This window comes from Kitasatospora sp. Ki12 (genome assembly GCF_054601375.1).
This window is the reverse complement of sequence record NZ_BAAIHT010000003.1, coordinates 859,344-915,171: the sequence shown is the minus strand read 5'-3', so window position 1 is coordinate 915,171 and position 55,828 is coordinate 859,344. Positions and strand designations below refer to the sequence as shown.

Annotated in this window: 53 protein-coding genes, 1 pseudogene and 1 riboswitch (2 of these 55 only partly in view); of the genes and pseudogenes, 30 read left to right on the top strand and 24 right to left on the bottom strand. The window is 74.7% G+C overall.

All coding sequences use genetic code 11. The features are described 5' to 3' along the window. The 5 genes from ACYP53_RS34615 to ACYP53_RS34595 all read left to right on the top strand — a co-directional run. A protein-coding gene (locus ACYP53_RS34615; protein ID WP_459650383.1) for a phytanoyl-CoA dioxygenase family protein crosses the window boundary here: on the top strand, positions 1–880 show its 3' portion. The gene continues 203 nt to the left of window position 1, outside the view; only the last 880 of its 1,083 coding nucleotides appear in the window; the start codon falls outside the window, past its left edge; its stop codon occupies positions 878–880. Beyond that, a complete protein-coding gene (locus tag ACYP53_RS34610) occupies positions 862–2,223 on the top strand; it encodes a DUF6271 family protein (protein ID WP_459650382.1) in 1,362 nt (453 codons plus the stop codon). Before ACYP53_RS34615 ends, ACYP53_RS34610 begins: the two co-directional genes overlap by 19 nt. A 110-nt stretch (positions 2,224–2,333) precedes the next feature. After that, positions 2,334–3,524, top strand: a complete 1,191-nt coding sequence (locus ACYP53_RS34605; protein WP_459650949.1) for a type III PLP-dependent enzyme — start codon at positions 2,334–2,336, stop codon at positions 3,522–3,524. Then, on the top strand, positions 3,521–4,111 hold the full coding sequence (locus ACYP53_RS34600; protein WP_459650381.1) for a GNAT family N-acetyltransferase: 591 nt from the start codon (positions 3,521–3,523) through the stop codon (positions 4,109–4,111). The genes ACYP53_RS34605 and ACYP53_RS34600 overlap by 4 nt, the downstream gene beginning before the upstream one ends. 5 nt (positions 4,112–4,116) lie before the next feature. After that, positions 4,117–5,352 (top strand): MFS transporter, encoded by a 1,236-nt coding sequence (locus tag ACYP53_RS34595; RefSeq protein ID WP_459650380.1) that lies wholly within the window; start codon positions 4,117–4,119, stop codon positions 5,350–5,352. 205 nt (positions 5,353–5,557) lie between these two features. Here the strand turns inward: ACYP53_RS34595 and ACYP53_RS34590 are convergent, their stop codons facing one another. Both ACYP53_RS34590 and ACYP53_RS34585 read right to left on the bottom strand, forming a co-directional pair. Next, complete coding sequence (locus tag ACYP53_RS34590) at positions 5,558–5,950, bottom strand: MerR family transcriptional regulator (protein ID WP_459650379.1); 393 nt, start codon at positions 5,948–5,950, stop codon at positions 5,558–5,560. A gap of 16 nt (positions 5,951–5,966) precedes the next feature. Beyond that, positions 5,967–6,983, bottom strand: coding sequence for an MDR family NADP-dependent oxidoreductase (locus ACYP53_RS34585; RefSeq protein ID WP_459650378.1), 1,017 nt, complete (start codon positions 6,981–6,983; stop codon positions 5,967–5,969). Positions 6,984–7,189: 206 nt separating this feature from the next. On the opposite strand from ACYP53_RS34585, the gene ACYP53_RS34580 reads away from it, so the two are divergent. Continuing rightward, the gene (locus ACYP53_RS34580; protein ID WP_189917727.1) at positions 7,190–7,930 is read left to right on the top strand and encodes a PIG-L deacetylase family protein; all 741 of its coding nucleotides are present in this window, start codon (positions 7,190–7,192) and stop codon (positions 7,928–7,930) included. Positions 7,931–7,932: 2 nt separating this feature from the next. Here ACYP53_RS34580 and ACYP53_RS34575 read toward each other — a convergent pair whose 3' ends face one another. The 3 genes from ACYP53_RS34575 to ACYP53_RS34565 form a co-directional block, all read right to left on the bottom strand. Next, on the bottom strand, positions 7,933–8,619 hold the full coding sequence (locus ACYP53_RS34575; RefSeq protein ID WP_459650377.1) for a DedA family protein: 687 nt from the start codon (positions 8,617–8,619) through the stop codon (positions 7,933–7,935). Positions 8,620–8,666: 47 nt separating this feature from the next. Next, a complete protein-coding gene (locus ACYP53_RS34570; protein ID WP_189917738.1) occupies positions 8,667–8,861 on the bottom strand; it encodes a DUF1918 domain-containing protein in 195 nt (64 codons plus the stop codon). Positions 8,862–9,055: 194 nt separating this feature from the next. Next, complete coding sequence (locus ACYP53_RS34565; protein ID WP_189917741.1) at positions 9,056–9,736, bottom strand: TetR/AcrR family transcriptional regulator; 681 nt, start codon at positions 9,734–9,736, stop codon at positions 9,056–9,058. Between the two features lie 397 nt (positions 9,737–10,133). On the opposite strand from ACYP53_RS34565, the gene ACYP53_RS34560 reads away from it, so the two are divergent. From ACYP53_RS34560 to metE, 8 genes are all read left to right on the top strand, one after another. Then, positions 10,134–10,931 (top strand): phytanoyl-CoA dioxygenase family protein, encoded by a 798-nt coding sequence (locus ACYP53_RS34560; RefSeq protein ID WP_459650376.1) that lies wholly within the window; start codon positions 10,134–10,136, stop codon positions 10,929–10,931. A gap of 11 nt (positions 10,932–10,942) precedes the next feature. Then, positions 10,943–11,521 carry a DUF6309 family protein gene (locus tag ACYP53_RS34555; protein ID WP_189917743.1) on the top strand — a complete coding sequence of 193 codons (579 nt, stop codon included), beginning with the start codon at positions 10,943–10,945 and terminating at the stop codon, positions 11,519–11,521. Then, positions 11,518–15,894: an AMP-binding protein gene (locus tag ACYP53_RS34550; RefSeq protein WP_459650375.1), complete on the top strand. Its 4,377-nt coding sequence runs from the start codon at positions 11,518–11,520 to the stop codon at positions 15,892–15,894. The genes ACYP53_RS34555 and ACYP53_RS34550 overlap by 4 nt, the downstream gene beginning before the upstream one ends. An 11-nt stretch (positions 15,895–15,905) precedes the next feature. After that, positions 15,906–17,180 carry an aspartate aminotransferase family protein gene (locus ACYP53_RS34545; RefSeq protein ID WP_189917747.1) on the top strand — a complete coding sequence of 425 codons (1,275 nt, stop codon included), beginning with the start codon at positions 15,906–15,908 and terminating at the stop codon, positions 17,178–17,180. A gap of 32 nt (positions 17,181–17,212) precedes the next feature. Continuing rightward, positions 17,213–18,076: a TauD/TfdA family dioxygenase gene (locus tag ACYP53_RS34540; protein WP_189917758.1), complete on the top strand. Its 864-nt coding sequence runs from the start codon at positions 17,213–17,215 to the stop codon at positions 18,074–18,076. Then, positions 18,064–18,831 carry an SDR family oxidoreductase gene (locus ACYP53_RS34535; RefSeq protein WP_189917760.1) on the top strand — a complete coding sequence of 256 codons (768 nt, stop codon included), beginning with the start codon at positions 18,064–18,066 and terminating at the stop codon, positions 18,829–18,831. Before ACYP53_RS34540 ends, ACYP53_RS34535 begins: the two co-directional genes overlap by 13 nt. 3 nt (positions 18,832–18,834) lie before the next feature. Then, positions 18,835–19,584: a methyltransferase domain-containing protein gene (locus ACYP53_RS34530; protein ID WP_189917762.1), complete on the top strand. Its 750-nt coding sequence runs from the start codon at positions 18,835–18,837 to the stop codon at positions 19,582–19,584. 108 nt (positions 19,585–19,692) lie between these two features. Further along, positions 19,693–19,914: riboswitch (cobalamin riboswitch) on the top strand. Positions 19,915–20,081: 167 nt separating this feature from the next. Next, entirely contained in the window at positions 20,082–22,397 is a 2,316-nt protein-coding gene (gene metE, locus ACYP53_RS34525) for a 5-methyltetrahydropteroyltriglutamate--homocysteine S-methyltransferase (RefSeq protein ID WP_459650374.1), read from the top strand. Positions 22,398–22,510: 113 nt separating this feature from the next. Here the strand turns inward: metE and ACYP53_RS34520 are convergent, their stop codons facing one another. Continuing rightward, positions 22,511–22,960: a DUF5994 family protein gene (locus ACYP53_RS34520; protein ID WP_189917767.1), complete on the bottom strand. Its 450-nt coding sequence runs from the start codon at positions 22,958–22,960 to the stop codon at positions 22,511–22,513. A 344-nt stretch (positions 22,961–23,304) separates the two neighbouring features. Here ACYP53_RS34520 and ACYP53_RS34515 point away from each other — a divergent pair, with 344 nt between their 5' ends. After that, on the top strand, positions 23,305–23,751 hold the full coding sequence (locus tag ACYP53_RS34515; RefSeq protein WP_459650373.1) for a CBS domain-containing protein: 447 nt from the start codon (positions 23,305–23,307) through the stop codon (positions 23,749–23,751). Positions 23,752–23,821: 70 nt separating this feature from the next. Here ACYP53_RS34515 and ACYP53_RS34510 read toward each other — a convergent pair whose 3' ends face one another. Beyond that, positions 23,822–24,049: a hypothetical protein gene (locus ACYP53_RS34510; protein ID WP_189917771.1), complete on the bottom strand. Its 228-nt coding sequence runs from the start codon at positions 24,047–24,049 to the stop codon at positions 23,822–23,824. A gap of 304 nt (positions 24,050–24,353) precedes the next feature. On the opposite strand from ACYP53_RS34510, the gene ACYP53_RS34505 reads away from it, so the two are divergent. The 4 genes from ACYP53_RS34505 (at position 24,354) to ACYP53_RS34490 (ending at position 27,107) form a co-directional block, all read left to right on the top strand. Continuing rightward, entirely contained in the window at positions 24,354–24,557 is a 204-nt protein-coding gene (locus ACYP53_RS34505; protein ID WP_189917773.1) for a cold-shock protein, read from the top strand. A 124-nt stretch (positions 24,558–24,681) separates the two neighbouring features. Further along, positions 24,682–25,437, top strand: coding sequence for a maleylpyruvate isomerase family mycothiol-dependent enzyme (locus tag ACYP53_RS34500; protein ID WP_459650372.1), 756 nt, complete (start codon positions 24,682–24,684; stop codon positions 25,435–25,437). A gap of 205 nt (positions 25,438–25,642) precedes the next feature. After that, positions 25,643–26,212: an AAA family ATPase gene (locus tag ACYP53_RS34495; protein WP_459650371.1), complete on the top strand. Its 570-nt coding sequence runs from the start codon at positions 25,643–25,645 to the stop codon at positions 26,210–26,212. A gap of 43 nt (positions 26,213–26,255) precedes the next feature. Beyond that, positions 26,256–27,107: an NAD-dependent protein deacetylase gene (locus ACYP53_RS34490; RefSeq protein ID WP_189917779.1), complete on the top strand. Its 852-nt coding sequence runs from the start codon at positions 26,256–26,258 to the stop codon at positions 27,105–27,107. Between the two features lie 44 nt (positions 27,108–27,151). Here ACYP53_RS34490 and ACYP53_RS34485 read toward each other — a convergent pair whose 3' ends face one another. After that, a complete protein-coding gene (locus ACYP53_RS34485; protein ID WP_459650370.1) occupies positions 27,152–27,823 on the bottom strand; it encodes a hypothetical protein in 672 nt (223 codons plus the stop codon). Positions 27,824–28,088: 265 nt separating this feature from the next. Beyond that, a complete protein-coding gene (locus ACYP53_RS34480) occupies positions 28,089–28,508 on the bottom strand; it encodes a DUF3291 domain-containing protein (protein ID WP_189917783.1) in 420 nt (139 codons plus the stop codon). 114 nt (positions 28,509–28,622) lie between these two features. Here ACYP53_RS34480 and ACYP53_RS34475 point away from each other — a divergent pair, with 114 nt between their 5' ends. Together ACYP53_RS34475 and ACYP53_RS34470 are read left to right on the top strand one after the other, a co-directional pair. Then, the gene (locus ACYP53_RS34475; RefSeq protein ID WP_189917785.1) at positions 28,623–29,240 is read left to right on the top strand and encodes a MerR family transcriptional regulator; all 618 of its coding nucleotides are present in this window, start codon (positions 28,623–28,625) and stop codon (positions 29,238–29,240) included. A 224-nt stretch (positions 29,241–29,464) separates the two neighbouring features. After that, positions 29,465–30,310 carry a DMT family protein gene (locus tag ACYP53_RS34470; RefSeq protein ID WP_459650369.1) on the top strand — a complete coding sequence of 282 codons (846 nt, stop codon included), beginning with the start codon at positions 29,465–29,467 and terminating at the stop codon, positions 30,308–30,310. A gap of 38 nt (positions 30,311–30,348) precedes the next feature. Here the strand turns inward: ACYP53_RS34470 and ACYP53_RS34465 are convergent, their stop codons facing one another. The 4 genes from ACYP53_RS34465 to ACYP53_RS34450 form a co-directional block, all read right to left on the bottom strand. Continuing rightward, positions 30,349–30,555 carry a hypothetical protein gene (locus tag ACYP53_RS34465; protein WP_459650368.1) on the bottom strand — a complete coding sequence of 69 codons (207 nt, stop codon included), beginning with the start codon at positions 30,553–30,555 and terminating at the stop codon, positions 30,349–30,351. Further along, the gene (locus ACYP53_RS34460) at positions 30,552–30,971 is read right to left on the bottom strand and encodes a hypothetical protein (protein ID WP_189917787.1); all 420 of its coding nucleotides are present in this window, start codon (positions 30,969–30,971) and stop codon (positions 30,552–30,554) included. Before ACYP53_RS34460 ends, ACYP53_RS34465 begins: the two co-directional genes overlap by 4 nt. Before the next feature lie 181 nt (positions 30,972–31,152). Further along, on the bottom strand, positions 31,153–32,673 hold the full coding sequence (locus ACYP53_RS34455) for a sensor histidine kinase (RefSeq protein ID WP_459650367.1): 1,521 nt from the start codon (positions 32,671–32,673) through the stop codon (positions 31,153–31,155). A 5-nt stretch (positions 32,674–32,678) separates the two neighbouring features. After that, positions 32,679–33,428, bottom strand: a complete 750-nt coding sequence (locus ACYP53_RS34450; RefSeq protein WP_459650366.1) for a response regulator transcription factor — start codon at positions 33,426–33,428, stop codon at positions 32,679–32,681. A gap of 364 nt (positions 33,429–33,792) precedes the next feature. Between ACYP53_RS34450 and ACYP53_RS34445 the strand changes: the two genes are divergently transcribed. After that, positions 33,793–34,188: an SsgA family sporulation/cell division regulator gene (locus tag ACYP53_RS34445; RefSeq protein WP_189917792.1), complete on the top strand. Its 396-nt coding sequence runs from the start codon at positions 33,793–33,795 to the stop codon at positions 34,186–34,188. 35 nt (positions 34,189–34,223) lie between these two features. Here the strand turns inward: ACYP53_RS34445 and ACYP53_RS34440 are convergent, their stop codons facing one another. Together ACYP53_RS34440 and ACYP53_RS34435 are read right to left on the bottom strand one after the other, a co-directional pair. Continuing rightward, positions 34,224–34,886, bottom strand: coding sequence for a response regulator (locus tag ACYP53_RS34440; RefSeq protein ID WP_189917794.1), 663 nt, complete (start codon positions 34,884–34,886; stop codon positions 34,224–34,226). Continuing rightward, entirely contained in the window at positions 34,874–36,235 is a 1,362-nt protein-coding gene (locus ACYP53_RS34435) for a sensor histidine kinase (protein ID WP_459650365.1), read from the bottom strand. The genes ACYP53_RS34440 and ACYP53_RS34435 overlap by 13 nt, the downstream gene beginning before the upstream one ends. A gap of 135 nt (positions 36,236–36,370) precedes the next feature. Between ACYP53_RS34435 and ACYP53_RS34430 the strand changes: the two genes are divergently transcribed. From ACYP53_RS34430 to ACYP53_RS34410, 5 genes are all read left to right on the top strand, one after another. Next, a complete protein-coding gene (locus ACYP53_RS34430) occupies positions 36,371–37,111 on the top strand; it encodes an ABC transporter ATP-binding protein (protein WP_459650364.1) in 741 nt (246 codons plus the stop codon). A 6-nt stretch (positions 37,112–37,117) separates the two neighbouring features. After that, entirely contained in the window at positions 37,118–39,112 is a 1,995-nt protein-coding gene (locus ACYP53_RS34425; protein WP_459650363.1) for an FtsX-like permease family protein, read from the top strand. 256 nt (positions 39,113–39,368) lie between these two features. Continuing rightward, positions 39,369–40,517 (top strand): glycosyltransferase family 4 protein, encoded by a 1,149-nt coding sequence (locus tag ACYP53_RS34420; protein ID WP_459650362.1) that lies wholly within the window; start codon positions 39,369–39,371, stop codon positions 40,515–40,517. 119 nt (positions 40,518–40,636) lie between these two features. Continuing rightward, the gene (locus ACYP53_RS34415) at positions 40,637–41,212 is read left to right on the top strand and encodes an N-acetyltransferase family protein (RefSeq protein ID WP_459650361.1); all 576 of its coding nucleotides are present in this window, start codon (positions 40,637–40,639) and stop codon (positions 41,210–41,212) included. 111 nt (positions 41,213–41,323) lie between these two features. After that, positions 41,324–42,667 (top strand): GH1 family beta-glucosidase, encoded by a 1,344-nt coding sequence (locus ACYP53_RS34410; protein WP_459650360.1) that lies wholly within the window; start codon positions 41,324–41,326, stop codon positions 42,665–42,667. A gap of 42 nt (positions 42,668–42,709) precedes the next feature. Here the strand turns inward: ACYP53_RS34410 and ACYP53_RS34405 are convergent, their stop codons facing one another. The 9 genes and pseudogenes from ACYP53_RS34405 to ACYP53_RS34365 form a co-directional block, all read right to left on the bottom strand. Next, positions 42,710–43,642, bottom strand: coding sequence for an amino acid ABC transporter permease (locus ACYP53_RS34405; RefSeq protein WP_459650359.1), 933 nt, complete (start codon positions 43,640–43,642; stop codon positions 42,710–42,712). After that, on the bottom strand, positions 43,639–44,304 hold the full coding sequence (locus ACYP53_RS34400) for an amino acid ABC transporter permease (protein WP_189917811.1): 666 nt from the start codon (positions 44,302–44,304) through the stop codon (positions 43,639–43,641). The genes ACYP53_RS34405 and ACYP53_RS34400 overlap by 4 nt, the downstream gene beginning before the upstream one ends. Positions 44,305–44,364: 60 nt before the next feature. After that, on the bottom strand, positions 44,365–45,222 hold the full coding sequence (locus ACYP53_RS34395; protein ID WP_459650358.1) for a glutamate ABC transporter substrate-binding protein: 858 nt from the start codon (positions 45,220–45,222) through the stop codon (positions 44,365–44,367). 17 nt (positions 45,223–45,239) lie between these two features. Beyond that, positions 45,240–45,317: pseudogene (locus ACYP53_RS34390) on the bottom strand (amino acid ABC transporter ATP-binding protein); the annotation flags it as partial. 174 nt (positions 45,318–45,491) lie between these two features. Then, complete coding sequence (locus ACYP53_RS34385; protein ID WP_459650357.1) at positions 45,492–48,077, bottom strand: acyl-CoA reductase; 2,586 nt, start codon at positions 48,075–48,077, stop codon at positions 45,492–45,494. After that, positions 48,074–49,240, bottom strand: a complete 1,167-nt coding sequence (locus ACYP53_RS34380) for a LuxE/PaaK family acyltransferase (protein ID WP_189917943.1) — start codon at positions 49,238–49,240, stop codon at positions 48,074–48,076. Before ACYP53_RS34380 ends, ACYP53_RS34385 begins: the two co-directional genes overlap by 4 nt. 41 nt (positions 49,241–49,281) lie before the next feature. After that, on the bottom strand, positions 49,282–50,466 hold the full coding sequence (locus tag ACYP53_RS34375; protein ID WP_189917819.1) for a GNAT family N-acetyltransferase: 1,185 nt from the start codon (positions 50,464–50,466) through the stop codon (positions 49,282–49,284). Next, positions 50,463–51,800: an MFS transporter gene (locus tag ACYP53_RS34370; protein ID WP_459650356.1), complete on the bottom strand. Its 1,338-nt coding sequence runs from the start codon at positions 51,798–51,800 to the stop codon at positions 50,463–50,465. Before ACYP53_RS34370 ends, ACYP53_RS34375 begins: the two co-directional genes overlap by 4 nt. Then, a complete protein-coding gene (locus ACYP53_RS34365) occupies positions 51,797–53,059 on the bottom strand; it encodes a phenylacetate--CoA ligase family protein (RefSeq protein WP_459650355.1) in 1,263 nt (420 codons plus the stop codon). Before ACYP53_RS34365 ends, ACYP53_RS34370 begins: the two co-directional genes overlap by 4 nt. A 651-nt stretch (positions 53,060–53,710) precedes the next feature. Here ACYP53_RS34365 and ACYP53_RS34360 point away from each other — a divergent pair. The 3 genes from ACYP53_RS34360 to ACYP53_RS34350 form a co-directional block, all read left to right on the top strand. Next, a complete protein-coding gene (locus ACYP53_RS34360; RefSeq protein WP_459650948.1) occupies positions 53,711–54,241 on the top strand; it encodes an RNA polymerase sigma factor in 531 nt (176 codons plus the stop codon). Next, a complete protein-coding gene (locus ACYP53_RS34355) occupies positions 54,238–55,089 on the top strand; it encodes a zf-HC2 domain-containing protein (protein WP_459650354.1) in 852 nt (283 codons plus the stop codon). Before ACYP53_RS34360 ends, ACYP53_RS34355 begins: the two co-directional genes overlap by 4 nt. 88 nt (positions 55,090–55,177) lie before the next feature. Further along, a protein-coding gene (locus ACYP53_RS34350) for an ABC transporter ATP-binding protein (protein WP_459650353.1) crosses the window boundary here: on the top strand, positions 55,178–55,828 show its 5' portion. Its footprint extends 156 nt past the window's final position; the window shows 651 of its 807 coding nt (coding positions 1–651); it begins with the start codon at positions 55,178–55,180; its stop codon lies beyond the right edge, outside the window.

Sequence of the window (55,828 nt, the reverse complement as noted above, 5' to 3'; positions counted from 1 at the left end):
GGCCGAGGCCGCCCGGCGCCTGCTCGACTTCACCTGGGACTTCCAAGGCCTGTCGCCCGACCGCCCCGAGGACTGGTACCGCGAGCGCGAGTACCGCGACGAACTCGACCGGCACCTGCACATCTACGGCTTCGTCGAGGCCTACCACCACCAACTCCTGTGGGACAGCCGCCAGTCGCAGCGCGTCTACGACGCCTTCGTGGACGTTTGGGACTGCGAGGAGCTCTGGGTCACCCTCGACCGGCTCAACCTCAACCCGCCCAACGTCCGCAACCGCGACCGCGCGCTGATCGAACCCACCGACCGCGGCTTCGACATCGAACTGCACTGGGACGTCGACACCACCCGGGGCATGCTGCCGCAACGCGTCCAGGGCCTCATCGCGCTCAACGACACCGCCCCCGACCACGGCGGCTTCCAGTGCGACCCCGAGCTGTTCCGCCGCTTCAACCAGTGGCAGGCCGCCCAGCCGGCCGACCGCGACCCGATCCGCCCCGACGTCGACCGGGACGAGTTCCCCGTCGTCCGGCCCGAGTTGAAGGCCGGCGACCTGCTGATCTGGAACGGCCTGCTCGCCCACGGCGTCGCACCCAACACCTCCGAGCACGGCGTCCGCGCGGTGCAGTACCTGTCGATGATGCCCGCCCTGGAGGAAGCCGAGGGGCTTCGCCGGTCCCGGGTGGAATCCTGGCGCACGCTCGCCACCCCGGACTGGAACCGCACCCTGGTCGGCGACGCCGACCGGCCCGAGGCGCAGCGCTACGGGACGGCCGAACTCACCGAACTGGGAGAGAAGCTGCTCGGCCTGCGGTCCTGGACCGGCAGAAGCCTCGAACCGCGGGACGCGACGGGGGAGCGGGCATGCGTGACATCTGCCTGACCCTGCCCACCAACCGCGAGTGCGCCGACACCGTCACCGCGGTCGGCGCCGAAGCCGCCCACGCCGTACGGCGGTTCGGCGTCCGGGTGCACCTGCTGGTGCTGGACTCCGCCGACCCCGCGAGCCGCGCCCGGCACGCCGCGGCCGCCGCCGCCCTGCCCGCCGTCGACGGTCTGGTCGTCCACCACCTGGACGAGTCCGCCCAACGCGCCTTCCTGCGCGAGGTGATCGACCGCTCCGGCCTCCCCGGCCCCGAGCGGCTGCTCGACCTGATGCTGCCCGACACCGTCTCCTACGGCGCCTGCACCAACCGGGCGTTCCTGCTCGCCGCCGCACTCGGCTGCACCTCGGTGCACCGCCGAGACTCCGATAGCCGCTACCAATGGCACCACGGCGCACCGGTGTTCCCCATCGAGCACGAACTCGCCACCCTCGGACTGAAGGCCGCCGACGCGGCCGCCGCCGTCACCGAGAACACCCTCGACCCGGCGCACGCGGACCGGCCGGTCGCCCTGGCCGGCGCCTCCTTCGTCGGCGAACTCTCCGTCGACCTCGGCGAGATCCTCGAACGCGACCCCGAGGTCTACCACGACGTGGTCGCGCTCTGGGCCCCCACCGGCGCGAGCGAGCAGGAGAAGCGCGAACTCGTCGCCGAGTCCTTCATCGGCGGCGGCACCGAGCCGTTCACCGCCGACCGCGCCGTCCTCGGCCGGCCCGACATCTGGCACATCGACATGTGCAACATCGGTCTCGACCACGAGGTGTACGAACGCGTCCCGCTGCCACCCGCCACCGACACCATCGGCAGCGACTACTTCCTCCACCACCTCGTCCACGACGCCGGCCTGCCCGGCGTCACCCACAACCGGCACATCGTCAACTACTACACCCCGGAACGGCGCACCGGCCCCGGCTTCACCGCCTACCAGCTGCGCTACGCCAAGTTCCTGCTCTCCATGCTCTACCTCCACCCGGTCTACGCCGACCTGGAGGCCGCCGGCGACAGCCTGCTGGACGAGCACCACCACGTACGACCCGAGCCGATCGCCGACTCCGCCCGCCGCAGCGCCGCGACGGACCGCGCGGAGAACCACCGGCGACTCGCCGAACTCGACCGCTGCTACCGGCGCCTGGGCGGAAAGTACGCCGAGTTCGCCGACCACCTGGCGCCCCGGAGGGCCCGACTGCTCGACCGGGCGCAGTCGGACATCGAGGACTTCGCCCTGCTGATCGACGCCTGGGGCCCGCTGGTGCGGGCGAGCAGGACCACCCCCGCCGACCGGCTGCCGCCGGCCCGGTCCGCGTCGATCCGCGCTAGCCGGAAGACCGGTAACCCCACGTGACACGCCAGACCGCACACCAGGCGCCCAGCCAGGCGCCCCACCACCGCGCCCCGACCGAGACGGCCGTCCACACCGGCGCACCCCGACCCGACCAGCACGACCGCGCCGCGCTGCGCGCCGCGCTCGCCGCCGCCACCGACGACCGGATCGTCTACGACCTCGACGGCATCGGCCGCCAGTACACCGACCTGGTCCACGAACTGCCCGGCGTCGCCGTCCGGTTCGCCATGAAGGCCTGCCCGGTGGACGAGGTCCTGGACCACCTCGCCGCACTCGGCGCCGGCTTCGACGCGGCCAGCCCGCAGGAGATCGCCCAGGCGCTGCGCACCGGCGTCGCCCCCGAGCTGGTCCACTACGGCAACACCGTCAAGTCCGACCGCAACATCGCCGAGGCCTACCGGATGGGCGTGCGCGACTTCGCCACCGACAGCCTGGAGGACGTCGCCGCGATCGCCGAACACGCCCCCGGCTCACGGGTGTTCTGCCGGATCGCGACCACCGGTGAGGGCGCCCTGTGGGGCCTGAGCCACAAGTTCGGCTGCTCGCCCGAGGACGCCCTGCGGGTGCTCGGCGAGGCCCGCACCGCCGGGCTCGTCCCCTCCGGCCTGTCGGTGCACGTCGGCTCGCAGCAGATGACCGCCGAGGCCTGGGGCGCCGCCGTGGACTCGCTGGCCGCCGTCCTGGAAGCGCTCAACTGGCGCGGCATCACCCCCGAACGGATCAACCTCGGCGGCGGACTGCCCGCCCTCGGCGTCCTCGACCGGCGCGGCCGGCCCCTCGACCCGCCGCTGGACAAGATGTTCGCGGTGATCCGCGAGGGCATGGACCGGCTGCGCGAGGTCAACGCCGGCCCGCTGGAGTTCCTGGTGGAACCCGGACGCCACCTGGTCGCCGACCACGGCGCGATCCGCGCGCACGTCGCCCGGCTCACCTCCCGCCGCCGCCTCGACGGCACCCCGGAGGACTGGCTCTACCTCAGCTGCGGCAAGTTCAACGGCCTGTACGAGATGGACCAGTTGCAGTACCGGCTGGAGTTCCCCACCCACCCCGGCGGCCAGTTCGTCAACGCCGTCGTGGCCGGCCCGACCTGCGACAGCGACGACGCCTACGCCCAGGAGGGCGGCCTGGTCCGCGTCCCGCTGGCGGTCGGCTCCGGCGACCCGGTCTGGGTCCACTCCTGCGGAGCGTACGCCGCCGCCTACGCGACCCGCGGGTTCAACGGCTTCGAGCCGCTGCCGTACACCTGCATCGGCGGGAGCGGCGGGCGCGGCGGCCCCGGCCCCGAAGGAGGCACCGCATGACCGACACCCGGATCCGGCTGCTCCGGGAGGACGACTGGGACGAGGTGGTCGCGCTGGAGGAGCGCGCCTACGCCGCCAGCGGCCTGTCCGAAGGGCGCGAGGCGCTGCGGTCCCGGCACCGCGCCTCGCCCGCCACCTGCTTCGTGCTCGACCACGCCGGGCGCCTCGGCGGCTACCTGCTCGCCCTGCCGTACCCGCCGTTCCGCTGCCCGGACCTGAGCCACAGCGAGGACAGTCAGAGCGGTGCCGGGGACGGCGTGGCCGCGCCCCCGACCAACATGCACGCCCACGACCTGGTCATCGCCGAGGACCTGCGCGGCCGCGGCCTCTCCCACCGGATGCTGCGCCACCTGGAGGAGACCGCCCGGACGGCCGGCTACCTCAGCATCTCCCTGGTCGCCGTGCGCGGCTCGCACGTGCTGTGGACCCCGCTGGGCTACCGCGCCCGGCCCGAGATCGAACTGCCCGCGAGCTACGGCTCCCGCGCGGTCTACATGGCGATGCCGCTGGACCCCGTCCCGGCCCGGCCGCTGCCGCACTCCACCGAACCGACCCCCGGGCCCCGGCCCAGAGCCGAAGTGGGCTGATCCGCATGTCCCCCGTACGCGACGACTTCCGCCGCTCCCAACTCGCCATCGGCGCACTGTTCTTCGTCCTCGGATTCCAGTACGCCACCTGGGTCTCCCGGGTGCCGGCGCTCAAGGCCCGGCTCGACCTGGGCGAGGCCCAGATCGGCCTGCTGCTGATGACCTGCGGCATCGGCGCGGCGGTGTCCTTCCCGCTGGTGGCGGTACTGATGCGGCGGTTCGGCTCCCGCCTGCTGTCCGTGCTGTCCGCGCTGGCCCTCGGCGTGATCCTGCTCGCGCTGTCCGTGGTGCCGAACTACCCGGTCACGCTGCTGGTGCTGTTCCTCGACGGTGTCGCGGTCGGCTGCCTGAACGTCGCGATGAACGCGCAGGGCGCCGCGCTCGAAGCCCGCTTCGAGCGGACCACCATGTCCAGGCTGCACGCCACCTTCAGCGCCGGCTCCCTGCTCGCCGCGCTGCTGGCCTCCGGCGTCAACGCCTTCACCGGCACCCTCGCCGTGCACTTCGGGACCGCCGCCGTCCTGCTCGCCGCGCTGGTCGCCGCCGCCCGGCCGGGGCTGCTCGCGGACGGGCCGCCGGAGCCCGCCGCGGAGGAGGCGGAGGAGGAAGCGGTGAACGGGGCCGAGGCGGCGAAGAAGGGCCGCCGCGGCTTCGCCCTGCCGACCGTCGCCACGCTCTGGATGGGCCTGGCCATGGTCTTCGGCACCGTCACCGAGGGCGCCATGAACGACTGGTCGGCGCTCTACCTCAAGGACGTCGTGCACGCGGGCGCCGGCCTCGCCCCGATGGGCATCGCCGTCGTCTCGGTGATGATGGTCTGCGCCCGGATCTTCGCCGACGGCTGGCGCACCCGCTTCGGCGACGGCCGCCTCGTCCGCACCGGCAGCCTGCTGGCCGGTCTCGGTCTCGCCCTCGCCCTGACGGCCGGCGGCGTGGTCCCCACCCTGCTCGGCTTCGCCTGCGTCGGCCTCGGCGTCGCCGCCGTCACCCCCTGCGTCTACGTCGCCGCCGCCCGTCAGGGCCCCGACGCCCTCTCCCTGGTCGCCGCGATGGGCACCACCGGCCTGCTCGCCGGCCCCGCCGTGATCGGCTTCATCGCCGGCGCCAGCAGCCTCCTCTGGGGGATGGCCGCGGTCGCCGCCTCCGCCGCCCTCGTCTCCCTCTGCGCCACCCGCATCACCTGGCCCGCCCGCCGGGAAGCCCCCGCGGAGGACCCCCTGCTCACCCCCGACGCCGCCTGATCCACCTCCCCCCTAAGCCCTCGCCCGGCACCTCGCGCCTCCCCCGTCGCGACGTGCCGGGCGAGCTCTTTGCGCGGGTGAGGGCGAGGGCGGCGGCCCGTCCGGTGGGTCCGCAGGCGTGGGCCGGGGTGTCCGCGCCGCTCGTTGCGACGTGCCGGGCGAGCTTATTCGCGGAGTGCGGCAACGGCGGCCGCCCGGTGAGTCCTCAGGCCTCGGCCGGGAGGTCCGCGCCGCCCGTCGCGACGTGGTGGGCGAGTCTGCCGCGGAGCTCGGTGAGGCGGGCGATCTCGGCGTCGAGGGTGGCGAGGCGGGCGGAGACGACGGGGGCGAAGGTGTCGAGCCCGGGGGTGGCGGAGCAGCGCCACGGGCGGTCCTCGGCGAGGAGGTCGAGGCGGTGGGCGCGGCTGGCCAGGTCGTCCACCGTCAGGCCCAGGGCGAGGAGCCGGCGGATCACCCGGACCCGGGCGACCTCGGCGGGGCCGTACTCGCGCTGGCCGGAGGCGGTGCGGGCGGGTGGGTGGAGCAGGCCGCGCTGCTCGTAGAAGCGCAGTGCTCTGGGTGTGGTGCCCGCCGCTGCCGCCGCGTCGCCGATCCGCATGCCCGCCCCTTCGTCGTCAGAGCTCCACGACGGTCGTCCCGAAGACGTCCCCGGTGAACAGTCGGGTCAACGCCTCGGGGGCCCGATCGATGCCCGCGACCGTCGTCCGCGGGACGGTGAGCCGCCCGGCACGGAGCCAGCCGGCGAGCCGCTCGCGCCATTCGGCGTCCAGGTCCGGGTGGTCGAGCCCGCTGAAGCCGCGCAGGGTCAGGCCGAGGGTGACGACCCGGAAGCCGTCGATCACGGCCGGTGCGTCGCCGCCCCGCCGGCCCGGTGCGAGCTGGCCGTCCAGCGCGCCGACCAGGGCGAACCGGGCGCCGCGGCGGGCCGCGTCGACGGCGGCGGTCAGCTGCTCGCCGCCGACCAGGTCCAGCACGGCGTCGACCCCGCCCGGGGCGGCCTCGGCCAGCTGCTCGGCGAACGGCCGCTCCCCGGGGACCAGGACGGCGTCGTAGCCGAGTTCGACCGTCAGCCGCTCGGCCTTGGCGGGCGAGCGGGTGGTGCCGATCACCCGGGCGGCGCCGAGGAGCCGGGCGATCTGCCCGGCCACGGTGCCGACCGCGCCCGCCGCGCCGGTCACCAGGACGACGTCGCCCGGGCGCACCCCGGCGCTGCGGGTGAGCCCGCCGTAGCCGGCCGAGCTGGAGAGCAGGGCGAGCGGGTCCGGGAAGTCCGGGTCGACGGGGGTGAACCGCGCGGCGTCCGCGAGCGCGTGGTCCCGCCAGCCGTGCGGGTGGGTCACCAGGTCGCCCGGGCGCAGCGGCCCGTCCCCGGGCGCGGCCAGCACCTCGCCGAGGGCGGGCCCGAACAGCGCGTCCCCGGGGGCGATGTTCGGCAGGGGCAGGTCGGCGCCTCCGCCGCCGATCAGGGTGCGCAGGCCGGGGAAGACCAGGAAGGCCCGGTTGCGGACGAGCACCTCCCCGGGGCCGGGTGCGGGCAGCGGCTCGTCCGTGACGGTGAAGTCCTCGGGGGCGGGCAGCCCGTCCGGCTCGGCGGTCAGCCGGACGACACGGGCGGTGGTGGGCAGGGCCATGGCGGCGCTCCTGGCGGAAGGGCGGTGGTGCGGCGGCCGGTGCCGCCGCGGGACGCCCGGACGCTAACCCCTGACCCTTGCGTCAGGGGCAAGAGTGCCGGACCGGAGGGTGTCTGACGGTGCGTGGGGCGCGCGTCTTCTAGAGTCACCGGCGGTAGGACCGTACGACCGTACGACCGTGAGCCGCACCGAGAGGGAAGAGCAGCATGAGCGAGCAGGCCCCCGCGCCCTTCGAGCACGTGGACGAGGACTGGCAGACGGCGGTGGCGATCGTCGCGCACCCCGACGACATGGAGTACGGCGGCGCCGCGGCCGTGGCGCGCTGGACCTCGCAGGGCAAGAAGGTCGTCTACGTGATGGTCACCAGCGGCGAGGCGGGCATCGACTCGCTGGACCCGGCCGAGTGCGGGCCGCTGCGCGAGGCGGAGCAGATCGCCTCCGCGCGGGTCGTCGGGGTGGAGACCGTCGAGTTCCTCGGCTACCCGGACGGGGTGGTGGAGTACGGGCTGCCGCTGCGCCGGGACATCGCCCGGGTGGTGCGCCGGCACCGTCCGGACATCGTGATCACCAGCAACTTCCGGGAGACCTACGGCGGGGTGTTCCTCAACCAGGCGGACCACATCGCGGTCGGCCGGGCCACCCTCGACGGGGTCCGGGACGCCGGCAACCGGTGGGTGTTCCGGGAGCTGACGGCGGAGGGCCACGAGCCGTGGAACGGCGTCCGGCAGATCTGGGCGGCGTCCTCGCCGGAGGCCGCGCACGCGGTGGACACCACCGAGACCTTCGACCTGGGCGTCGCCTCGTTGGAGGAGCACAAGGCGTACCTGGCCGGGCTCGGCGGGGCGATGGCGGACGCCCGGGAGTTCCTGGAGGGCTTCGGCCGGGGTGCGGGCACCCGGCTGGGGACGCGCTTCGCGGTGCCGTTCGAGGTGTTCCCGCTGCGCTAGGGCTAGGGTCCGTCCGAGCTGGACCCGTCGTCCGGGGCGGGCCCGGTGCCGGTGTCCTCGCGGCGCCGGCGCCGGTAGCGCAGCACCTGCCGGAGCAGGAAGGCCGCGACCAGCACGCCGAGGCCGATCGCGAACCAGACCTGGTAGCGGATCGCGGTCCGGTACACGCCGCCGATGTTGGCGCCGGCCAGGTAGCCGAAGGTGCCCCAGACGCCGGTCCACAGCACCGCGCCGAGCACGTTGAACGGCAGGAACCTGCGCCAGGGCATGCCGGTCGTCCCGGCGATGACGCCGTTGGTCTGGCGCAGCACGTCCACGAAGCGGGCGACCGCGACGACCTTGCCGCCGTGCCGTTCGAAGAAGCCGTCCGCGCGTTCCATCCGGGCGGGGGTGAGCAGCACGTAGCGGCCCCAGCGGTGGACGAAGGCGCGTCCGCCGGTGCGGCCGACCAGGTAGCCGAGGCTGTTGCCGAGCGTGGCGGCGCAGACCGCGATCAGCAGTAGGGCGGGGAAGGAGAGGTGCCCGGTGCCGGCGTACACCGAGGCGAGCACCAGGACGGTCTGCCCGGGGACGGGGACCGCGCAGTTGTCCAGCAGCACGAGCAGCGCCACCGCCAGGTACCCGTAGTGGTCCAGCAGTGGCGCGAGCCCGGCGAGTGCCCCGGGCAGGGGGGTGGTGGGAGCGGACACCGCGCCTCACCGCCGCGCGCGGGGGCGCGGGGCGGCGGAGGCGTCGGTCAGCGCCCGGCCTGACGCTGTTCGATGTTGCAGTCGGGGCCGGGGTAGATCAGCCCCTCGTGGCCGTCCTCGAAGCGGACCACGTACGGCGGCTGGCCGTCGGCGCCGCGCACCTCGATGATCTCGCCCTTCTGGTCCACCATGCCCACCGACCTGCTGTGGATGTGGAGCTGGTCACCTACCGCTGCGTGCATGGTCTGCTCCTCCGGTCGTGGTGGCCGCCTCCGCGGCCGTTCCGCTATCCACTGTGCTGCGGGGGCGGCGGGCTCGCAACGGCTCGGGCGGACGGGACGCGGGCGGACCCCGGGGACCCCGGGGACCCCGGGGACGTCGCGGGGGACCGGACGGACGGGACGCGGGGAAGGCCGGGGATCCGCGGCCCTGGCCGTCAGCCGGCGGGCGGCTGGTACGCCAGGTAGCCGCGGACCAGGCGCTTGCACTCGGCGATCAGCGTCGGATCGCCGTTCGGGTCCCCGCGGAAGGCCAGTTTGAGCACCGCGTCGGCGGCCTCCAGGGCGACCCGCAGGGTGAGCGTGACGGCCGCCGGGTCGGCGGCCCGGAAGACCTCGCCGCCGAGGGCCTGCAGGCGCAGGGCGACGGCGGTGTTGTTGTCGACACCGGCGTCCAGCAGATGGCGGTCGTCCCGGACCCCGGCGGGCACGACCGGGCCGGCCAGGCCGAAGTCGACCTGGCCGAAGCCGGGCACCGTGCGCTTCATCGCCACGAACTCCTCGACCGCGAGGTCGGTGAAGGCGGCCGGGTCGACCGGTGCGGCGGCGGTCAGCCGGGCGTCGAGGCGCTGGAGGTACCGGTCGAGGTTGCGGCCGGCGAGCGCGGCCAGCAGGTCCTCCTTGCCGGCGAAGAACTGGTAGAGGGTGCCGATCGGCACCTGGGCGCGCTGGGCGACCTCCTTGGTGGTGAGCGCGGTCGCCCCGGCCTCGTCCAGCAGGCAGGCGCAGGCGTCCAGGATGCGGCCGTACCGTTCCTGGCTGCGCTGTTGGACCGGGCGCCGCCGGGCGGACGGGGCCGTCCGACCGGCCGATTCGTGACTCCGGATGTCCGCGCTCATGTCCACACTCTGCCGCATCCGCTGTTCCGGCGGCGAATCACCGGGGCGGGAGGGGCCCGGAGTTCTCCGTGGGAAAGGAATCGACTGGTGGCCGGAGCTGAACGGCACGGTGGCGGGAAGGTGTCCACGGGTTGGCGTTGGTCTTGTCGTGGACGCGAAGACCGGTTCATACTCCTGGGACGGACTACCTTGCGTGATCGCCGCGTGCCTCTTCGTGGTGGTCGCGGTTCAGTCGTGGCGTCCGCGGCGACCGTGACGGGCGCGCCGCCGCCACCCGAGGTCTGGATGATCCCGTGTGCCCCCTTGCCCGTGCCATGTCCCGTTGCACGTCTCGTCGTTCGTCCCGTTGCTCGTCCCGTTGTTCGTCCCGCCCGACGGAAGGAGGGGGATCGGTTCGGTGACGTTGTCCTTCGGAGGGCGTGACGCCCTCGACACCGAGAACCGCCGGCAGTTCCTGGAGTCCGGCTACCTGGTCCTGCCCGGCCTGCTGCCGGAGGCGCTGCGCGAACGGCTCGTCCCCGAGGTGGACCGGTGGGTGGACGAGGGCCTGCGGGCCCGGTCCATCGCGGCCTGCGCGGACCCCGGCCGGAACGGCCCGCCCCCGCTGCTGGAGCTGGAGTTGCCCGCCCACGGCGACCTCCTCACCCACCCGCCGCTGATGCGCACGCTGACCCGGCTGCTCGGCCCGTCCTTCGTCTTCCACCACCTGCACAGCGACCGCCAGTCCCCGGGGATACCGGGCAAGGCCTGGCACCACGACTGCGAGCCCAACGACCGCTCCGACCCGTCGCTGCTGATGGTCCACGCGCTGCACTACCTCGGCGGGCTGGACGAGAAGGTCGGCAGCCTGGCCGTGCTGCCGGGCTCGCACCTGAGCTCCGTCGGCAAGTCCGCGCTCGCCCACCACGGCACCGCGGAACTGCCCGGCGAGGTGGTCCTCGACCGGCTGCCGCCCGGCTCGACCGTGCTGCTCAACTCGGCGCTGTTCCACACCCGCAGACCGGCGCCCGACGGGCCGGGCCGGGCGCGGTACTTCATCGACGCCTCCTACTGCCAGGTGGGCGCCCGCTGGCGCCCGGTGAAGCCGTACTGGCGGCAGATGCTCGCCCGCGCCCGTGAACTGGACCTGGCCGACGGCCAGTGGCCCGAGCTGTTCGCGGAACGGCACTTCACCGAGTACACCGGAACCGTCTGAGGAGCACTGCCGTGGAGATCGTCACCGCCGTCGCCTACGCCGAGGTCCACGACGCCTACCTGCGGGACCACCCGGTGGAACGGGACCACGAGGCGAACACCAACATGTACGGCGAGGAGAACCTCGAACGCGCCGACCGCATACCGGGCGGCTGGTGGCGGGTCCGGCTCTCGCGGGCCGACGTCCTGCGGGTCGTGCTGCCCTGGCACCTCAGCGAGGGCGGGGAGCTCGAACTGGTGCCGCGCTCCGGGCTGACGGTCGGCGAGGCGGCCGAGCGGGTCCGCTCCGGCGGGGCCGCCTGGACGGCCGCCAACCCGGTGTGCGCGGCGAAGCTGCGGCTGCTGCGGTGGTCCCCGTTCCTGCCGGTCTTCCTCAGCACCGCCCCGATCGACCACTCCGACTACGGGGACCTGTCGGTGCGGGCCGGGCTGATCCACCTCGACGGCCTGCACCGCATGCTGGCTTGGGAGTTGGCCGGAAGACTGCCCCTCAGGACGGTGCTGGACGGGTATCTGGCGGGTGACCCGGGGGTGGCGGCCGGGCCCGTCCGGCGGGCCCGGGCGGGCCGGACGGGGGACGAGGCGGCGTGACCTCCGCGACGCGGCACGTCCCGTCCACCCCGTCCACCCCGTCCGCCCGCGCGGCCCGCTCGCTGCCCGAGCTCCTCGCCCGCCTCGCCCGGGCCCACCCGGACCGGCCCGCGCTCGGCGACGGCGTCCGCACCGTCGACTACCGCACGCTGGACGCGGCGGCCGACCGGATCGCCGCCCGGCTCGCCGCCACCGGCACCGGGCGGGGTGACCGGGTCGCCCTGGTCGGGCCCCGGGACGCCCGGATGCTGGTGCTGCTGCACGGGGTGCTGCGCTCGGGCGCCGCGGCGGTGCTGGCCGACCCGGAATGGTCGGCGGCCGACCTCGCCCGGCGGCTGGCGGCCGTCCGGGTGGGCCGGGTGCTCGGGACGGAGGGCGGGCTCGGCGGGGAGGTGGTGGAGCCGCTGGAACCGCCGGAGCGGGCGCGGCACCGGCAGGCGGCGGAGCGGGCGGAGCCGGCCGAGCTGGCCGAGCTGGCCGAGCTGTCGGAGCTGCCAGCCCTCCCGGACCTGCCGGAGCTGCCGGGGTCGCCCGGAGCCCGGGCCGAGGTGCTGGGGGAGGACCTCGCGTACCTCTCCTTCACCTCGGGGTCGAGCGGCGAGCCCAAGGCCGTCGCCGTCACCCACGCCAACGCCCTGCACTACGCCCGGGCACTGGCCGGCCGGCTCGACTTCACCGAGGCCGACGCGCCGCGCACCGCGCACGTCACCACGCTGGCCGCGGACCTCGGCCACACCGCCTGGCTGCTCGCCCTCGCCACCGCCGGTTCGGTGCACGTCGTCCCGGACCGCGAGGTGCGCGACCCGGAGGCCTTCTGGGCCTCGCTGCGGCGGGCCCGGGTGAACGTCCTGAAGACCACCCCCTCGCACCTGACCGCCCTGCTGGAGGGCCGCCCGGCCGACTCCCCGCCGCTGCACACCGTGCTGCTCGGCGGCGAGCCGCTGCCGCGCCCGCTCGCCGCCGCCCTGCTCGACGGCGGCACCACCGCCCGGCTGGTCAACCACTACGGCCCGACCGAGACCACCGTCGGCGCCACCTGCCTGCCGGTCACCGACGCCCGCCGACTGCCCGCCGAGGAGCCGACCGTACCGATCGGCACCGCGATCGGCGAGGTGCTGCTCACCGTGGTGGACGGTGCCGGGCGGGCGGTGCCGGACGGCACGGTGGGGGAACTGCTCATCGGCGGCCTTGGTGTCACCGCCGGGTACTACGGGCGGCCGGTGGAGACGGCCCGCGGATTCGTCCGGCGGGACGGTCAACTGATGTACCGCACCGGTGACTTGTGCCGTCGCCGGGCGGACGGGAACCTGGTCTTCCTGGGCCGGGTGGACCGCCAGGTGAAGGTGCGCGGCTACCGGGTGGACCTCGCCGAGGTCGAGCGGGCCATGGACGGGTACCCGGGCGTCGCCGGCGCGGCGGTGCTGTTGCGGGAGACCGCCGTCGGCGCCCAACTGCTGGGCGCGGTACGGCTGTCGGGCGGCTCCTCCGGTGCGGGTGGTTCTTCCGGCCCGGGTGAAGTGGCGGCCGTGGCGGCCCTGGACGCGTACCTGCGGGACCGGCTGCCGGGCTACTCGGTGCCGCAGCCGATCCTGGTGCTGCCGGACTTCCCGGTCGGGCCGAACGGCAAGCTCGACCGGCCGCGGCTGGGCGAGCTGGTGGACGAACTGGTCGAGTCCCGGGCCCGGTTGGCGGGCGCACCGGCGTCCGGCCCGGCCGGGGAGATCGCCCGGTTCTGGGCCGGCGCGCTCGGACTGCCCGAGGTGGGGCCGCGGGTGGACGTGCTGAGCCTCGGCGGGGACTCCATCCTCGCCATGCGCACCATCGCCTTCCTGCGGCGCTCCGGACTGCGGGTCGCCCACGAGGACTTCTACCGGCACCCGACCGCGGCGGGCCTGGCGGCCACCGCCGTCCCGGTCGCCCCGGCCGTCCCGGCCCCGCGCTCCCCGGCCGACGCCGGCCGGCTCGCCCCGGCGCAGCGCTGGCTGTACCGGCAGCGGTCCGTCCGGGACGTTCGGCACTGGAACCAGTCCGTGCTGCTGCGCTGTCGTACGGCCGTGGACCCGACCGCCCTCTCGGCGGCGGTCGCGGCCGTCCTGGAACGCCATCCGGCACTGCGCCGGCCGGTCTCCCCGGACGGCTGCGGCGAGGTCCGGCCGGTGGACGGCCTCGACCCGGTCTCGTTCTCCCGGATCCCCCGCGCGGGCGGCCCGCTCGCCGACACCGTCGCCGGGGTCTGCACCGAACTCCACCGCAGCCTCGACCCCCTGGCGGGCCGGCTGCTGCGCGTCCACCTGTTCTCCGGCCCGCCCGGGACCGACGACCGGCTCGCGCTGGTCGGGCACCACCTGGTGGTCGACGGGCTGTCCTGGCGGATCCTGCTGGACGACCTGGCGCACGCGTACCGGGCGGTGCTCGACCGGAAGCCGGCCGACCTGCCGCCGACGGCGGACTTCTACGCGTGGGCGGAGAGCGCGGAGCGGGCGCCGGAGCGCGTCGTGGAGCCGGCCGCCGATTGCCCGGCCGAGCCCACCGAGGAGCCCACCGAGCAGCCCGCCGCGCTCAGTTGGACGCTGGACGCCGACGCCACCGCCCGGCTGGTCGGGCGGTACGGCGGCGGGGCCCGGCTGGAGGCCGTGCTGCTCGCCGCCTTCGCCGGGGCCGTCACCGGGTGGAGCGGCCGCCCCCGGTTCGCGGTGGAGGTCGAGACCCACGGCCGGGACACCGGCGGCGATCCGGGCGAATTCCTGGACACCGTCGGCTGGTTCACCGCCGTCAAGCACGTCGAGCTGGCGGCCGGGACGGGACCGGAGGCGGTGGCGCGGCGGTTGCGCGAGACGCCCGTCCGCCCGATGGACGCGCCCGGGGAGCGGCCCGCCGTCGGGTTCAACTTCCTCGGCACCTTCCGGCTGCCCGAGGAGCCCGCGCTGGACTGGACGGTCGCCGCCGAGCAGGCCGGAGTGGCCCGCTGCGCCGGGGGCGACCCGCTGTACGACCTGCGGCTCACCGCACGGATCGTGGAGCACCGGCTGGTCGCCGACCTGGTGTACGGGTGGCCCGGGCTGTCGCACCCCGCCGCCGAGCGGATCACCGGCGCGTTCGCCGCCGTCGTGGCGGAGCAGGCGGGGGCGGCGGCCGAGGAGCAGGCGGGGCCGGCGGCCGAGGAGCAGGCGACCCGGCCCGTCCGCGTCCCGCTGTCGACCTCCGGCCAGCTGCTGCACCCGGGCGCCCCGCCGACCGCCCGGGCGAGGGTGCGCGAACCCGCCTGGGTGCTCCTCACCGGCGCCACCGGCTACCTCGGGCGGCACCTGCTGGACGCCTTCCTGCGGCGCGGCGCCGAGGTCACCTGCCTGGTGCGGGCCGGCGACGACGCCGGGGCCCTGCGCCGGCTGGGCACCGGCGCGGCCCGCGCCGTCGCCGTCGCCGGGGACGTCGACCGGGACGGCCTCGGCCTCTCCCCGGCCGGGCTGGACCGGGCCCGGGACGCGCGGATCGTGGTGCACGCGGCGGCGGACGTCCGCCTGGTGGCCTCGCCCGACGAGCTGGAGCGCACCAACCACACGGCGGTGCGCCGACTGCTCGGCTGGGTCGGGGAGCACGCCCCGGCGGCCCGCGTCCACCACGTCTCCACGCTCGCCGTGGCGGGCGGGGTGGACGGCCCGCCGCGCCGCTTCAGCGAGGCGGACCTGTCCATCGGCCAGCACTTCCGCACCCCGTACGAGCGGACCAAGTACCGTGCGGAGCAAGCCGTCCGGGCCTGGGCCGCCACCGGGCACGCCGCCTACCTGCACCGCAGCGGCCACATCGCGGCGCACAGCCGGACCGGCGCGTTCCAGGCCAACGCCGGCGACAACCGGATCTACCAGCTGATCCGCGGCTACCTGCTGGCCGGGGCCGCCCCGAGCCGGCCGGACACCGCCTTCGCGTTCTCGCACGTGGACACGGTGGCCGCGGGGATCGCCGCGATCGCCCTCGACCCGTACGCCGCGCCCGGCGCTTACCACGTGGAGTCGCCGTACGAGGTGCCGCACGACGAGCTGGTGGGCTGGCTCGCCGGACACGGGCACCGGGTGCGGCTGACCGACGACGCGACCTTCGCGGCCGCGATCGCCGAGGCCGAGCGCCGCCACCCGGCGGCCGCCCGGGTGGCCGCCGCCTGGGCGCAGCAGGAGGAGCGCAACGTCCGGGTGGACAGCGCGTACACCACCGCCGTGCTCGACCGGCTGGGCGTGCGCTTCACCGCCCCCACCCCGCAGTGGTGGTCGGCGGCGCTCGCCTGGGCCGCCGAGGCCGGCTACCTGCCGCCCGTCACTCCCTCCCGCACCACCTCCGCGCCCTCCCCCGAGGGCTTCCCCGAAGACAGGACCCACTCGTGAAGGCAGGCTCCGTGTCCCAGCTCTCCCCGGTGCTCAAGCAGGCCACCCCGGTCGTCGCCGTCCGCGGCGAGGGCCTCCACCTCTACGACGCGGAGGGCCGCCGGTACCTCGACTTCACCTCCGGCGTTGGGGTGACCAGCACCGGCCACTGCCACCCGCGCGTCGTGGAGGCCGTCCGCGAGCAGGCCGGCCGGCTGATCCACGGCCAGTACACCACCGTGCTGCACGACCAACTGCTCACCCTGACCGAGCGGTTGGGCGAGGTTCTGCCGACCGGGCTGGACTCGCTGTTCTACGCCACCGCGGGCACCGAGGCGGTGGAGGCGGCGCTGCGGCTGGCCCGGCACGCCACCGGGCGGCAGAACGTGATCGTCTTCGAGGGCTCCTTCCACGGCCGGACCATGGGCGCGGCCTCGCTCACCACCGCCGGCACCCGGTTCCGGGCGGGCATCGGGCCGTTGGTGCCCGGGGTCGCGGTGGCGCCCTTCCCGGCGGCCTTCCGCCTCGGCCTCTCCGAGGCGGAAGCGGTGGAGCACGCGCTGCGCGGACTGGACGAGGTGCTCGCCACGGTCTCCGCGCCGGCCGAGACGGCGGCGATGTTCGTCGAACCGGTGCTCGGCGAGGGCGGCTACGTCCCCGCCCCGCCCGGCTTCCTCACCGGGCTGCGCGAGCGCGCGGACCGGCACGGGATCCTGCTGGTGGTGGACGAGGTGCAGTCCGGCTTCGGGCGCACCGGCCGGTTCTGGGCCCACCAGTACGAGGACTCCGCCCTGCGTCCGGGCGGCTTCCGCCCGGACGTCCTGATCACCGCCAAGGGCCTGGCCAGCGGCTTCCCGCTGTCCGCGATCGCCGCGCCCGCCGAGCTCATGGGCCGGGCCTGGCCCGGCTCGCAGGGCGGCACCTACGGCGGGAACCCGGTGGCCTGCGCCGCCGCCCTGGCCACCCTGGACGTGCTGCGCGAGGAGCGGCTGGTGGAGAACGCCGCCGAACAGGGCGTACGGCTGCTGGACGGGCTGCGGACGGCCGCCGCCGAGGCGCCCGGGATCGCCGACGTCCGGGGCCTCGGGCTGATGGCCGCCAGCGAGTTCTGCCACCCGGACGGCACCCCCGACCCGGACGCCGCCCGGCACGCCCAGCAGACGGCGGCCGAACACGGCCTGCTGCTGCTCCTCTGCGGGATCCACCTCAACGTGGTCCGGATGATCCCGGCGCTGGTGGTCACGGCCGAACAGATCGACGAGGCGCTGGAGCTCTGGACCAAGGCCGTCACGGCCGGGAGCCGGTAGGGCCGGTCGGGACCGGCAGGAAGGGGAGACACATGGAAGCCACCACGGAAATCGGCTGGAGCAGCCTGGAGTTGGAGGCCCGCCGGGAGCTTTGGTCGCTCCCGCTGGGCGAGCGGGAGCGGCGGCTGCTGTGGGCCGACGCGCGGGCCGGGCGGTGGGGCGCGGCCGAGCCCGTGCGCGCCCGGCTGCGGGACTTCGTCCGGGACGCCGTCGCCTCGGTCGGCATCACCCACATCGGCGGCCTGGTGGACCCGGCGCACCCGGAGGGGGCGATCACCGAGGCGCTCGCCTTCCTGCTGCGGGACTACGGCCGGATCGTCCCGCAGAACGGGCGCGGCGACCTCACCTCGGTGCTGCGTGACCAGGACGGCGACGGCAACACCGAACTCGGCTTCCACTGCGACACCTGCGACCTGCTCGTACTGCTCTGCCTCCGGCCGGCCTTCGACGGCGGCGGGCTGACCAAACTGGCGAGCGCGCGGCACGTCCACGACCTGATCGAGCGGGAGCGGCCGGACGCCCTGGCCACGCTCTGCGAGGACTGGACCTTCGACCGGACCGGCCGGGCGGGCCCGCAGGTGGTGATCACCCCGATCCTCTACCACCGGAAGGAGGGGACGGTCGGCTGCTACTACCAGACCCGCACCGTGCGCTCCTCCCCGGACCGGGGCGGGCCCGAGCTGACGGATCGTCAATGGGAGGCGCTGGGCGTGCTGGACGAGGTGCTGTACCGCCCGGAGATCGCCTTCGGGCTGCCGATGGCCGCCGGGGACCTGCTGATCATCCGCAACAGCCGGGTGCTGCACGGGCGTTCGCCGTTCATCGACGAACCAGGGCCGTACTCCCGGCGGATGCTCCGGATCTGGGTGAACGAGGGGGAGGAATGGGCGCGTTGACCGCACCGCACGGACAGGTGGCCGTCGTCACCGGCGGGGGCAGCGGCCTCGGCCGGGCCTCGGCGCTGGCCCTGCTGGAGGCCGGCTGGACCGTCGTCGTCGCCGGGCGCCGCAAGGACGCGCTGGAGGAGACCGCCGTCCTGGCCGGCCCGGCCGCCGCCCGGGTACTCGCCGTCCCGACCGACATCCGCAGCCCCGAGGAGGTCGCCCGGCTCTTCGACACCGTCCGGGACCGGTACGACCGGCTGGACCTGCTGTTCAACAACGCGGGCGCCGCCGCCCCGCGCCGGCCGATCACCGAGACCCCGTTCGAGGACTGGAACCGGGTGCTCGACACCATCGTCACCGGCGGCTTCCTCTGCGCCCGCGAGGCCTTCCGGGTGATGAGCACCCAGACCCCGCAGGGCGGGCGGATCATCAACAACGGCGCGCCCTCGGCCTACGTGCCCCGCCCCAACTCCATCGCGTACACGGCCGCCAAGCACGCCGTGCTCGGGATGACCAAGGTGCTCGCCCTGGACGGCCGCCGGTACGGCATCTCCTGCGGGCAGATCGACGTCGGCAACGTCACCCCCGTCGACGGCGGGCCGCAGCCGGCCGCGACGCAGGCCGACGGGACGACGGCGGTCGAGGCGACCATCCCGGTGGATCGCTTCACCGAGGCCCTGGTGCTGATGGCCGCCCAGCCGCCGGGCACCACCATCCAGTCCCTGGTGGTGCTGCCCACCACCATGCCGTTCGTCGGAAGGGGCTGAACCGTGCTGGTCAGCGCACGCTCCTTCGAGGAGTACCGGGCCATGTTCGCGCTCACCGACCGCGATCTGGACCAGCGGATCCTGGACTGCCCGGCCGGTGCGGCGAGCTTCGTCGCCGGGGCCGGGCGACGGGGCATCGACGCCGTCGCCGTCGACCGGCAATACGCCCACCACCGCGAGGAGTTGGGCCTGCTGGTGGAGCGGGAGACCGGGTTCAAACGCGACCTGCTGGTGCGGGAGACGGCCGGCTACACCTCGACCTGGTACACCGACGCCGACGACCTGATCCGCCAGTGGACGGCCAACGCCCGGGACTTCCGGGCCGACATCGCCGCCCGCCCGGACCGCTACGTCGCCGGCTCACTGCCCGAACTCCCCTTCGCCGACGACTCCTTCGACCTGGTGCTCAGCTCGCACCTGATCTTCTCGTACGGCAACCGGCTCGGCCGGGACTTCCACCGGGCGGCACTGCTGGAACTCGCCCGGGTGGCGCGCCGCGAGGTCCGGCTGTTCCCGCTGATGGTCTACGACACCGGCCTCCGGTACGAGGGACTGGAGCCGCTGCGCCGGGAGTTGGCGGGGCTGGGCGTCGCGAGCCGGGTGGAGCGGGTCGGGTACGAGTTCCAGCCGGGGGACGACGAGATGCTGGTGCTCTCCTGCGCGGGCTTCCGGGCTCCCGCCCGGACGGCACCGCCGGTCGCCGAGGACCGGGTGCGGTGGCGGCACCAGGAGGCGGCACCGCCCGGGGCGTGACCGCGGGGCCGGGGCGGGGGCGGGCGGCGGTCCCGGTCCCGCCGTCCCGCTCGTCTCACTCTCCGGACGCGTTCGCGGATCCCGCTGTCCGGAACGCCGAAGCCGATCTAAGCTGGCCGGGCAGCTGGTTCGCCCTGTCCGCCAGGCAGGCGCGTCGCAAGAGGGAACCCGGTGGGAATCCGGGACTGCCCCGCAGCGGTGAGCGGGAACGACCGCCGTCATACGCACTGGGCCCGGGAGGGCCTGGGAAGCGACGGCCTGTAGGTGTCCGCCCTTGACAGGGCGGGCGTGCCCGCGAGTCCGAAGACCTGCCCGCTGCCCGCCCGTGGACCATCCGCGGGCGGAGATCCCGGTGACCTCGTGGGCGGGTCGGCGTGCGTACCAGGCGGCTTGCCGCGTCCGCGTGTTCGGGCGGGCCACCGCCCGGTCCCGTCATCCCTTCGCGCTCTCGTCCCGTCCCCGGGATCCACGGAGAAAGACTCGCGAAGGAGAGTCCCTTGACGACGAAGTCCGCAGCCGCGGCGACCCGGGCCACCGTGTACGGCTACCCCCGCCAGGGCCAGGGCCGGGAGCTCAAGAAGGCCATCGAGGGCTACTGGAAGGGCGCCGTCCCGGCGGAGGGCCTGCTGGCCACCGCCGCCGACCTGCGCCGGACGAACTGGCGCCGACTCGCCGAGGCCGGCGTCGAGGAGGTCCCGACCGGCGACTTCTCCCTCTACGACCACGTGCTGGACACCACGGTGGCCGTCGGCGCCGTCCCGCCCCGGCACCGGGAGGCCGTCGCGGCCGACGCGCTGGACGGCTACTTCGCCATGGCGCGCGGTACCCAGGACGTCGCGCCGCTGGAGATGACCAAGTGGTTCGACACCAACTACCACTACCTGGTACCCGAGTTGGGGCCGGACACGGTGTTCGCCGCGAACCCGGCCAAGGCCGTCGCCGAGCTGCGGGAGGCCCTCCTGCTCGGCCACCGGGCCCGGCCGGTGCTGGTCGGCCCCGTCACCTACCTGCTGCTCGCCAAGCCCGCCCCCGGCGTCGCCGCCGACTTCCGGCCGATCACCCTGCTGGACCGGCTGCTGCCCGTCTACGCGCGGCTATTGGCCGAGCTGCGGGCCGCCGGCGCGGAGTGGGTGCAGCTGGACGAGCCCGCCCTTGTCCAGGACCGCACCCCGGCCGAACTGAACGTCGCCGCCCGCGCCTACCGCGAGCTCGGCGCGCTCACCGACCGCCCGAAGATCCTGGTCGCGAGCTACTTCGACCGCCTCGGCGAGGCCCTGCCGGTCCTCGCCAAGGCCCCGGTCGAGGGCCTGGCACTGGACTTCACCGGACCTGCCGCCGGCAACCTGGACGACCTCGCCGCCGTCGGCGGCCTGCCCGGCAAGCGGCTGGTCGCCGGGGTGATCGACGGACGCAACGTCTGGATCAACGACCTGGAGCGGTCGCTGGCCACCCTGGCGACCCTGCTCGGCCTCGCCGACCGGGTCGACGTGGCACCCTCCTGCTCCCTGCTGCACGTCCCCCTGGACGCCGCCCTCGAACGGGAGTTGGACCCGCAGATCGCCCGCTGGCTCGCCTTCGCCCGGCAGAAGGCGGGGGAAGCGGCGCTGCTGGCCCGCGGTCTGCGCGAGGGCACCGGCGCGATCACCGCCGAACTCGCCGCCAACCGCGCCGACCTGGCCTCCCGCGCCACCTCGCCGATCACCCGCGACCCGGCCGTCCGCGCCCGGGTCGCCGCCGTCACCGAGGCGGACACCCGGCGCGCCCAGCCGTACCCCGTCCGGGCCGAGGCCCAGCGTGCCCGGCTCGGCCTGCCGCTGCTGCCCACCACCACCATCGGCTCCTTCCCGCAGACCACCGACCTGCGCGTCGCCCGCGCCGACCTGACGGCGGGCCGGATCGACGCAGCGGCGTACCGGGAGCGGATGGAGGAAGAGGTCCGCGAGGTCATCGCCTACCAGGAGAAGGCCGGCCTCGACGTCCTGGTGCACGGCGAGCCCGAACGCAACGACATGGTCCAGTACTTCGCCGAACAACTCACCGGCTACCTCGCCACCCGGCACGGCTGGGTGCAGTCCTACGGCACCCGGTACGTGCGACCGCCGGTCCTCGCCGGCGACATCTCCCGCCCGCACCCGATGACCGTCGACTGGTTCGGCTACGCCCAGGGCCTCACCGACCGCCCGGTGAAGGGCATGCTCACCGGCCCGGTCACCATGCTCGCCTGGTCCTTCGTCCGCGACGACCAGCCGCTCGCCGACACCGCCCGCCAGGTCGCCCTCGCGCTGCGCGAGGAGGTCACCGACCTGGAGGCCGCGGGCGCCGCCGTCGTCCAGGTGGACGAGCCGGCCCTGCGCGAGACCCTGCCGCTGCGGGCCGCCGGCCGCCCGGCCTACCTGGACTGGGCCACCGAGTCCTTCCGGCTCGCCACCTCCGGCGTCCGCGCCGACACCCAGATCCACACCCACATGTGCTACGCCGAGTTCGGCGCGATCATGACCGCGATCGACGACCTCGACGCGGACGTCATCTCCCTGGAGGCCACCCGCTCCCACATGGAGGTCGCCGGTGAACTCGCCGAGGCCGGCTACCCGCGCGAGGTCGGCCCGGGCGTCTGGGACATCCACTCGCCGCGCGTCCCGAGCACCGAGGAAGCGGTGGAGCTGCTGCGCGCCGGCCTCGCCGCGATCCCGGCCGAGCGGCTCTGGGTCAACCCCGACTGCGGCCTGAAGACCCGCGGCTGGCCGGAGACCCGGGCCTCACTGGACAGCCTGGTCGCCGCTGCCCGCCGCCTGCGGGCGGAACTGGACGGCTGACGGAAGCGGGGGCGCGGCCCTGCGCGGCCAGGCGGGGCCGCGCCCCCGGTCGGCGTACACCATCGCCGGGGTCGGGCCTGCGGTGGTGCCGGTCCGGTCAGCCGAGCATCCGCTCAGCCGAGCAGGAGTTCCGCCGCCGGGGTGTGGTTCCCGGTCGCGGAGGCACCGGCCATCGCCGAGGCGGCCGTCGCCGGGGCGGTGCCGGGCGGCACCACCAGCAGCAGGAAATGGTCCTGAAGGCCACGGGTGACGCTGATCGTCGCGTCGCTGCCGGGGAACCAGTTGATCCTGATCACCACGCCGTTCGCCGCGACGGACCGGGGCACGCCGTCCCAGGCCGAGGTGTCGAGGCCCACCCGGACGATGCGACCGTAGTGGGCACCGAGCGCGGTGATCAGGTCGGGCAGTTCGGCGAGGACCTGGTTCGAGCGGGGCCACCAGGCGCCGTCGAACACACCCTCCCGCGACATCGTCGGCTCCAGCTCCAGCCGCGGCAGCAGCGGAGCGCCGGGCACCGTCCACGGCCCGGCAGAGGAGGGGAGGGGAAGAGGGATCGGCATCATCTGAGGCCGCCCGTCCGGTCCACGAGGGACCCGTCATGACCCAGGGCGACGTCGACGCTGATGCCGGTGTGCGGAATGTCCTTGGTTGTTTCCCACGGTACTCCGCGGCGACGGTACTCCGCGGCGATCGGCCCCGGAGGTCGTCCCGGGAGTCGCCCCGGACCGCCTCGGACCTCCTCGGACCTCCTCGGACCTCCTCGGACCGTCTCGGACGCCTCCGGACGGCCCGCCACCGGAGTAGGGTCGTAGACATCCAGGGCATCCCGTATTCCGGTACCCGTTCCGGCTTCGTTCTGGGTGAAGGACGGCCCGGCGGCCCCGGTGGGCGGCCGGAGACGGGAACGGTGAGCACCGTGACCCCCAACTCCCCGCACTCCCCACAGCCGATGCGGCCCGGCCACGGCCTCACGGTCGCCGACGCGATGGACCCCTGCGACTACCAGATAGCCGACGACAACACCGTCGACCAGGCGAACGACATCCTCCGCGGCGCCGGCGTCGAGTACCTGCTCGTCCGCGACCACGACGGCCGGTGCGAGGGGCTGGTCACCCGCACCGGACTCCACTCATTCCTGACCCGCTCCTGGTACACCGAGCGGACCACGATCGGTGTCACCGCGCACCAGCGCGGCCCGTTCGCCTGGCCGACCATGGGCCTGGCGCTGGCCGCGGTCGCCATGCGGATCAAGCACCTGGCGGTCTGGCCCGTCGTCGACGAGGACGGCTACATCCTCGGCGTGCTCACCGAGGACCGCGCCACCGGCCTGCTCGCCGTCGCCCCGGCGGCCTGAGGCCGCCGTGACGGCAGCACCGCCGGTGCCCAGCTCAGAGTGCGAACATCACTCAGAGTGCGAACATCACTCAGAGTGTGAACATCGCGGCGAACGGCGGGCGGATCCGTACCTGACGGGGGCCGAAGTCGACGACGACCGCGGCGTCGTCCCCGTCCTCCACCTCGATGACGCGGCCGAGGCCGTACTTGTCGTGGGTGACCCGGTCGCCCACGGCGAAGTGCTTGGGCGGCGCGGCGGGCCGGGATTTGAAGGGGCTGGTGGGCAAGGAGCGTCGGACTACCGGTGTTTTCCTCATCCCGGCCAGTATGCTCCGAAAACCGGCAGGACGGGTCGATCCGGAGGGCTGAATTCGCGGCCGGGTCGGGGAGGGCGCGCGCGGGCGGGCCGGCCGGGAAAATCGCGCGGAATTCCTGCGCGGCGGGCCAGGTCCTGCTACAGTCGAGTTAGTTGCAGTAGTGGTTCCCATGAAGTTCGTGTGCGCCTGCTGATTGTTGCAGGCGCATTTTCTTTTTCCGGGCCTTCCCCGGTGGGTTCTCATCGCGGCGACTCGAAAGTCCGCGAGGTGCGGACTTCGGACAGTCTCTCGAAGGAGATTTCTCATGGCCACCGGTACCGTGAAGTGGTTCAATTCGGAAAAGGGCTTCGGCTTCATCGAGCAGGAGGGTGGCGGCGCCGACGTGTTCGCCCACTACTCGAACATCAGCGCCAGCGGTTTCCGCGAGCTGGTCGAGGGCCAGAAGGTCGAGTTCGACGTCACGCAGGGCCAGAAGGGTCCGCAGGCCGAGAACATCCGCCCGCTGTAGGCTTCCTGCCCGGCTTCCGTCCGGCAGCGAGGGGCCCGTACCGTGCACGACGCGCGGTGCGGGCCCCTCGGCGTTTTCCGGGTTGCGGGGCGGGGGAGTGGGCGGGGCCGTAGAGTGCGGGCCCGTGACTCCCGCCACCGACCCCTCCCGCGCCGAACTCGCCGTCCTGCTCGACGAGGTGCGCGCCTCCGCCGGCCGACTCGTCGCCACCGTCGGGAGCCTGACCGACCGGCAGGCGGGCGAGCCGTCCGCGCTCCCGGGCTGGAGCCGGGCCCACGTCGTCACCCACCTCGCGCGCGGCGCCGACGCGTACCGGTGGCTGCTCGCGCTGGCCCGTACGGGTGCCGAACCCGGCCCGCGGGCCGACGCCGTGGCGCTGGACCGCGCGCTGCGGGAGGGGGCCGAGCGCGGTGCGGCCGCGCTCGTGGAGGACCTGCGGGTCAGTCTGGACGGGCTGTTCGAGGAGGCTGCGGCCGTGCCCGCCGAGCGGTGGGCCACGCTCGTGCCGGCCCTCGCCGGGTGGCGGCATCCCGCCTGGTTCACCCTCCACCGCGCCTGGCGCGAGGTCGAGACCCACCACGTCGACCTCGACCTCGACCTTGGCCAGGGGACGGCCGGCTGGCCCGCCGGCTACGTGGCCTGGGCGCTCGACGCGACCGCCGCCACGCTGGCCGCGCGTGGCTTCCCCGTCGCCCGGCTGGAGGCCACCGACCTCGGACGTTCCTGGTCCCTCGGGGAGGCGGGCCCCGTCGTCCGCGGACCCGGGCACGTGCTGCTCGCCTGGCTCGCCGGCCGCGGCCCGGCGCCGCAGACCGGAACCGGGGAGCCGCTGCCGGTCCCGCCGGTGTGGCCGCTGCCGCCGGTCCCCGGCTGGGGGTGATCGGGCGCGGCCGGTCGGCCGTACGAGTCGGACCCACGGTCTCGTCCAGCGGCGGTCCCTCCTCGTACACCTCGATGTCGGGCGGGCGCACCCGGGGGAAGGTCGACTGGAGGAAGGTCGACTGGAAGCGATCACCCGCCGCCGGTCGTCCGCCACGCACAGGGGAGGTGGCGGGCGGCGGCGGGCCGGCGCAGAATCCCGTGGCATGACCTCACGAGGCAGGACCGGCCGCCCGACGCTGGTCGCCGTCAGCGGCCCGCCCGGGGCGGGCAAGACCACGCTGGCGCACGCCCTGGCCGGAGCGCTCGGCTGGCCGGCCGTCTGCCGGGACGAACTCAAGGAACGGATGGCGGCCGTCGGTGCCGGCCCCGGCGGGGACCTGGACCGGCGGACCCTGCGGGTGTTCTTCCGCACCATCGGCGAACACCTGGCGGCGGGGACCAGTCTGGTGGCGGAGGCCGCCTACCAGGACCGCCTCTGGCGTCCGGGCCTGGAGCCGCTCGCCGACCTGGCCGTCATCCGGGTCGTACGCTGCGTGGTCGACCCGGAGCTCGCCCGCCGGCGCATCGCCCGCCGGGCCGCCGAGCTGCCCTCGCGGGCCGTGCACGCGGACGCCGAACTGCTGCGCCGGATCGCGGCGGGGGAGCGGCCGGTCGAGTCCTGGCTGCCGATCGCGCTCGACGTGCCCTGCCTGGCGGTGGACACCACGGAGGGCCTGCGGCCGCCCCTGGCACGGATCGTCGCGTTCGCGGCGGGCGAGTCGGGGGAGGCGTAGTCGGGCGGAGGCACCGGTCGGCGGCGGGGTTACCCTCGGCGGTATGGACGCCTCCGAAGCGGTGGGACCGGCCGAGGGCCTGGCGGGTCTCGCCCGGCTGCTGGACCGGCGCGGTGCGGTGGTGCTCAGCGGCGCCGGCCTGTCCACCGAGTCGGGCATCCCCGACTACCGCGGGGCCACCGGCCGCCACCGCAGCGGCACCCCGATGACCTACCAGGAGTTCACCGGCGGCGAGGCCGCCCGGCGCCGCTACTGGGCGCGCAGCCACACCGGCTGGCCCGCCTTCGCCCGGGCCCGGCCGAACGCCGGCCACCAGGCCGTCGAGCGGCTGCGGCGGTCGGGGCACGTCGCCGCGGTCATCACCCAGAACGTCGACGGCCTCCACCACGCGGCCGGCACCCGGGAGGCCGTGGAACTGCACGGCGGACTGGACCGGGTGGTCTGCCTCGACTGCCGGCGCACCAGCTCCCGCGCCGAACTCGACCGGCGCCTCGACGAGTTGAACCGGGGATTCCGCCGCCCCGCCGCCGAACTGCGCCCGGACGGCGACGCGCTGCTCGCGCCGGAGCAGGTGGCCGGGTTCCGGGTCGCGCCCTGCGCGGACTGCGGCGGCGTGCTCAAGCCGGACGTGGTCTTCTTCGGCGAGAACGTGCCCGCCGCCCGGGTCGAGCACTGCTACGACCTGGTCGACGCGGCACGGTCCCTGGTGGTCCTCGGCTCCTCGCTCACGGTCCTGTCGGGCCTGCGCTTCGTCCGCCGGGCCGCCCGGGCGCGACTGCCCGTCGCCATCGTCAACCAGGGCTCCACCCGCGGCGACGACCTCGCCGTGCTCCGCCTCGACCTGGCCCTGGGCCCGGCCATGACCGAGACCGCCCGCCTCCTGGGTGCCGCCTGAGCCGGGCGCCGGGCACCGCCTGAGCTGCCCGCTGTCGTCCGCCGTCAGCCCGCGGGCTGCCAGGGACGGCCCGGGACCCAGAGCGGGACGGGCCCGCCGAGCGGCATGACGCGCGCCGCGTCCTTCTCCAGCCACCCGCACACCCGCGCCGGATCGCTGTCGCTCAGCTCAACCAGCGCGGCCGCGGCGATCCGGGTGCAGCCCAGCACCAGTGCGAGGGTGTCCTGGCGGCGGTGCCGCTCCCGTACGTACGCCTCGACCCGCTCTTCGAAGCGCTCCTCGACCCGCTCGCGCCCGGACGGCTCGTCCACGGCGGACAGCGCCTGGACGCCGTGCCACACCAGGGTCAGCGCGCAGGGCTCGGCCGGGTGCGACACCTCGTCCCGGCGCGCCTGCTCACGGGCCTCCGCCGAGCGCTGCCCCAGCCACTCCAGGGCCGCCGACCCGTCCTCCGCGCAGGACCGCACGACCAGCTCGGCCGCCCGTCCGGCGACCGCCCGCAGCGCCGCCGTCGCGGGCACCCGCAGACCGGGCGCGGCCGGGTCGCCGAACGCCAGCCAGGCGTCCGCGAACGAGGCCGCCCGCAGGCCGCCCACCCAGGCCGGCGCCCCGCCCGCCGTGCCCAGCCACTCCTGCGCGCCCAGTCGGACCAGTCCGACGGCGACCAGGTACGCCGCGTCCCCGTCGAGCTTCGACGGTCGTCCGTTGCGCCTCACACACACCACCCCCACCAGCGGTCATCACCCCGTGACGGCACATCCCATCACACCGGGACGGGAACGAACTAGACAGGGCCACGTCACAAAATGGAGCCGATGCGACGGCGCCCCCGCCGCCCCGCGGGCCGCGCCGCGGCGACCGGCCGGGGGATGTCGCGCGGTCGCGGCGGCCGGTCGCGGGTGATGCGCGGTCAAGAGTGTTCTGTCGGCGGGCAGAGGGCGGCCGGCCCCGCCCGGGCCGGCCGGCGGGGCCGTTCCGGGGTCACCGGTCCGTGGTGGGTTCACCGGCCCGGGCGCGCTCGGCGTCCAGGCGGGCGTGGGCGTCGGCCCAGGTGATCGGGAGCTGCTCGACGGGGGTCTGCCAGAAGGTGAAGGTGGACTCCTTCATGGTGGCGCGCAGGCCCCTCATGACCGAGCGGTGCGGTTCGGCGGCGGCGAAGGCGTTCAGGGCCTCGCGGCTCTCCCAGGCGGAGAGCGTGTAGAAGGTCCGCCGCAGCGGCCGGGCGATCAGCGAGCCGCCGAGGGCGCCGGGGGCGTTGCGCAGCTGCCGCCAGACGGCCAGCGACTTCAGGAAGAAGCGCGGGACGTCGGCGAGCGAGCGCACCTCGAAGCGGGAGGCCATGACGACCGCCGAGGTGCCGGGGGTGGCCGGGTTCGGGGTGATCCAGGGCAGCGTGGGCATGGCTGACACTCCTCGTCGGGGACGGCGCCACATTGGGTAGTGGCACTATCTATGTTAGACAGTGTTGGTATCCAAATGCCAGGGGAACCGAGGAAGAGAAAGACGGGTGCAGCCGTGCGCATCTCCGAACTGAGCCGCCGCAGCGGAGTCCCGACCGCGACGATCAAGTACTACCTGCGCGAAGGGCTCCTGCCGCCCGGCCGCGCCACCGCCGCCACCCAGGCCGAGTACGACGAGACCCACCTGCGCCGGCTGCGCCTCGTCCGCGCCCTCATCGGCGTCCGCGGCCTCAGCGTCAGCGCCACCAAGGACGTCCTCGGCGCGGTCGCCGCCCACGCGGGCGAACGCCACCAGGTCCTCGGGCTCGTCCTCGGCGCCCGCCCCGTCGACGAGGACGGCGAACCGGCCCCCGCCCCCGGCAGCGCCGACGTCGACACCCTGATCGGCGAACTCGGCTGGCAGGTCTCCGACCACGCCCCCTCCCGGGCCGTCCTCGGCGAAACCCTCGAAACCCTCCGCTCCCTCGGCGAGGAGGTCTCCCACGAGGCCCTCCTCGGCTACGCCGCCCTCGCCGAGCGCACCGCCGTCCTCGACCTCGACCAGCTCGACCCGCACGCCGACCCCGTCGACCAGGCCGAGAGCGCACTGCTCCGCACCGTCCTCCTCGAACCCGCCCTCCTCGCCCTCCGCCGCCTGGCCCAGGAACACGAATCCGCGCGTCGTAACACCTGACCGGGGTCGCTGGGGTGGTGGGTGGCGGCTTGGGGGTGGGTGGGCGTGTACGTCCAGGAACACGAATCCGCCCGCCGTCACACCTGGCCGGGGCTGCCGGGCGGTGATGGGTGGCGGCCCGGGAGCCGAGGGCTGTGGTTGTCGGTGCGAGCTCGGGGGGCCGGGGCGGGTGGGTCCGGCGTGCCGGGGGGAGTGGGGGTGGGGTGGGGCCGTAGCGTCGGGCCATGTTCATCGGCCTGCTGTCCGCCCTCCTGGCCGCACTGCTCACCGGGTCGGCCACCGTGTTGCAGGCGGTCGGTGCCCGTCGTGCCGCCGCCGGGGGCGCGCGGGCCGGGGAGGCGGCCGCGCTGGCGGGGGCGTTGCGGCAGTGGCCGTTCCTGGTGGGCGTGGGGATGGACATGTGCGGGTTCGCCGCCGAACTCGTCGCGCTGGAGCGGCTGCCGCTGTACGAGGTGGAGGCGGCGCTGGCCTCCGCGCTCGCGGTGACGGCCGTCGGGGCGGCCCGCGTGCTGCGGGTACGGCTGCGGCGCAGTGAGTGGGCCGGGGTGGCGGCGGTGTGTGCGGGGCTGTTGCTGCTGGCGCTGACGGCCGGGCGGGACGGTCACGGTACGGGCGGCGACGCGCTGCGGCTGGGGGTGCTGCTGGTCGCGGTGGCGCTGCTCGGCGCGGGCTGGGCGGCGGTGCGGTACGGCGGTGTCCGCCGCGCGCCGCTGCTCGGGCTGGTGGCGGGCCTGCAGTTCGGGGTGGTGGGGGTGGCGGTGCGGGTGCTGCCCGAGCCGGGGCTGCCGCAGCTGCTGACCGAGCCCTCGGCGTACGCGGTGGCGGTGGCGGGTCTGGGCGGGTTCGCCGCGCTGACCTGGGCGATGCAGCACGGCTCGGTGACCGCGGCGACGGCCGCGATGGTGCTGGGGGAGACCTTGGGCCCGGCCGTGGTCGGGGTGCTCGTGCTGGGCGACCACACCCGGCACGACCTGACCCCGGTCGCGGTCCTCGGCTTCGTGGCGGCGGTGGCGGGTGCCCTGACCCTGGCCCGTTTCGGTGACGCCGAGCAGCCGGCCGCCGCGGCCTGAGGGGCGGGCCGCGGCGGCCGGCGAGCGCGTGGTGCCCGTCAGTTGTCGTCGGCCGCCGTGTCGGTGTCGGCCTGGGTGGCCGCGCTGTCGGCGGCGTCGAGCTTGTGCTGCATGTCCTGGACCTGGCTGCTGTCGGCCGCTCCGGGGGCCGGGTGGCCGTCGGAGCCGCAGGCGGTGAGCAGGGCGGTCCCGGCGAGCGCGAGGACGGCGAGGGCCGCGAGGGCGGACGGGCGGCGGCGGGTCACTTGCCGGCGCCCTGGTCGTGGGCACCGCACCAGGTGGCGACGGACTTCAGGTCCTCCTGCCGGGTCTGCAGGGTGGTGACCAGGTTCTTGCGGGCGGTGAGGCGGTCGTTGAGGAGCTTCTCGATCTCGGTGTGGCCGGCGGTCTTGGCGTTGGCGGCCCGCTGCTGCAGGCGGGCGACCGAACCGCCCACGGTGGCGTCGCCGTTCAGCCGGGCGAGCGCCTTGGTGACGCGCTGCTCGGTCTTCGGCAGCCGCTTGCAGACGGCCTTCGCGCCGTCGCCCGTCGGCGCGGACCCGGCGGTCGGGGCGGCGCTCGGAGCGGCCTGCGCGGGGACGGCGGCGAGCAGCGAGCCGGCGAGGGCGAGCGCGCCGAGGGCGGCGGCCCTGCGGCCGGCGGACGTGCGGTTGACGGACATGGGCGTCCCTTTCTGCCGTGGACGGTCTCGGATCCCGGGCCGGCGGGCGCGGAGGCGCCCGGCGGGTTCCGGCCCGGTTGCCGGGAGCGTAGGACGGCTTCTTGTGGATTCCCTGTGGAACGGGGCGGCGGTCTCAGGGGGCAGTGGTCTCAAGGGGGGAAGTGGTCTCAGGGCAGCGGTCTCAGGGCTGCTCGCCCGTGATCCAGTCCCGTCGGGCCGGGAGCCGGAGGGTCGGCGCGTCGGCGTCCGGCAGCGGCAGGCGGACCTCCACCCGGCAGCCGGTGCCGGCCGGCGGTTCGGTGATCCGGACGGTGCCCCGGTGGAGTGCGGCCTGCTGGGCGACCAGGGTGAGCCCGAGCCCGGAGCCGGGGCTGTCGCGGCGGCGGTGGAAGCGGTGGAAGACCGCGTCGCGATCGGCGGGCGGGACACCGGGGCCGGCGTCGTCGACGGTCAGCAGTGCGACCGGGCCGGCCGGGGCCAGCCGGAGCGTCACTCGGGCCGGATCCGTGCGCAGCGGCCCGCCGCGTCCGTGCACGGCGGCGTTCACCAGCAGGTTGACGAGCATGATCCGCAGTCCGGTGTCCCAGCCGAAAACCCGTAGCTCCGGCGGGAGTTCGACGGTGATGTCGGCGTCGGGGTGGCGGCGCCGGGCTTCGGCGGCGGCCGTGTCGGCGAGGTCGGCGAGGTCCACCGGGCCGAAGGAGTCGACCTCCACGAGGTCGCCGCGGGCGAGCGTGCCGAGCGCGGTCAGCAGGTCCAGCAGTCGGGTGTGGTCGTCGCGCAACTCGGCGACGATCTCGGCCCGTTCGGCCGACGGGAGGTCCTGGTGGGCGGCCAGCACGTCCAGGTTGGTGCGCAGGCTCATCAGCGGGGTCCGCAACTCGTGCGAGGCGGCCGAGGAGAACGAGCGGGCGGTCTCCAGGGCCTGGGCGGTGCGCAGCGCCTGTTCGTCGTAGCGGGAGAGCAACAGGGCCAGGGCGGAGGCGAGTTCGTCCACCTCGGCGGTGCCGCTGCGCACCGCCGCGAAGGGCGCGCCGCCCGTATCGCCGCCCGGACCGCCGCCTGCGCCGGGGTCGGCGCCGGGGGTGGGAGGGGCCGCCGGGTCGAGTTCCGCGGCCCGGCGGCTCAGCCGGCGCAGCGGCGCGGTGGCGCGCTCGGCGAGGGCGAAGCCGATCAGCGCGGAGACCGGTGCGGAGACGCCCGCCACCAGCAGGACCCGTCGGCGCACCGCCGCCGTCTGGTTGCCGGCCAGGCCGCCCGGCTCGCTGACCCACAGCGTGCCGCTGCCGCCGTTCGCCCCGGTGCCGGAGACCCGGGCGGTCAGCACCCGCCAGGCCGCGCCCCGGTCGTGCACGGTGGCGGGCCCGCCCGGTGCGGTGGGGAACGCCGAGTCGTCGGCGGGCTGCGGGCCGACCGAGAGCAGCACGGTGCCGTCCTCGGCGGTGACCCGTACGCCCGAGTCCAGGGCGGCGTCCACCACCTTGCGCTGCTGGTTCTGTTCGACCTTGGGCCGTCCCCGGGTGTCGGCGGCCACCAGCGCGCGCACGCCCGGCAGCACGGCGGCCGCCCGGTCGCGCAGCCGGGCGTCCTGCTGGTGCCGCAGGTCCCGGCCGACCAGCGGCAGCAGGAGCAGCCCGGCCAGCACCACCAGCACCGGCACGACGGCGGCGGCCCACAGGGCGATCCGGGTGGAGAGCTTCACGGCCGCTACCCGTTCCCGTGCCGGCTGCCGTGCCCGCTGCCGTCGGGCAGCCGCAGGACGAAGCCGACGCCCCGGACGGTGTGGATCAGCCGGGGCCGGCCGTCGGCCTCCAGCTTGCGGCGCAGGTAGCTGACGAAGGTGTCCACGGCGTCGCTGCGCACCTCGAAGTCGTAGCCCCAGACCCGCTCCAGCAGCAGTTCGCGGGAGAGTACGAGGCCGGCGTTCCTGGCGAGGTGCGTGAGCAGCTCGAACTCCCGCCGGGTGAGGTGCAGTTCGTGGCCGTCCAGGTGGGCCCGCCGGGTGGCGGGGTCGATCGTCAGCGGCCCGGCCTGCACCCGGTCGGCGGGCTGCGGCGGGCGGCGGCGCAGCAGGGCGCGCAGCCGCAGCACCAGCTCCTCCAGGGCGAACGGCTTCACCAGGTAGTCGTCCGCCCCGGCCTGCAGGCCCGCCACCCGGTCGGCGGGCTCGTCCAGCGCGGAGAGCATCAGCACCGGGATGTCGTCGCCCCGGGCGCGCAGGGTCCGGCACACCTCGGCGCCGCTGAGGCCGGGCATCGAGACGTCGAGCACCAGGACGTCCGGGGCGGCCGGCACCAGCCGCTCCAGCGCGGCCTCGCCGTCCTCGGCCAGGGCGACGGTGAAGCCGCTGAGCCGCAGGCCGCGTTCCAGGGTGCGCCGGATCGCCGCGTCGTCGTCCACCACCAGGACCCGGCCGCCGCCGGGGCCGTCCGCGACCCCGGGCCCGTTCCCGTGCATCGGCTCCTCCTCCTGTCAGGGCGGCCGACTCTCTCACACCTCCGGGCCCGGGTGGGGGCGGGGGTGTGGGCGGGCCGGCCTCGGGTGCGGGCGGCGGGCGGGGGTCGTGAAGTCGGGCGCATGCCCGGCGGGGATCGGGGCACGCGGACAGCGTGGCCGGTGCCGGGTGCGGCGGGCCCCGGGAGGAGAGGAGGGACGCGGGTCCGAGCCGGTGCATGACGCATCGTCAGATCGACGGTGACGCAACCGACATGTGGACGGGGTCGCCCGCCCTCCCCCCGAGACGACAGAATCGCGGCGCACGGCCGTACCGCCGGAAGCGAAAGACGCGCACGACGCACTCCCGAGAAAGGGGACCCGCTCGATGGAACGCCTGACCGCCCGGATCGGCATGCGGCTGATGACCGGCGACGAGCACAGCCGGGACCTGGACGTCGACTGGTCGTACCGGCCCGACGACCCCTACGCGATAGACCTGGACTTCAGCGCCTTCCAGGCGGACACGGTGTGGACGATCTCGCGCGACCTGCTGACGACCGGCATCCACACGCCGGTCGGCGACGGTGACGTGCACGTCGCGCCGTTCGACGACTCCCGGCTGCTGATCGCGCTCGCCGGTGGCGAGGGCGTCGCGCTGCTGGCGACCTCCGCGGCGGAGGTGGACCGGTTCGTCGCGGCCACGGCGGAACTCGTTCCGGCGGGGTCGGAGCACACCCGGATCGACTGGGGCGGCGGCCTGGACGACCTGCTGGCGTCCTGAACGGTCCCATCCGCTGTGTGGGTGGGGGCGGTGCGTCAGCCCGCGCCGCCGCGCAGGTGCGCCAGCACGGCGAGGACCCGGCGGTTGCCCTCCGCCGGGTCGAGGTCCAGCTTCATGAAGATGTTGCTGGAGTGCTTGACCACCGACGCCTCGGTGACGCTCAACCGGGCCGCGATCGACTGGTTGTTGTAGCCCTCGGCCATCAGCCCGAGCACCTCGCGCTCGCGCGGGGTGAGCCGGTTCAGCGGGCGCGCCGCCGTCTGCTGGGCCAGCAGCACCCGCACCACCTCGGGGTCGATGACGGTCTGCCCGTCGGCGACCCGGCGCAGTGTGTCCAGGAACTCGGAGACCTCGCCGACCCGGTCCTTCAGTACATAGCCGAGGCCGCCCTCGTCCCGCCCGTCGCCGCCGAGCAGCTGGGTCGCGTACGCCGTGGCCACGTACTGGGAGAGCACCAGGACGGGCAGGCGCTCGTGCCGGGCCCGCAGTTCGAGCGCCGCCCTGAGCCCCTCGTCGCGGAAGCCGGGCGGCATCCGGACGTCGGTGACGACGATGTCGGGCCGGTGCTCGTCGACGGCTTCGGACAGGGCCCGCGCGTCCCCGACCGCGGCGACCACCCGGTGGCCGCTGCGGTCGAGGATCTCGGTCAGACCCGCCCTGAGCAGGACGGCGTCCTCGGCCAGGACTACGCGGAGCACGGGACCTCCACCCGGAGCTGCGTCGGACCGCCGACGGGGCTGGACACCAGCAGCCGCCCCCGCAGGATCGCCAGGCGGTCCGCGAGACCGGACAGTCCGGTGCCGGCGGCGGGATCGGCCCCGCCCCGACCGTCGTCGGTGATCAGCAGGGTGAGCCGATCGTCCACCAACGTACCGGTGATCCCGATCCGGGACGCACCGCTGTGCTTGGCCGCGTTGGCCAGCGCCTCCGTCACCGTGAAGTACGCCGTCGCCTCCACCAGCGGCGGCAGCCGGCGCGGCAGGTCGATCGCGGCCTCCACCGGGATCGGCGAGCGCTGCGCCACCTCCGCCACCGCGGCGGCCAGCCCGTGGTCGGTCAGCACCTGGGGGTGGATGCCGCGCACCAGGTCGCGCAGCTGGTCCAGGGCCCGGCGGGCCTCGCCGCGGCCACGGGCGACCAGTGCGGCGGCCTCCGGGGTGGCCTCCCTCATCTCCAGCTCTGCGAGCCCCAGGGTCATGGTGAGCGCCACCAGTTGCTGCTGGGCGCCGTCGTGCAGGTCCCGTTCGATCCGGCGCCGCTCGGCCTCGAAGGCGTCGGCGAGCCGGGCCCGGGAGCGGGTCAGCTCGATCACCCGGCGGTTCTCCGGGTCCTTGCGCGGGGCCAGCAGGATCCAGGCCGTCCACACCTGGCCGACCGTCAGCCAGGCCGCCGCGTACGCCGAGAGCGCCACCCCGGCCAGACCGGCCAGGCTGAACGGCACCGCGCTCAGCGGATCGGGGACGGCCTGCCCCGGGACGATCATCACGGTCTCCGGGGCCAGCGCCCACACCACCACCGGGGTCGCCGCCAGGACGCAGGAGAACGCCAGCAGCGCGACCACGCCCAGCCCGGCCCCGGTGAAGACCACCGCCAGCAGCGCCGCGTACCCCAGCTCCCGCCAGGTGGCCCGCTCGGTGAACCGGTGCCGCAGCCGGCGCCGCAGCCCCTCCTCGGGCGCCGGGGTGTGCGGGTCGGCGGGGCGCAGCGGCTGCACCAGCCGCAGCCGGCGCCGCTCCACCCGGGCCACCGGGATGCCCAGCAGCGGGAGGCAGGCCAGCACCAGCAGCCCCACCCCCACCCCCGACAGCAGGATCCCGACCGAGACCAGCACGACCAGGGCCAGCAGCAGCCCCAGGCCGAACAGCGCGCCGCCCAGCAGGTTCAGCCAGCAGCGCAGCGGCCAGGCCGAGAACAGGAAGTCCGCCGGCCGCCGGCCGAGCGCCCGCCGTACGGCGATGTCCGGCACCGCCACGCCGTCGGTCCCGTCGGCCCCGTCCGGCTCGGCCGCCAGCCCGTCCGTCGGGTCGGCCCCATCCGTGAGGGACATCTCCTGCCTTTCCGTCCGATGATCATCAAGAACCCTAGCCCGGAAGACCGACCGCCGTCGGTAGGGAAAACCCACCCCCGCACTCTCCGCCCAGGTCCACTGCGCCCCCCGCACCCCGGCTGGTGCACTGGCGTCATGTCACTTCTCACCGGCACGGCGGTGCCGACCGCGCGGCTGCTCTCCGTCTCCAAGACGTACCCCGGCTCGCCGGGCCCGGTGCTGCACGACGTGTCCGTGGAGTTCCCGGCCGGCAGCATGACCGCGGTCATGGGGCCCTCCGGCTCCGGCAAGACGACGCTGCTGCACTGTGCCGCGGGCCTCGACCGGCCCAGCTCCGGGCGGGTGCTGATCGGCGACACCGACCTGGCCGACTGCGACCAGCAGGCGCTGACCGACCTGCGCCGCGACCGGGTCGGCTTCGTCTTCCAGCAGTTCAACCTGCTGCCGATGCTCACCGCCCACGAGAACGTCGCCCTGCCGCTGCGCCTGGCCGGCCGGCGCCCCGACCGCGAGACCGTGCTCGGCGCCCTCGCCCGGGTCGGCCTGCGGGACCTCGCCGACCGCCGGCCCGCCCAGCTCTCCGGCGGCCAGCAGCAGCGGGTCGCCATCGCCCGGACCATGGCGACCCGCCCGGAGCTGGTCTTCGCCGACGAACCCACCGGCGCGCTCGACCGCAAGAGCGGCCGTCAGGTCGTCGCCCTGCTGCGCGACCTGGTCGACCGGGACGGCGGCGCGGTCGTCATGGTCACCCACGACCCGGTCGCCGCGGCGGCCGCCGACCAGGCGTACTACCTGGTCGACGGGCGGATCGTGGACGCGCTGCGCCACCCCACGGTCGAGCGGATCACCGCCTGGCTCAACCGCTGGGAGGACTGAGCGCCGATGTGGCAGCTCTCCGTACGCTCGGTCCGCCACCATGCCCCGCTGTTCCTGGGCACCTTCGTCTCGCTGGTCCTCGGCGTCGCGCTGATCGCGATCTCCTCGGCCGCCCTCGGGGCCACCTTCCGGGTGGCCCAGCCCACCGGGGACCGACCCTCGGTGACCCTGCCGGACGGCCAGGGCACCAGCCACACCGTCACCGGCGGGGCGATCGACCTCGGCGGCGTCCAGAGCGTGCTGGTGATGACCGGGGTGATCTGCCTCTTCGTCACCGTCTTCGTGATCTCCGGCACCTGCGCCCTCAGCACCGCGCTGCGCCGCCGCGAACTCGGCCTGCTCCGGCTGGTCGGGGCCGGCTCCCGCCAGGTGCGCCGGACGGTGACCGGCGAGTGCCTCGCGGTCGCCGTGCCCGCCGCCGCCGTCGGCTCCCTGCTCGCCGTCCCCGGCACCCCGCTCGCCCTGGCCGCCCTCAACCGCACCGGCCTGTCCCCGGTCGACCTGAAGGACGCCCCGCTCGCCGTCCCGCTGCTGATCGCCGTCCCGGCCGGCCTGCTGATGGCCGTCCTCGGCGCGTCCGCGGCCTCCCGGCGGGCCGCCCGGGTGCACGCCACCGAGGCGCTGCGGGAGGCCGAACTCGACTCCCGCGCCATGACCGGCGGCCGCTGGACGGCGGGCCTGCCGCTGCTCGCGGTCGGCGGCCTGATGGTCTGGTTCGCCCGCGGCGCGAACGTGGAGGGCGCCACCCCGCTGGCCCTGTTCGGCACGCTCTTCCTCACCTGCGCCGCCGCCCTGCTGGGCCCGCTCTACCTGGGGCCGCTGGTCCGGCTGCTCGGCGTGCCGCTGCGCCGCTCCGGCTCGGTGCCCGCGCGGCTGGCCGTCGCCTCGCTCGCCACCGCCCGGCTGCGCACCGCCTCCCTGGTCGGCCCGGTGCTCGCCGTCGTCGCCGTGGTCGGCGTGTTCACCTCCGTGCTCGGCACCACCGGCGCCACCGTCAAGGCCGACGACCGCAGCCGTACGGTCGGCGAGCTGATCGTCGAGGCGCCCGGCGGCGGCGCGCTCGACCCCGCAGTCCTGGAGAGCCTGCGCCGCGACCCGCGGGTCGCCGCCGTCTCCGCGCCCGCCGAGACGGACATCGCGGTCGCCGACCGCACCTCGGTGCGCCAGGACCGGGGCGCCGCCGTCGACCTGCCCGCGCTCGCCCGCACCCACCGCCTGGACGTGGCCGAGGGCACCGTACGCGACCTCGCCCCCGGCGAGCTGGCCGTCTCCCGCGAGTACGCCGGCTGGTACGGCTACCACGTCGGCACCGAGCTCACCTACGGCCTGTACGGGCGGAAGCCGGCCACCGGCACCGTCGTCGCCGTCGTCGACGGCGGCTCCACCCTCGCCCAGGTGCTGCTGCCGAGCGGCACCCCCGGCCTGCCCGGCCCCGAACGGGCCACCGTGCTCCTCGCCGACGACGCGGCCGGCGACGTGGCCGGCGACGCGGCCCGACTGGTAGCACAGGACCTGGCCCACCGGCTGGGCACCGACCGGGCGAGCGTCAGCACCACCGCCCACTGGTACGACGCGACCGACGACGAGCAGGGCCGCCTCAACGACCTGGTCCTGCTGGTGCTGGCCGGCCCCGCCTCCGGCTACGCCCTGATCTCGGTGGCGAGCACCCTGGTGATGTCCTACAGCCGGCGCGGCCGCGAGATCGCCGGGATGCGGCTGATCGGCGTGGCCGCCCGCCAGGTGCGCCGCACCGCGCTGTGGGAGACGGCGATCACCACCGGGCTCGCCGCGGGCGTCGCCGCCGTCCTGGTCGCCCTGGGCCTCGGCGCCTACCGGGCGGCGCTGTCCGCCGAGTACCACGAAGTCACCGTCGACGTGCCGTGGTTCACCCTGGCCGCGCTCGTCCTGGCCTGCCTCGCGGTGGGCGGCGCGGTGGCGCTCGCGGCCACCGGCAGGCTGCTGCGCCGGGGCGAGATCTCGGCGATCACCGCGCGCGAGTAGGCGGGGGAGGAGCCGGCCGCGAACCGGCGTCGCGGCGGACGCGCTGCCGCTGCGCCCGGGCACCGCGTCGGCTGGAGCACCGATGACGACAACCCGCCTGACATCGACCGGAGTTGTGTGGACCGCCACCGCCACCGCCACCGCCACCGCTACGGCCTCAGGAGGGCGCGCGCCGGGATCGACCCGGACACCCGCAACCACCTGTTCACCGCACGACGCCCCGGCACCCGCCGGGAGCCCGAGAAAGGCAGCCGCCTTGAGCACCACACTCATCGTCACCAACGACTTCCCGCCCCGGCAGGGCGGCATAGAGACCTTCGTGCACGCGATGGCCACCCGGGTGCCCGGCGACGACGTGGTCGTCTACACCTCCTCCGAGCCCGGCGACACCGCCTTCGACGCCCGGCTGCCGTTCCGGGTGGTCCGCGACCCCGCCCGCACCCTGCTGCCGAGCCGCCGGGTCACCGAGCGGGCCGCGCGGCTGGTCCGCGAACACGGGTGCGACCGCGTCTGGTTCGGCGCGGCGGCCCCGCTCGCCGTGATGGCGCCCGCGCTGCGCCGGGCCGGCGCCGAACGCATCGTCGCCACCACCCACGGCCACGAGATCTGGTGGGCCCGGGTGCCCGGCGCGCGCCGGCTGCTGCGGCGGGTCGGCGACGGCGTCGACGTGGTCACCTACCTCGGCGAGTACACCCGGGCCAGGATCGCCCCGGCGCTGGGCCCGCACGCCCGGCTCAGCCGGCTGGTGCCCGGCGTCGACCCGGCGGCCTTCCGGCCCGGAGCGGCCGCGGACGGCGGCCGGGCCGTCCGCGACCGGTACCGGCTGCACGGCCGCAAGGTGGTGCTGACCGTGGCCCGGCTGGTGCCCCGCAAGGGCCAGGACACGCTGATCCGGGCCCTGCCGCTGATCCTCGGCGCCGTGCCCGAGGCCGCCCTGCTGATCGTCGGCCAGGGCCCGGACGAGCGGCGGCTGCGCAGGCTCGCCGCCCGGCTGCCGCAGGACTCGGTGGTCTTCGCCGGCGGCCGCGGCCACGAGGAGACGCCCGCCTACTACGCGGCGGCCGACGTCTTCGCGATGCCCTGCCGCACCCGCCGGGCCGGGCTGGAGGCGGAGGGGCTGGGCATCGTCTACCTGGAGGCCGCGGCCAGCGGCCTGCCGGTCGTGGCGGGGAGCTCCGGCGGCGCCCCTGACGCGGTGCTGGACGGCCGCACCGGCACCGTCGTGGACGGCCGGGACGTTCGCGCCGTCGCCGGGGCCGTCATCCGGATGCTGACCACCCCGGAGGGCGCCGCGATGGGCCGCGAGGGCCGCCGCTGGGCCGCCGCCGAGTGGACCTGGGACGGCTCCGCCGACCGGCTGACCCGCCTGCTGACCCCCGGCCCGCACCACGCCGAACTCCGCTGAAATTCCCCGGATGCAAAGATGTTGATGATCCGTCAGTCAGCCGCAACACCGCGGGACTTGCCTTCTCGACCCCCAGGTCGCCACACCGCTGATGGCGCCCGGAGGATAGCCTGCCCGGTATGAGCCAGAACGTGACCGCTGCCGCGACCTCCGGAGACCTCGTCATCCTCGATGCCGCGGCGCTGGCCGAGCGGGCCGGAGCGGTCGGGGAGTTCGCGGCCGCGGCGCACCGGATCCTGGCGGAGCTGGTGTCGGCGGGCGCCGCGCTGGGGTGGCTGGAGCCGCCGTCGGCGGAGGAGGTCGCGGCGCTGGTCGAGCAGGTGCTGGCGCGGTCGCGGGCCGGGGACGGCGCTCTGCGGGTGGCGTACCTGGACGGGCGGCCGGCCGGGTTCGGCTACTGGCTGCGCCACCGGCGCCCGACCCACCGCCCGCACGCGGACCTGGAGAAGCTCGCGGTCTCCGCCGCCGCCCAGGGCCGCGGCATCGGACGGAGGCTCACCGCGGCGCTGATCGCGGACGCGAGGGCCGCGGGCATCGAGGTGCTCACCCTGGACGCCCGCGGCGACAACGCCGACGCGCTGCACCTCTACTTCTCCCTCGGCTTCACCGAGTACGGGCGGCTGCCGGACTACGTCGCCGTCGGGGAGCGCCGCTACGACAAGGTGTTCGCCATGCTGGACCTGCGTCGAGCCTGACCCGGGCCCGTGCATGGCCCCCTGGCGCGTCACACGGCGGCGTCCTCTGGCGTTCCGGCCCGGCGGCAGTAACATGAGTCTTCCTCATGTTCCTGTCGGGAGGCTGCTGCCATGCCGGACCGCTACGACCTGCCGGCGGGATTCCGCTGGGGTGCCGCCACCGCCGCCTACCAGATCGAGGGGGCGGTGGCCGAGGACGGGCGCGGCCCGTCCGTCTGGGACACCTTCACCGCGCGCCCCGGGGTCATCCGCGACGGCCACACCGGGGAGGTCGCCTGCGACCACTACCACCGGTACCCCGAGGACATCGCCCTGATGAAGGGCCTCGGACTGGACGGCTACCGCTTCTCCATCGCCTGGTCCCGGATCCAGCCCGCGGGCAGCGGACCCGTGAACCCCGCCGGACTCGCCTTCTACGACCGACTGGTCGACGCGTTGTCGGAGGCGGGCATCACCCCGCTCCCCACCCTCTTCCACTGGGACCTCCCGCAGGCCCTGGAGGACGACGGCGGCTGGCTCAACCGCGACACCGCCTACCGCTTCGCCGAGTACGCCGCGATCGTCGCCGACCGCCTGGGCGACCGCATCCCCACCTGGATCACCCTCAACGAGCCCTTCGTCCATACCGTGTTCGGCTACGCGATGGGCGTCCACGCCCCCGGCCGCACCCTGATGTTCGAGGCGCTCCCGGCCGCCCACCACCAGCTCCTCGCCCACGGCCTGGCCGCGTCGGTCCTCCACGACCGCGGCCTGGAGGTGATGCTCTCCAACAACCTCACCCCCGTCGAGCCGGCCTCCTCCGACCCCGCCGACCTGGCCGCCGCCGCGGCCTACGACACCCTCCACAACCGGCTGTTCACCGACCCCGTCCTGCTCGGCCGCTACCCCGACCTGTCCGCCCTCGGCGTCCCCGACGACATCTACGGCGCCGTCCGCCCCGGCGACCCCGCCCTCATCCACACCCCCGGCCTCGACGGCCTCGGCGTCAACTACTACAACCCCACCCGCGTCGCCGCCCCCACCGACCCCGCCCTCCCCTTCGACCTCGTCGACATCCCCGACGTCCCCCACACCGCCTTCGGCTGGCCCGTCGTCCCGGATGCCCTCCGCCGACTCCTCCTCGGCCTGCGGGACACCTACGGCACCGCCCTCCCACCCGTCACCATCACCGAGAACGGCTGCTCCGTCACCGAGTCCACCACCCCCGACCAGCCCCGCATCGACTACCTCGCCACCCACCTCGACGCCCTCGCCCAGGCCGTCGCCGCAGGCGTCGACGTCCGCGGCTACTACACCTGGTCCCTGCTCGACAACTTCGAATGGGCCGAGGGGCTCTTCACCCAGCGCTTCGGCCTCGTCCACGTCGACTTCAAGACCCAGCAGCGCACCCCGAGGGCCTCCTACGCCTGGTACCGCGACCTGATCGCCGCCCACCGGGCGCGGCACGAGGGGTAGTCGGTCATCCGCGTCGGAGCCGGTCCGTGTCAGGTTCGGTCCTCATCTGCCGGAGGAGCCGCCCGCTCCGCCGAGTTCGTCGGGGCCCAGGTGCTCGCCCGGTGTCCCCAGTTCCTCGACAGCGTGCGCACCGACCACCGCGCCGGTGGACCTCTTTCCGCGTCGGAGCCGGCCTTCCAGCCAGCCGGCGAAGGTGGTGAGCGTGAGGTTCAGGACGACGAAGACCACCGCGACGACGGTGAAGCTGGCGATGGTGTTCGCGCCGTAGTTCGCGCTCAGCGGGCGGACCGACGCCAGTAGTTCGGAGAAGCCGAGCAGTGCGCCGCCCAGCGCGGTGTCCTTGACGATGACGACCAGCTGACTGACGATCGCCGGCAGCATCGCCGTGACCGCCTGCGGCAGCAGCACGTAGCGCATGACCTGGTTCCTGCGCATGCCGAGCGCCATGGCCGCGTCGCCCTGGCCCTGGGGGAGGGCCAGGATTCCGGCCCGGACGATCTCCGCGAGCACCGAGGCGTTGTAGAGGACGAGACCGGTGACCACGGCGTACAGCGGTCGGCTGTCCGAGCTGACGTCGGTGTACTGGGCGTACGCCGCGTTCGCGAAGAGCATCAGGATCAGCACCGGGATGGCGCGGAAGAACTCGACGACGGTGCCGGCCGTACCCCGTACCCACCGGTGGGCGGAGAGCCGGGCGATGCCGAACAGCGCTCCGAGCGGCAGGGCGAGGACCATGGCGAGCGAGGCGGCGATGAGGGTGTTCTCGAGCCCCGGCAGAAGGTAGGTCTCCCAGGCGCGGGAGTCCGTGAAGAAGGGCCTCCACTTGGCCCATTCGAGCTGGTTCTTGTCGGCGAGGCTCTGGACCACCCACCAGGCCGGAGCGGCCAGGGCGACCAGGAACAGCACCGTCGACACCGCGTTGCGCCGTCTGGCCCGCGGCCCCGGCGCGTCGTACAGGACGGTCGGTGGACTCATCGCCGGACCGACACCTTCTTGCTCAACCAGCCGAGGACCAGTCCGGTCGGGAGGGTGAGGCAGCTGAACCCGAACGCGAAGACGGCGGAGATGAGAAGGAGTTGGGCTTCGTTCTCGATCATCTCCCGCATCAGCGCCGCGGCCTCGGCGACGCCGATGGCGGCGGCCACCGTGGTGTTCTTGGTCAGGGCGATCAGGACGTTCGCCAGTGGGCCCACCACGGAACGGAAGGCCTGCGGAAGGACGATGAGCCTCAGCGTCTGGGGAAAGGTCAGGCCGAGGGCGCGCGCCGCCTCGGTCTGACCGATCGGCACCGTGTTGATGCCCGAGCGCAGGGCCTCGCAGACGAACGCCGAGGTGTAGGTGATCAGACCGAGCACGGCGAGCCGGAAGTCGATCGTCTTGAAGCTCCCGGCGCCGAGCGTGACGCCGAGCGTCTGGAACAGGCCGAGCGAGGTGAAGACGATGATCACGGTGAGGGGGATGTTCCGGATCGTGTTGACGTAGGCGGTGCCGAAGCCACGCATCAGCGGCACCGGGCTCACCCGCATGGCCGCGAGCACGGTGCCCCAGACCAGGGCCCCGACGGCGGAGTAGAAGGTGAGCTGCACCGTCACCCAGAAGGCCCCCAGCAGGTCGTAACGGTTGAGAAAGTCGAACACGTTCTGTGACTCCCGGCCTTCTGGATGCGGGAAGGGCGCGGCGCGCCGTGGGTACCGGCTTCAGCTGACGATCACGCCGATCTTCGGCGCGGGCTCGTTGTGGTAGCCGGCCGGACCGAAGTTCTTCTTGACGAACGCGTCCCAGGAGCCGTCCTGGACCATCTTCTCCAGGGCGGTGTTGATCTTCGCCTTGAGATCGCTGCCCTTCATGACGCCGATGCCGTAGTTCTCGTTGCTCAACTTGAAGCCGCCGAGCTTGAACTTGCCCTTGAACTCGGCCTGCGCGGCGTAGCCGGCGAGGATCGAGTCATCGGTGGTGAGGGCGTCGATGACCTTGTTCTCCAGACCGGTCAGGCACTCCGAGTAGCCGCCGTACTCCTGCAGCTGGGCGTTCGGCGCGATCCTCGTCTTCACGTTCTGCGCCGAGGTGGAGCCGGTGACCGAACAGAGCTTCTTGTTGTTCAAATCCTCCGGCTTCTTGATGGAGTCGTCGTCAGCCCGGATCAGTACGTCCTGGTGCGCCAGCAGGTAAGGGCCGGCGAAGTCGACCTTCTCCGAGCGCGCCGGGGTGATCGAGTACGAGGCCGCGACGAAGTCGACGTCGCCGCGCTGGAGCAGCGCCTCGCGGTCGGCGCTCTTGGCCTCCTTCCACACGATGTCGCCGGGTTGGTGGCCGAGCTGCTTGGCGACATAGGTGGCCACGTCGACGTCGAAGCCCGTGTACGTGCCGTCCGGGGTCTTCAGGCCGATGCCCGGTTGGTCGAACTTGATACCGACGGTGATCTTCTTGCCGCTCGTGCCACCGCTGGTGCTACCGCTCGTGCCTCCGCCTCCGCCGCCGCTGGAGCCGCAGCCGGCGGCCGTCACGGACAGCACGAGCGCTGCGGCGGCCGCGACGGTCACCTTGCGAAGCTTCATGGTGCTCATCCCTCGTGGTCGGGCGGGTACCCCTCCACGATCCGTCCATCCGCGACGAACACCATGCGATCCGCAGCCGAACGGGCGAATCCCATCCGCTGACGGGCGCCGGACGTCGAACCCTCAGGTCTTCCCGTACTCGTCGTCGTGGCGGCGGGCCGGGCCTTCGGCGAGGGGGGTGAACGGCAGGCCCCATGGGCGCCCGCCGTCGGGCGGTCCGGGATCCGCGGCCGGGGGCCCGGTGTCCCGGGCCCCCGGCGCCGGGGGTGTCACGCCGTGGTCCGCCGCCGGTCGATGACCGTCCGCAGCTTGCCGCTGGTGGGTGTCCGTTCGAAGGCGGTGGTGGCGGCCGTCTCGACCGTGCAGGTGAGCAGCCCTTCGGCCGTGGCGGAGCCCAGTTCGGGGATGGCGGCCAGGAAGGCGGCGTGGGCGGCCGTCGGGTCCGGGGCGTACCGCTCGTCGAGCCGGACGGCGATCCGCTCCCGGCCGTCACCGCTGTCCAGGACCAGCTGCAGCTCGCCGCGGTAGCCGAGCCGCTCCTCCGCCACCGCGATGAAGCGCCGGACGTTGAGGAAGTACGTGCCGATCCGGACGACGTCCCCGTACCGGCCGAGGAGTTCGATCCGCGGGGTGTGGCTGCCGCAGGGGCAGACGCCGTCGACCGCGCGGCCGAGGTCGCCGATCTGGTAGCGCTCCAGGCGCTGCCCGGCCCGGGTGCGGCTGGTGAAGACCAGGCGGCCCGGCTCCCCGGCGGCGACCGGGCGGTCGGCCTCCGGGTCCAGGATCTCCAGGGTGTGCAGGCCGGTCAGGACGTGGTGGACCGAGCCCTCGGTGTGGGTGCACTGGTAGCCGAGCGGGCCCAGGTCGGTGCTGCCGTACGCCGCCGAGCGGATCAGCTGGACGCCGAACTCCTCGGTGAGCACCCGGCGTTGTTCCGCCGTGAAGTGCTCGCCGCCGTAGAACACCTTGCGGATCCCGCCGTACGCGCGGAGCACCTCGCTCTCGGAGTGGAACAGCTGCCAGAGGTAGGAGGGCATGCCGAACACGGTGTCCGCGCCGTGCGTGATCAGCGCCTCGGCGGTGGCGGCGTGGTCGGGGCCGGCGGCGAGGGGGAGCTGGGTGGCGTTGAGGCGCTCCAGGATCGAGAAGAAGCTGATGAAGCTCCCGTACATGCCGCCGCAGTAGAAGAGGTTGGCGGCGCGGTCCCGGGCCGGGTCGAAGCCGGCGGCGAGCAGGCCGTCGGCGGCGGCCCGCATCTGGGTGTCGTAGTCGGCGTTGGTGAACACCGACAGGGCCGGGGCCCCGGTGGAGCCGCCGCTGCGGAAGTACAGGTGGGCGTGGTCCGGGGCGAGGGTGCGCAACCGCTCCTGCACGCCGGCCTTGTCCAGCAGCGGGCCGCCGGGCGCGGCCGGGACGGCGGCGGGGGCCGCCAGGTCGTCCAGGCAGGCGGTGGTGGCGAAGGCCTCGTCCGCCCGGACGCTGACCCGGCGGCTGTAGCGCTGGAGCGCGTAGACGCCGTCGTGGGGCTCGCCGTGGTAGCCGTCGAGCATGCCGCCGACCGGGGTGACCCGCAGCACGCCGGCGGCGAGGACCGCCCGCGACAGCCGGGCGACGTCGGCGCGGCCGCCGCCGATCGCGGCGGTCTGCAGGTAGCGGCGCATCGGGCGCAGTACGGCCAGGACGGAGGCCCGGGGCAGCGGCTTGACCCAGACGCTGCGGTTGAGCGGCGAGGCCGCCAGGGCGGGGCGGGTGTCGGCGAGGACGCGCCAGGACCCGTCCTCGGCGGCGATCACCCGGGTGAGGCCGAGGTGTTCCTCCAGCCGGGCGATGAGCTCGGTGGTGGTGATCTCGGCGTGCTCGGCCGGTTCGAGCTCGGGCCGGGGCACCTCGGCGGAGGCGTCGGCGAGGTGGGCCGCGAAGCGCTCGGCGAAGGAGAAGACCTCGTCGTCGTCCTCGGTGTCCAGGTAGACCACCTGGGGGCTGGAGCAGGCCTGCTGCTCGAAGCGGCAGACGTCGGCGGCGAGCGCGTCCAGCGTCGCCCCGTCCGACCAGGCGTCGCGGGTCAGGTACGCGAAGGAGATCCGGTGTCCCCACTCGACGAGCCGGCAGCCGGCCGGGACCAGCCCGGCGACCGAGCGGACGGCCTCCTCGCCGCCCCAGACCGCCACCGTGTCGGCGGGCTCGCACAGCAGCCGGAGCCACTCGGTGCGGGCGGAGGAGAAGCGCAGCACGACGATCCGGCGGGCCAGGGCACCGGTCGGGTCGGCGGCGGCCAGCTCGGCGAGCAGGTGCTGGGCGAGCGGGGTGTCGCCGCTGCTGGTCTTCAGGACGTTGAGGTTCCCGGTGAGCAGGCCCTCGACGACGGTCAGCGGCGCGACGGCGGCGGCGTTGCCGGGGGCGATGTGGACCAGCAGCCCGACCGGCGCCCAGGCCTCGAAGGTGGTCTCGCGGGCGTCGGGCCGGGTGAGACGTTCGGGGCGCAGCCCGCCGAGTTCGCGCCGGAGCTTGCGTTCCAGGGCCGGGCGGGCGATCGCGTCGGCGATCTCGGCGAGGGTCGCCGACGCCTCCGCCGGGGCGGTGCCGCCGTCGGTCAGCACGGCGAGCAGCCGGGTGCGGACGGGGCCGGCCGGTGTGCCGAGGGCGTCGGCGAGGCGGTGGCAGGCGTCCAGCACCAGCTCGGTGGAGAGGGGTTCGGCGAGGACGCGGGCGGCGAGCTCCGGGAGTTCGGCGAGCCGGCGGGCGGCCTCCTCGTCGTCGATGAACGAGCCCTGCCAGAAGTGCGGTCCGGCCGTGGCGGGTTCGGCCGTGGCGAGTCCGGCCGTGGTGAGTTCGGCCGTCGCGGGTTCAGGCTTCATGACAGTCCCTTCAGGAGTTCGGCGGCGGCCGCCGCGCAGTTGCGGTTGCGGCTGACCCCGGCGCGGCCGTGGACGGTGAACCACGGCGTGGGCAGCGGGCAGGGGCACTCCTGCGCCGGGTGCAGCGAGGCGAGGTCGCCCATGACGACGCTCTGCGCCGGCACCGAGGTGATGTACGGGGAGACCAGGTGGAGGAAGCCGCGTTCGCCGTACGGCAGCGGCTCAAGGGTGCGGGTGTCGCGCACGGCCGCCCGGGACCAGACCGGGACGTGCAGGCGGTGGTGCCCGCACTCGATGTACGGCACGCAGTGCTCGACCGAGCCGAAGGTGTCGCGGATCCGCTCCGAGGGGACGCCCAACAGCTCCGTGACCTCGGCGTAGAACCGCTCCTTGCCGATCTGCCGGTCGGTGTGTCCCTTCCAGCCGCCGCCGAGCAGCACCAGGGAGCCGGCCGGCAGCTGGAGCGGCGGCAGGCCGAGGGCCCGCATCCGCTCCAGGGTGAAGTGCAGGAACGCGGGGAAGCCGAGGATCCGTACCGGCAGCCCGTCCTCGGCGTACCTCCGCAGCGCCGCGATGCAGCCGTGGACGTCGAACTCGTGGCCGCTGCCGGTGTGGCGCAGCGCGTGCGTGGTGTGGTTCGCCGGGGCGAAGTCGCAGAGGTAGTTGTCGGTGAACGAGGTGCCGAGCTTCAGCTGCGGGGCGGGCTCGTAGCTGTACAGCAGGTAGTTGACGGGCTGGTCGGGCGTGATCCAGCCGTAGTGGTCGAAGATGCGGGCCACCATGCGCTGCGCGGAGCGGATCGTCCAGGTGTCGAAGAACATCTGCGACTTCTGGCCGGTGGTGCCGGAGGAGGTGAGGTGGAGGAACACCTCCTCCCGGGGGATGGAGAGCACCTCGTGCCGCTTGAAGAAGTTGGCGTGCACCAGGGGCGTGCGGACCTCCTCGCCGACGCTGGGCGCCGGGGTCTCGGCCGGGCCGTCCAGCAGCGAGCGGAGGAACGGGGAGCGCCGCGCGTGCCACGCGTTGGTCTCGGCCATCGCGGCGGCGAACAGGGCGTCGGCCTCGGGCCCGGACGCGTACGGGGAGGTCAGGTCGCACAGCTGCTGGACGTGCGGGAGCGCGGTGGGGTCGGGGACCTCGACCGGCGCGAGATGGGGGTTCAGAGGGTGGGGGTTCACGGGATGGGCGTTCACGGGACGGACGGTCACGGGGCAACCTCGGGAAGGGGTAGGTAGGTCGAGGTCCAGGCGGTCAGGTAGGCCGCCAGGTACGGCTGGAGCGGCACGCTGACGGCCGTGGTCCGGAAGTCGATCTGACGGCTGGTCCGGGACAGCACCACGTAGTCGTGGAACCGGTCGCCGATCCGGCGCATCGCCGGGTAGACGGCACTGGGGATGAACCCGGCGGCCAGGAAGGCGCTGAGCCCGGCGGTGTCGGCCAGCGGCAGCAGCGTCTCGACGTAGTCGGCGCCGGCCCGGGTGACGGCCGCCATCAGCGGCTCCAGCGCGCCGGTGACGGCCGCCGGGGACGGGTGCACGGCGACCAGCGAGCAGCTCGCCGCGACCGGGTCCAGGTCGGCGTACGCCTCGAACGAGCCGTCCGGCGGGGTGAGGACGGCGTTCGGGACGTGCAGCGGGAAGAACCGTTCCGCCGGGTCGGGGAAGAGCTGCAGGAACCGGCGGCGGACGAAGCCGGGCGCGGCGATCAGCTCCATCGGCGCGGTTGCCGGTGCGCTTACGGGCGTGTTCACCGGTGCGGTCACGGGCGCGGTGAGCGGAGCGGGCCCGTCCGCCGGGAGCGGGTGGCCGTACGGGATGCCGGTGCTCCGCCGGGCCGCCGCCAGCAGCGGCAGCAGGGCGTCCGGCACCCGGCCGACGTCCTCCCGCCGGGCCAGGACGCCGTCGGCGTGCCGGGCGAACAGCGCGAGGCTCTCGCACCCGGCCACCTCGACCGCGTTCGGCAGCAGGCCGAGGGCCTGGAAGCCGTTGCGGGCGAAGACCTGCTGCGGGCCGGGGGTGACCACCCGGACGGTCGCGTAGACCGAGTCCAGGGCGCCGGTCGCGAAGGCGTCCCCGCAGACTTCGGCGGTCAGCCGTCCGGCCAGCCCGCCGCCCCGCTGGTCCGGGTGGACCGCCAGGCCCACCAGCTTGCCGATCCGGCTGCCGGGGTCGGTCTGCACGGCCACCGAGCCGGCCAGGTGGCCGGCGCCCTCGTGACGCGCGGTCAGCCAGTGGGTGTGCGGGTCGGCGATCAGGCGGCGCATCTCCTCGGGGTCGCTGCCGAGCGCGACCGGGTAGCCGTGGCCGTAGACGTCGAAGTAGAGCTGGCGCAGCTGCGCGACGTCCTGCGGGGCGGCGGGGGCGATCGTCAGGGTCGCCGCGGTCGTCATCGCACGTCCCCGATCGGCTGGGCGGCCGGGGCCGGGGCCTCCTGCGGGGCCGCCACCGGTTCCGGCTCGCGCCGGCCGGTCCACCACAGCGCGGCGGCGACCGGCAGGACGCCGAGGGCCTGGACCAGGCAGAGCGTCCGTGCCGGGAGGTGGTCGCCGAGCAGGCCGAAGACCAGTGAGGACACCGGGAAGGTCGCCCCCAGCAGGGCCTGCATCACCGCGAAGAAGCCGGGCCGGTCCGCGGCCGGAACCAGCCGCTGGAACAGCGCCACGAACCGTACGCCGATCACGCCCACGCACCAGCCGGCGACGGCCATCGCCCCGAGCGCCGCGGCGTGGCCGGCGGCCAGGCCGGGCAGGCCGAGCGCGGCGGCCATCAGGACCAGGCAGCCGGCCCCGACCGCGGTGGGAGCGCCCGGGAGGCGGCCGCCGGTGAACGAGCCCACCAGCGTGCCGGCACCGAGGGCGGCCTCCAGGGCGGCGACGGTCGAGCCGTCGGCGTGCAGCACCGTGCGGGTGTACAGCGGCATCACCACGAACACCGCCGTGGTGAACACGTTGGCCGCGGCGAAGCAGAGCAACACCTGCCGGATGAAGGGCAGTTCGGACAGGATGCGGCGCAGCGGGCGGCTCGGCCCGGGTCCGTCGCCGGCCGGGGCCGGCACGTCCGCCCCCGGTGCCGTCGGCCCCGGGAACCGGGTCGCGCCGATCAGCGAAGCCGCCAGCAGATAGGCGCCGGCGCACCCGGCGACGACGCCGGCCGGGCCCGCGGTGTCGACCACCAGCGGGCCCAGCAGCCCGCCGGCGAGCCCGGCCAGTGACTGGGTGGAGAGCTCGAACCCGGTCGCGGTCTCGATGTCGGCGTCCTCGACCAGCTCGGGGACGGACGTGGTCAGGCAGGGGTCGAAGACCGCCTGGCAGCCCGCCAGCAGCAGCGCGGCACCGTACGCGACGGCCATCGGCGGCGTCCCGGCGTACGTCCAGCCGGCCGTGCCGAGGGCGACCAGACCGGCCAGGGCGGCCGAGGCGCCCAGCACCGTCCGGTGCGGGCGGCGGGCGATGAGCGAGGCCACCAGCGGCGCCAGCGCGACCGCGGGCAGGGTGCTGACGGCGAGGAAGGCACCGGAGGCGAGGCCGCGGTCCGCACCGGCGGCGTAGCCCACCAGCCACCAGACCGTGCCGACCTGGAACATCCGCCCGGCGGCCTGGGTGAGCACCTGGGCGGCCCACACGGCGCCGAACCGCCGGTTGCGCAGGACGAGCGGCAGACGGCGCGCGGCCGGTTCGTCGGCCGGCCCGGTGACCGGTTGCGTGGCCGTTCCGGTGGCCGTCATGAGTGCGGCCGTTCGTCGAGGACGCGGATCAGCTTGCCGGTCCGCGCGTTGACGGCGAGCTCGTGGTGGCGGACCCAGGAGACGGACAGCGGGTGGACGTACCCGGCGGCGACCGCCTCCGGGTACAGCGGCCGCGCCGCATGGATCCCGGCCTCGACGGCGGCGGCCAGCTCGTGGAGTCCGGCGGGGTTCCCGTCGCAGGCCAGGCGCAGGACCAGTCCGTCCCGGCCGTCCCAGCGGCGCACCACCAGCTGCGCGCCGGTCACCCGGCCGGCCGGGTCGGCGGCCCGGACGAGGTCGAGCACGTCCTCGGTGTAGAGCGACACCGGCCCCACCCGGACGCCCTCCTGGGCCCGGCCGAGGATGCGGAACCGCCCGGCGGCGAGGTCGGTCCACTCCGCGCGGTCCCCGACGGGGTAGCGGAGTACGGGCATCAGCCGTCGCCGCAGGTCGGTCACCACGACCCGGCCCGGCACGCCCTCGGCGGTGATCGGCTCGCCGGTGTGGTCGTCGAGGATCTCCAGCACCGTCTCCGGGGCGAACACCCGGTGCACCCGGGTGTCGGGCCCGGGTACCGGCCGGCCGAGCAGTCCGGCGTCGACGGCGGCGTAACCGATCGAGGAGACACGGGCGTTGGGGAAGACCTTGGCGAGCAGGGGCTGCTGGTCCTGGTAGAGGCCCTCACCGCCGAACAGCAGCAGCTCCACGCGCGGGAGTTCGCGTCCGGCGGCGAGCAGGTGATCGGCGAGCGCGCACAGCGTGGTCGGGGTGCCGGCCACCACCTCGGCCTCGAACTGCTCCAGGGTCCGTGCGGTCGACTCCAGCGGCGCCGCACCGCCGATCGGCAGCCTGACGTTGGCGACGGGCGAGCGGTGCAGCGAGTCGAGGACGAAGGTGTAGCTGGCGTACAGGTCGCCCGCGTAGAAGAGGTCGGCGACCCGGTGTCCCGGGCGCAGTCCGGCGTCGACGAGCCCGGAGCCGAACGAGGTGGTGAACTCCCGCCACTCCTCCCGGCTGTAGAACGAGAACTTCGGCGAGCCGGTGGTGCCGCCGCTCTTGAAGACCACCGCCTCCTCCAGCGGCCCGGTCAGCAGCCGGTTGTCGCGAGGCGTGTTCGCCTGCCAGAACTCGGCCTGCGGGACGACCGGGAGATCGGTCAGCTTCGCCGTCCGGTCGGGTAGACCGGCGTACAGCTCCGCATAGAAGGGTGAATTGCGGCGCGCGAAGCGTATGAGTTCGGATATCGGGTGAGCGGGCATCGATTCCTGCTTTGAGGCATGCGAGGGTGAGGCGGAGGTCGTGTGGTGCGACGACCTCGCCCGAATGGTCGAGGGTGATCGGTGATCCGGCGGTCTGCGGAATTCGCATTCCGCCGCGCCCCTTTCGGGACGCCGGATCGGTGGAGACCGTGCTGCGGCAGGGAAGGCCCCGAATGGCCGCTGATCACGGGTCAACTTGTGCGAAGTGAAGAGTGCGTGGCCCCCTGCTCGCACGAAACACAGGCTAGCACCCCGATGCACCTTCGTATCGCAGCCAGAAGCTCGCGAGGGATCGACAGAGTGGCGGCCTGAGGCCCCATCAAGCGACTTTCCACGGGTGGCGTCGATGAAAGGGTGAGGTACATCTCACGATGGCCGGATCGGCGGCTGCGCCGCGCTGATCGGCGGGATTCGGCCACGCCTTTTTGTTGAATGCAAGACATTTCAGGTGCGCCCGCCTGATTGCGGAACAGATGCCCGGAATCGCCACCCGCCGTTCGGGGGGTGCGGCCCCCATCGAACGGCGGAGGGGCGGCGGAGAAGCGGCGGGGCGACCGCGGGGATGTGACGCAGGTCACGGCATCCGCAGAACCCGGGCGCGGCACCCCGCGTCTGGCTGGTGTGAGATCACGCAGGAGAACAGTGGACCAGCTGGACGAGGAAGGCCTCGTCAAGCGGGTGGCCAAGGGCGACCGCGGGGCGTTCGACGAGCTGTACCGGCGGACGTCGCCGTGGCTGGCGGTGCGGTTGCGCCGCCGGTGCGCGGACGAGCAGATCGTCGCCGAGGTCATGCAGGAGACCTATCTGGCGGTGTGGCGCGCGGCCGGCGCGTTCGCCGGGAGCGCGGTCGGCGGGACGGCCGTCGGCTGGTTGTGGACGATCGCGGCGCGCCGGCTGGTCGACGCGTTCCGGCGCCGCGCCCACCACGCCGAGCCGCCCGCCGCCGCGGCCGAGCGGGCGGTGGTGCCCGCGGCCGAAGACGAGGCGCTCGCCGGGACCGTCGGCGGCGACGTCGGGGACGCTCTGCGCCGGCTGGCGCCGGAGCTCCGAGAGGTACTGCAGGCCACGGTGCTGGACGGGCTCTCCGTCCGGGAGACCGCCGTCCTGCTCAGACTGCCCGAGGGCACGGTCAAGACCCGCGCCCGCCGGGCCCGGATCGCGATGCGGGAGGCGCTGGCATGAGGGGCGGTACGAACGGGGAACACGCGTCGAGGCGGTTGATCGACGACTACGCGCGGGGTGACGCGGCGATGGCCGCGGACACGGTGTGGGCGCTGGAGGCCCACCTGGAGGCGTGCGCGCCGTGCCGGAGCCTGCTGGCGGCCTCGGTGGCCACCGGGGCGCCCGAGGTCGCCGCGCTCGTCGACACCGTCCGGGCCGGTCTGGAGCCGCAGTTGGACGCGGCCGCCGGGGTGCGCCCGCGGCGGTACCGGCCGCGGTGGGTGTCGGCCTGGCTGACGCCGGTGCTGGCGCCGTGGCTGGCGATGACGGCCGCCGTGACCCTGCTGGCGCTGCTGCTGGACGCGGTCGCGTCGCCGACCTCGGTCGGCGGGGCCTCCCCGGCGTCGTCGATCGCGCCGGTGCTGCCGCTGTGCGGCGTGGCCCTGTCCTGGTCGCGCGCCCTGGACCCGGCGTACGAACTGACGGCCTCGACGGCCCGGGCCGGCCTGCCGCTGCTCCTGCGGCGCACCACGGCGGTCCTCCTGGTGGTGCTGCCCGGGCTCCTGGTGGGGGGTTGGCTGACCGGGACCATGTCGGCCGCGCAGTGGCTGCTGCCCTCGCTGGCCTTCACCTCCACCGCCCTGGCCCTGGGCAGCGTGGTCGGCGTGACCCGCGCCGCCACCGGGCTGGCGGCCGTGTGGGGCGCCGTCGTCGTGGCGCCCGCCTGGATCACCGGCCACCTCAGCGGCCACCTCCCGCTCGCCCCGGGGCTCCTGCTGCAGCCGGACCGGCTGCCGGTGTGGGGGCTGCTCCTCGCGCTCGGTACCGGCGCCGTGATCGCCCGCAGGAACGCGTACTCGACGCTGTGAGAGCGCCCGCCGTGAGAGCGCCCGCCGTGAGAACGCCCGCTGTGAAAACGCTGTGACAACGTTGTCGACCCTCGAAGGGGACCACCGCATGACATCCGTGACGAGCGTGGCCGACACCGCGCCCAAGACCTACGCCTGGGAGATCCGGGCCGAGGACCTGAGGGTGCGGGTCGGACGGAAGATGGCCGTGGACGGGCTCGACCTGTCCCTGGGCATCGGCACCCACGGCCTGCTCGGGCCCAACGGGGCGGGGAAGACCACCCTGATCCGGGCGCTGGCCACCGTGCTGCGCCCCGCCGGGGGTGAACTGGAGCTGCTCGGCACCGCCGTGGGCGGGCTGGGCGACCACCGGGCGCTGCGCCGCCGGATCGGCTACCTGCCGCAGGAGTTCGGCTACTACAAGCGCTTCACGGTGCGTGAGTTCGTCGAGTACATGGCCTGGTTGAAGGAGGTGCCAAAGGCGGCCGTCCCGGCGGCCGTCCAGCGGGCCGTGGAACGGGTGGGCCTGGCGGACCGCGCCGACCACCGGATGAAGACCCTGTCCGGCGGCATGGTGCGGCGGGCCGGCATCGCGCAGGCCATCGTCAACGATCCCGCGGTGCTGCTGCTGGACGAGCCGACGGCCGGCCTGGACCCGGCGCAGCGGCTGCGGTTCCGCGAACTGCTCCAGGAACTGGGCCGCGACACCTGCGTGGTGGTCTCCACCCACCTGGTCGAGGACGTCGCGGCGGCCTGCTCC

What these genes read in the sequence shown, in the direction of transcription:
- ACYP53_RS34610 (WP_459650382.1), top strand. Translation starts at nt 862, where the DNA reads ATGCGTGACATCTGCCTGACCCTGCCCACCAACCGCGAGTGCGCCGAC.
- ACYP53_RS34600 (WP_459650381.1), top strand. Translation starts at nt 3,521, where the DNA reads ATGACCGACACCCGGATCCGGCTGCTCCGGGAGGACGACTGGGACGAG.
- ACYP53_RS34595 (WP_459650380.1), top strand. Translation starts at nt 4,117, where the DNA reads ATGTCCCCCGTACGCGACGACTTCCGCCGCTCCCAACTCGCCATCGGC.
- ACYP53_RS34590 (WP_459650379.1), bottom strand. Translation starts at nt 5,950, where the DNA reads ATGCGGATCGGCGACGCGGCGGCAGCGGCGGGCACCACACCCAGAGCA.
- ACYP53_RS34585 (WP_459650378.1), bottom strand. Translation starts at nt 6,983, where the DNA reads ATGGCCCTGCCCACCACCGCCCGTGTCGTCCGGCTGACCGCCGAGCCG.
- ACYP53_RS34580 (WP_189917727.1), top strand. Translation starts at nt 7,190, where the DNA reads ATGAGCGAGCAGGCCCCCGCGCCCTTCGAGCACGTGGACGAGGACTGG.
- ACYP53_RS34570 (WP_189917738.1), bottom strand. Translation starts at nt 8,861, where the DNA reads ATGCACGCAGCGGTAGGTGACCAGCTCCACATCCACAGCAGGTCGGTG.
- ACYP53_RS34565 (WP_189917741.1), bottom strand. Translation starts at nt 9,736, where the DNA reads ATGAGCGCGGACATCCGGAGTCACGAATCGGCCGGTCGGACGGCCCCG.
- ACYP53_RS34540 (WP_189917758.1), top strand. Translation starts at nt 17,213, where the DNA reads ATGGAAGCCACCACGGAAATCGGCTGGAGCAGCCTGGAGTTGGAGGCC.
- ACYP53_RS34535 (WP_189917760.1), top strand. Translation starts at nt 18,064, where the DNA reads ATGGGCGCGTTGACCGCACCGCACGGACAGGTGGCCGTCGTCACCGGC.
- ACYP53_RS34520 (WP_189917767.1), bottom strand. Translation starts at nt 22,960, where the DNA reads ATGATGCCGATCCCTCTTCCCCTCCCCTCCTCTGCCGGGCCGTGGACG.
- ACYP53_RS34510 (WP_189917771.1), bottom strand. Translation starts at nt 24,049, where the DNA reads ATGAGGAAAACACCGGTAGTCCGACGCTCCTTGCCCACCAGCCCCTTC.
- ACYP53_RS34505 (WP_189917773.1), top strand. Translation starts at nt 24,354, where the DNA reads ATGGCCACCGGTACCGTGAAGTGGTTCAATTCGGAAAAGGGCTTCGGC.
- ACYP53_RS34495 (WP_459650371.1), top strand. Translation starts at nt 25,643, where the DNA reads ATGACCTCACGAGGCAGGACCGGCCGCCCGACGCTGGTCGCCGTCAGC.
- ACYP53_RS34490 (WP_189917779.1), top strand. Translation starts at nt 26,256, where the DNA reads ATGGACGCCTCCGAAGCGGTGGGACCGGCCGAGGGCCTGGCGGGTCTC.
- ACYP53_RS34480 (WP_189917783.1), bottom strand. Translation starts at nt 28,508, where the DNA reads ATGCCCACGCTGCCCTGGATCACCCCGAACCCGGCCACCCCCGGCACC.
- ACYP53_RS34470 (WP_459650369.1), top strand. Translation starts at nt 29,465, where the DNA reads ATGTTCATCGGCCTGCTGTCCGCCCTCCTGGCCGCACTGCTCACCGGG.
- ACYP53_RS34460 (WP_189917787.1), bottom strand. Translation starts at nt 30,971, where the DNA reads ATGTCCGTCAACCGCACGTCCGCCGGCCGCAGGGCCGCCGCCCTCGGC.
- ACYP53_RS34450 (WP_459650366.1), bottom strand. Translation starts at nt 33,428, where the DNA reads ATGCACGGGAACGGGCCCGGGGTCGCGGACGGCCCCGGCGGCGGCCGG.
- ACYP53_RS34445 (WP_189917792.1), top strand. Translation starts at nt 33,793, where the DNA reads ATGGAACGCCTGACCGCCCGGATCGGCATGCGGCTGATGACCGGCGAC.
- ACYP53_RS34435 (WP_459650365.1), bottom strand. Translation starts at nt 36,235, where the DNA reads ATGTCCCTCACGGATGGGGCCGACCCGACGGACGGGCTGGCGGCCGAG.
- ACYP53_RS34430 (WP_459650364.1), top strand. Translation starts at nt 36,371, where the DNA reads ATGTCACTTCTCACCGGCACGGCGGTGCCGACCGCGCGGCTGCTCTCC.
- ACYP53_RS34425 (WP_459650363.1), top strand. Translation starts at nt 37,118, where the DNA reads ATGTGGCAGCTCTCCGTACGCTCGGTCCGCCACCATGCCCCGCTGTTC.
- ACYP53_RS34415 (WP_459650361.1), top strand. Translation starts at nt 40,637, where the DNA reads ATGAGCCAGAACGTGACCGCTGCCGCGACCTCCGGAGACCTCGTCATC.
- ACYP53_RS34410 (WP_459650360.1), top strand. Translation starts at nt 41,324, where the DNA reads ATGCCGGACCGCTACGACCTGCCGGCGGGATTCCGCTGGGGTGCCGCC.
- ACYP53_RS34405 (WP_459650359.1), bottom strand. Translation starts at nt 43,642, where the DNA reads ATGAGTCCACCGACCGTCCTGTACGACGCGCCGGGGCCGCGGGCCAGA.
- ACYP53_RS34395 (WP_459650358.1), bottom strand. Translation starts at nt 45,222, where the DNA reads ATGAAGCTTCGCAAGGTGACCGTCGCGGCCGCCGCAGCGCTCGTGCTG.
- ACYP53_RS34385 (WP_459650357.1), bottom strand. Translation starts at nt 48,077, where the DNA reads ATGAAGCCTGAACCCGCGACGGCCGAACTCACCACGGCCGGACTCGCC.
- ACYP53_RS34375 (WP_189917819.1), bottom strand. Translation starts at nt 50,466, where the DNA reads ATGACGACCGCGGCGACCCTGACGATCGCCCCCGCCGCCCCGCAGGAC.
- ACYP53_RS34370 (WP_459650356.1), bottom strand. Translation starts at nt 51,800, where the DNA reads ATGACGGCCACCGGAACGGCCACGCAACCGGTCACCGGGCCGGCCGAC.
- ACYP53_RS34365 (WP_459650355.1), bottom strand. Translation starts at nt 53,059, where the DNA reads ATGCCCGCTCACCCGATATCCGAACTCATACGCTTCGCGCGCCGCAAT.
- ACYP53_RS34355 (WP_459650354.1), top strand. Translation starts at nt 54,238, where the DNA reads ATGAGGGGCGGTACGAACGGGGAACACGCGTCGAGGCGGTTGATCGAC.